Genomic DNA, 56816 nt, shown 5'->3' with positions numbered 1-56816 from the left:
GATCCCCTGCCCGCCGCCGATGCACATCGTGACCAGCGCATGGCGGCCCTGGACGCGTTCCAGTTCGTGTAGCGCCTTGACCGTGATGAGCGCCCCGGTGGCGCCGATCGGATGGCCCAGACTGATGCCGCTGCCGTTGGGGTTGACCTTGGCCGGATCGAAGCCCAGCTCGCGGGACACCGCGCAGGCCTGCGCCGCAAAGGCTTCGTTGGCCTCGATCACGTCGATCCGGTCCAGCGTCAGGCCGGCGCGCTGCAGGGCCTGGCGAGTGGCCGGCACCGGGCCGATCCCCATGTACTGCGGGTCCACCCCGGCGTGGCCGTAGGACACCAGCCGCGCCATGGGCTTCAGGCCTCGGGCCCGGGCGGCGTCGGCCGTCATCAGCAGCACGGCGGCGGCGCCGTCGTTCAGCCCCGAGGCATTGCCGGCCGTGACCGTGCCGTTTTCCTTGGCGAAGACGGGCTTGAGCTTGCTGAAGCTGTCCGGGGTGGCGTCGAAGCGCACATGTTCGTCCTGGTCGAAGACGACGTCGCCCTTGCGGGTCTTGTGCGTGACGGGCACGATCTGGGACTTGAAATAGCCCTGCTCGATGGCATGGGCGGCCCGGCGGTGCGATTCCAGCGCCAGGGCGTCCTGGTCCTCGCGGCTGATGCCGTATTTCTGCGCCACGTTCTCGGCCGTCACGCCCATGTGATATTTTTCAAACGGGCAGGACAAGGCGCCGGTCATCATGTCCACCAGGCGCGAATCCCCCATGCGCGAGCCCCAGCGCTGGCCGATCGCCACATAGGGGGCGCGGCTCATGCTTTCGGCGCCGGCGCCGATGGCGACTTCCGCATCGCCCAGCATCAGCGTCTGCGCGGCGGACACGATGGCCTGCAGGCCCGAGCCGCACAGGCGATTGACGTTGAAGGCCGGCGTGGCCTGCGGGATGCCGGCATTGATCGTCGCGACCCGCGACAGGTACATGTCGCGGGGTTCCGTATTGATGACGTGGCCGAACACCACGTGGCCGACGTCGGCGGGCGCCACGCCGGCGCGGCCCAGCACTTCGCGCACCACCAGCGTTCCCAGCTCGCACGGGGCGACGTCCTTCAGCCCGCCGCCGAAATCCCCGACCGCCGTGCGGCATGCCTGTACGATGACGATATCTTGCATGGTGATGTCTCCTTTATGAATGCTGCGTCGCAGCAAATAAGGCCATGGTAGCGCATCGGCGGCGCGGATGGGAAGACGCGGGCCGCCGACCGCCGGCCCGGGATCCGGGGACTACTTCAGGCGGGACAGGGCCTTGCGCAGGGCGTCGGCCAGTTCCTCGGCCGAGAATTTCGCCACGTAGCCGTCCGCGCCGACGCTGCGCACGTGGTCTTCGTTGGCGGAACCCGACAGGGACGAATGGATGACGACGGGCAGCACCCTCATGCGGGTGTCCTGCTTGATGTTGCGCGTCAGGGTGAAGCCGTCCATTTCGGGCATTTCCAGGTCGGTCAGCATCAGGCTGACCTTGTCCAGGATGGTCTTGCCCTCGGTCTCGGCGGCGGCCTTGAGCACGTTCAGGCGTTCCCAGGCCTCGCGGCCGGACTTGACCATTTCATACGGGACATTCATGGCCTTGAGCGCCTGTTCCAGCAGCGAGCGGGCGACGTAGGAATCGTCGGCGACCAGGACGACGGAACCGGGCTTCACGACGATCTTGTCGCCCACGTCCTTGGGGTCGACCTGATGGCGGTCCTTTTCGGGCGTGACCATCTGCAGGATGGCCTCGACGTCCAGCACCTGCGCGAGGCGGGTGTTGTCGGCCGTGTCGTCCAGCCGCGCCATGCTGCTGACCAGGCTTTGCGAGGTGCCGCTGGATTCGGCCGAGATCACCTGGTTCCAGTCCAGGCGCACGATGTCGTCCACGGATTCCACGGTGAAGGCCTGCGTGGTCCGCCCGAATTCCGTGACCAGCATCAGGGTGGGCGCGGCGGGCAGCTTGCAGCCCACGATGGCGGGCAGGTCGAAGACCGGAATCACCTGATCGCGCAGCTGCACCACCCCCAGGGAATACTTGGGCGCCCCCGCCACGGCCGTGACGGTGGGCATGGTGACGATCTCGCGCACTTTCAGCACATTGATGCCGTAGAGTTCCGACTGGCCGGATTCCTTGTTGGCGCCCAGCCGGAAAAGCAGAAGTTCGAACCGGTTGGTGCCGGTCAGGCTGGCGCGGTCATCCACGGCATGCTGGCTGGAGCTCATGGGAATCTCTTCCTATCGATAGGCTGAAAAAGCCAGTGTAAAGGAAAGCGACGCCGGCCAATCGGGGCAATACGCCCGGTCCCCGCAGCCTATTCGATGCCAAGCGCCGGCCCGCTTGTCCACGCCCTACTCCATCCTTTACAGTCTGGACATATCTTGAAGGAGACACGCTCATGGATACTTCCGGCATCGACACGCACGCCCTGGCCCCCACCGGAGTCCTGCGAGCCGCCATCAACGTGGGCAATCCGATCCTGGCGGGGCTGGACCCCGCCACCGGGCAGGCCGAGGGCGTGTCCATCGATCTGGCCCGCCGCCTGGCCGAGCGACTGGGCCTGGAGCTGCGCCTGGTGATCTACGATACGGCGGGCAAGTCCGTGGAAGGCGTCACCCGGGGCGAAGCCGATTTCGGCTTTTTCGCCATCGACCCGAAACGCGGCGAGCAGATCGCCTTCACGACGCCCTACGTGCTGATCGAAGGCAGCTACCTGGTGCGTCAGGATTCTCCGCTGACGGACAACGCGCAGGTGGACCAGGCCGGCCGCACCGTGGTGGTCGGCAAGGCCAGCGCCTACGACCTGTTCCTGTCGCGCGAACTGCGGCATGCCACGATCGTGCGCGCGCCGACCTCGCCGGCCGTGGTCGGCACCTTCCTGGAAAAAGGCGCCGACGTCGCGGCCGGGGTGCGCCAGCAGCTCGAAATGGGCGCCCTGGAATTCGGCGGCCTGCGCCTGCTGGACGGCCATTTCATGCTGATCCGCCAGGCCCTGGGCGTGTCGCGCGACCGCGACGCGGGCCTGGCGGCGGGCCTGGCGGCTTTCGTGGAAGATGCGAAGGCATCCGGCTTCGTGGCCCATGCCCTGGCCCGCCACGGCATCCAGGGGGCGGCAGTGGCTCCTGCCGGATGAGTCCGGGCGCCCGAGTCCGCAGATGCATGCATTGCGGCTTGTTCAAAGGTCCCTAAGCGCCTTCGTCCAGGACGCGCCAGTCGCCCTGTCCCCGGGTTTGATCAACATATAGGGACTCAAGGGCCGCTGCATCGGCCTGGGGAACACACAGATCCCAGATAACGCCATCGGCATCGAACCGAGCGGATTCGATCCGCGCGCCGGCGGACAGCAGGCGCGCCTGGACGCGGTCCATGTCGGCATACGGGCAGGTGCAGCGCACGCGGCGCTCTTCGCGGATCAGCACTTTGCCGGCCGTGCGCAGGCATTCGGCGGCCGCGCCGCCATAGGCGCGCGCCAGGCCGCCGGTGCCCAGCTTGATGCCGCCGAACCAGCGGATGAGCAGCACGGCCACGCGGTCGCAGTCCTGCGACTGGATGGCCTGCAGGATGGGCCGGCCCGCGGTCCCGCCGGGCTCGCCATCGTCGCTGAAACGATACTGATCGCCCCATTGCCAGGCCCAGCAGTTATGCGTGGCCTGGGGATCGCGGTGCGCGTCCAGGAAGGCCTGGGCCGCCTGGGGAGAATCGATGGGCGCGGCCAGCGCCAGGAAGCGGCTCTTGCGGACATCCGCTTCGTGGCGGGCCGGACCGGTCAGCGTATAGGGCATGAGGGCCTTCCGGGCATGCGGCGCGAAGCGGATGCTTCAGGCGGACGCGTTGCGAAGCGCGCCCCATTCGGACGAAGGCGCCGTCCCGCCAATCAGGCCTCGATGCCCTGAGAGGCCAGGTATTCCTCGTACGTGCCGGGGTAGTCGTTGAGGCGGCCGTCGGGCAGGATCTCGATCACGCGGGTCGCCACGCCCGACACGAACTGCCGGTCATGCGACACGAACACCAGGGTGCCCTGGTATTGTTCCAGCGCGTACTGCAGCGATTCGATGGATTCCATGTCCAGGTGATTGGTGGGCTCGTCCATCAGCATGACGTTGTGCCGGCCCAGCATCAGGCGGCCGAAGCTCATGCGGTTCTTCTCGCCCCCCGACAGCACCCGCACGGCCTTGGTGATCTCGTCGCCCGAGAACAGCAGGCGGCCCAGCACGGAGCGGATGGACTGGTCCTCGTCGCCGGCCTGGCGATAGTCGGTCATCCAGTCGAACAGGTCGCGGTCGGAATCGAACTGGTCGGACACGTCCTGCGCCATGTAGCCGATGTCGGCGTTCTCGGACCAGCGCACCTGGCCGTCGTCGGGCGCCAGGTTGCCCGCCAGCAGGCGCAGCAGCGTGGTCTTCCCCACCCCGTTGGCGCCGATGATGGCGACCTTCTGCCCGGCCTCGATCATGGTGTTCAGGCCCTTGATGATGGGCCGGTCGTAGGCCTTGGACAGTTCCTCGATGTGGGCGGCCTGGCGGTGCAGGACCTTGTTGACCTCGAAGCGGATGTAGGGGTTCTGGCGCGAGGACGGCTTGACCTGCACGGTCTCGGACTTGATGCGGTCGATCTGCTTCAGGCGGGACGTGGCCTGGCGGGACTTGGATTTGTTGGCGGCGAAGCGGCGCACGAAGTCCTGCAGCTCGCTGACGCGTTCCTTGGCGCGGGCATTGGCCGCCACCTGGCGTTCGCGGGCCTGGGTGGACGCCAGCATGTAGTCGTCGTAATTGCCCGGATAGACGCGCAGTTCGCCATAGTCCAGGTCGGCCATGTGGGTGCAGACCTGATTCAGGAAGTGGCGATCGTGGCTGATGATGATCATGGTGCTGTCATAGCCGTTCAGCACGTTTTCCAGCCAGCGGATGGTGTTGATGTCCAGGTTGTTGGTGGGCTCGTCCAGCAGCAGCACGTCGGGATTGGAGAACAGCGCCTGCGCCAGCAGCACGCGCAGCTTCCAACCCGGCGCGATCTCGCGCATGGGCAGCTGGTGCTGTTCGACCGGGATCTCCAGGCCCAGCAGCAGTTCGCCGGCGCGGGCCTCGGCCGTGTAGCCGTCGTACTCGGCGAACTTGCCTTCCAGTTCGGCGGCCTGCATGTAATCGTCTTCGCTGGCATCCGGGTTGGCATAGATGGCGTCGCGGTCGGTCATGGCCTGCCACATTTCCACGTGCCCCATCATCACCACGTCCAGCACCCGCACGTCTTCGAAGGCGAACTGGTCCTGGCGCAGCTTGCCCAGGCGCACGCCGGGGTCCAGCGCCACATTGCCGGACGAAGGTTCCAGGTCGCCGCCGATGATCTTCATCAGGGTGGACTTGCCCGAGCCGTTGGCGCCGATCAGGCCATAGCGGTTGCCGTCGCCGAACTTGACGCTGACGTTCTCGAACAGAGGTTTGGTGCCGAACTGGATGGTGAGGTTGTTGGTGGAGATCACGGTGGGGGGCTTGGAAAATTGGGGTCAAAACAACCTGTTAGTTTAACAGGTCGACCGGCGCGACAGGCTTCCCCGGGCACCGCCGCCGCGAATCCGGTGGATCGCTAGAATCCCGGATGGATGCTCAGCGCCAGCAAGGCCGACAGCTGGCACAGCGGCCTGCCGGACTGTCGCCGCAGGACATTGAACGCGTCCTGCACGGCCTGCAGATCGCGCCGGCTGCCGGGTTCGCCGGCGATGACGCCCGCAGCCGCCAGGCGCGCCACGACGTCGCTGGTCACCAGGAAAGTGTCCTTGCCGACCAGGCGCAGGAAGCCGGCGGACGAACGCCCGCCCAGGCGGGCGCCGCGTTTGGCCAGCACGCGCCACAGGCCCACGATGTCGGCGACCGGCCAATCGGCGATGAAAGCGCCGAAACTGCCGCCCTGCTCCCGCCGGACATCCAGGATGAAGCGGGCGTTCAGGGGAATCGTCTGCAATTTGGCCCGGTGGCGGACCAGCCGCGCGTCTTGCAGATGGCGCTGGATATCCGCCTCGCTCAGCAAGGCCATGGCTTCGGGCGCAAAGCCGGAAAAGGCTTCCTCGAAGGCCGGCCATTTGGCGTCCACCACGGAATGCTGCATGCCCGCCTGGAACACCCGCCGGGTCATGGCGGACAGATAGCGGTCGTCCCCCATGTCCGCCAGCGCCTCGCTGGCCAGCGCCCGGGGCAGGAAAGCCTCCAGGGCGTCGTCGGACTCGAACCGCTTGCGCACGGTGTCGTAAAGCCACTGATACGTCAACGTCATGCCCGTTCCTCTCGATTCCCGGCGCCCCGGCGTGAGCGAGCCTCGTCAGTGTTCATGTTCCTGCAGCACCAGGTGCGCCATGCCGTCTTCGGTGGCGATGCCCACGCGCGCGCCGATCGGCAGCGTGGCCTTGACCTTGACATGGCCGAACGGCAGGCCGGTCACGACCGGGACCTTGACGGTCTTGCGCAGCCAGCTCACCACGGCGGGCAGATCGTAGCCATTGTCGTGCGCCGCCAGACGGTAGTCGGTGAAATGCCCCAGCACGATGGCATGCTGCTTCTGCAGCACGCCGGCATGCCACAGCTGCGTCAGCATGCGCTCGATGCGAAAGGGATGTTCGGCGATGTCCTCCAGGAACAGGATGCCGCCCTGGACGTCCGGCAGATAAGGCGTGCCGACCAGGGATGCCACCATGGCCAGGTTGCCGCCCCACAGGACGCCCCGCGCGTCGACCGGATCGGCGTCGGGGGACTCGAAGCTGAGGATCTCCAGTTCTCCGGACAGGGTTTCCTGGAACAGCGCCTGGGTCAGATCGTCCACGCTCTTGCCGCCGAAGTCGTGCAGGGCCGTGGGGCCGGCCAGGCTGACGGCTCCGGTTTGCGCCAGCAGGGCCAGGCTGAAGGCCGTGAAATCGCTCTGCCCGATGAAGGTCTTGCCGCTGTCGGCCACGGCCCGCCAGTCGATGAACGGCAGCAGGCGGCTGAGCCCGTAGCCGCCGCGCGTGGCCATGACCACCGGATGCTTCTGCTTCAGCGCCCGCTGGATGCAGGCCAGGCGCTGCTTGTCGGTGCCCGCGAAGCGCTCGTGCACGGCGCATGCCGTGCGATCGACCGTGACGCGATAGCCCATGGCCTTCAGGCGCTGGACCGACATTTCCAGCACGGCCGGATCGGGCACGGCGCCGGACGGCGAGATCAGGTAGATGCCGGATGGCGCCTCGTGATGATGGTGGTGCGCATGGGCATCGCCGTCCGGGCAGGCCCAGTGGGTATGCGCGGCATGATGGGCGTCCGCGCCCGTCGGGGCCGGCGCGGGCTGCGCGGCGCGGCCGTGTTCGGAGGATGCCGTGGCAAGAGAGGCTTTTTTCATGATCGATGAAGAAGGATGGGCAAGAGCGGCTGCCGGACGGCCGGCCTCCGGATGGACGACGGCCGCCGGGGCATTTCCCCGGCGGGCATCTCGCGCGGCCAGGCGCCGCGCGCGGAAAAAGGTGCGCAACAGTTCGCCGCAGGCATCGGCAAGTACGCCGCCGCGCACGGTGGCGTGATGATTCAGGCGCGGCTGGAGACTGAGATCCACCACCCCGCCGCAGGCGCCCGTCTTGGGGTCGGCGGCGCCGTAGACGATCTCCGCCAGCCGGGCATGGAACATGGCGCCCAGGCACATGGCGCAGGGTTCCAGCGTCACCACCAGGCGGGCGCCGCTCAGGCGGTAATTGTCCAGAAGGCGCGCGGCGGCCCGCAAGGCCACGACCTCGGCATGCGCCGTGGGATCGCGATCCAGGATGGTGCGGTTATGGCCGACGGCCAGCAGGCGGCCCCCGGCGTCCAGCACGACGGCCCCGACGGGGACCTCGCCCAGTTCCGCGGCCAGGCGGGCCTGGGCCAGCGCCAGGTCCATGGCGGCGACGTCATCCAGCACCCGCCCGGCATCGGCGTCCAGGGCGGCGGCCTTGCCCGGCGCCGGCCCGCCAAAGGGGCGTTCCGCGCTGGCCGCGGCGTCAGAGGCCGGCGACGGGCTCCGTCGGAGTCGGGCGCGATCAGCCACGGTAGGTCCGCGCCTTCAGCACGATCTTGGACGCCAGGCTTTCGACGGCGGCTTCCAGCAGTTGGTACAACTCGGCATCCTCTCCAAAGCGGGCATGGTTCAGGTTGGACACCCGCCCGTCCTCGATGAACCCCCAGGCGCGGCTGCGCTTTTCCTTGTGGCGCGGATCCCAGACGCCGAAGGCCACGCCGCCCGAACGGCGGATCAGGGAAAAGCACGGAATGTCGGTGTAGCCGTCGCCCACGAAGATCATCTGGTCGAAGGGTACGCGCAGCTTGTCGGCATCGACCTTGCGGTTGACCTCGAAGGGCTTGTTGCGGGATTCGGGCCCGATGATGCCTTTCTGGATATGGAACAGGTAGCGGGTCTTGTCCGTGAAGCTGACGATGCGGCGCGGGAAATCGATGGCGCCATCGGGACCGTAATGGAATTCGGAGGCCCAGATGTCGGCGAACTGTTCCGCGATCGGCGTGCTGCGCAGGACGTCGCCGATGCCGCTGGAAATCAGATAGAACTCCAGCTGCACGGTGGGATGCGCCTGATGCAGCCGCGCGCGCAGGCGGTCGAACAGCGTGGCGACCCCGTCGTGCAGGGGCAGCCTCCTGCCCCAGTCCCGCAGGCGTTCGCGGGTGATGCGGCCCTGCGGCCCGGCGCGGGACAGTTCCAGCATGCGATACAGGTAGGCGGGCACCGGGTCCCAATCCTGTTCGCTGAGCAAGGGGCCCACCTGGTCGCGCCAGAAGACGGCCGCGTCCACCCCCAGGTGCTGCAGGAAACCGGAAGTGCTGTCCGGCGCCAGGGTGTCGTCAAAATCGAAAACCAGGGCAATCACGTCGGCCATGATTCATTCCATCCGGTGTTCGGCCAGTTGCGCGAGAGAGGCCAGCGCGCCCGGCAAGGCGCCGGGCAGATCCTCGGCCAGCAGCCCCCAGCCCAGTCGATCGGCGGCCAGGCCGTGCAGCCAGACGGCGGCGCAGGCGGCCTCCCAGGCCGGCATGCCGGCGGCCAGCAGGCCCGCGATGCAGCCGGCCAGCACGTCCCCCGCTCCGGCCGTGGCCAGGGTGGGCGGCGCATTGTCGTTGATGGCGCAGCGCCCGTCCGCAGCGGCGATCACGGTGTCCGCGCCCTTGAGCACCAACACGGCGCCGCCGCGCCGCGCCGCCTCCCGCGCCCGCGACAACTTGTCGCCGGACTGCGGAAACAGCCGGGCGAATTCGCCTTCGTGCGGCGTCAGCACGCAGCGGGGATGCAAGGCATCGATCAGCGCATCGGGCTGGTCGGCGAAGACGCTGAGCGCATCCGCGTCCAGCACGCAGGGCCGCCCGGTCGCCAGCAGGCTCAGCACCTGCCGCCGGGCGACGGCCGAACGTCCCAGCCCGGGGCCGATCAGCAACGCGTTGCGCCGGGCGTCGGCCAGCGCGGAGTCCAGTCCGCCGTCCTCCGGCAGAGCTTCGACCATCACGGAGGTCAGCGCCGCCGCCTGGATGGCCCAGCCGCATGGCGGGACCGCCAGCGTCACCAGGCCGGCGCCGATGCGGGCCGCCGCCAGGCAGGCCAGGCGGCTGGCGCCCAGCATGACGCCGCCGCCGACCGTCAGCACGTGGCCGCGCCGGTATTTGTGGTCGCGCGCTCCCGGCCAGGGGAACTCCGGCAGCCACAGGTCGGGATCGTTGGCCCAGACCTGCGCGGCGATCGGCCCCAGCACGGCGGAGGGGATGCCGATGTCGGCGCAGCGCAGTTCGCCGCACAGCGCACGGCCGGGCAGCAGCACGTGTCCCGGCTTGCGGCGAAAGAAGGTGACGGTCAGGTCGGCCTGGATGGTGGCGCCCGGGCACTGGCCGGTGGCGCCGTCCAGGCCGGTGGGCACATCGACGGCGCAGACCGGCGCGGCCGCCGCATTCACCGCCCGGATCAGGGCGTCCAGCGCGGCGTCGGGCGCGCGGCTGAAGCCCGCCCCCAGCAGCGCGTCGACGATCAGCCCGGCGCCGTCCAGGAAGGCCGGGACGACGGATTCCACCGGCCCGGTCCAGCCCCCGGCCGCCCAGGCCGCATCGCCGCGCAAGGCGGCGGCATCCCCCATCAGGGCGACGCGCACCGGCCAGCCGGCCGCCTTGAGGCGTTGCGCCACGATGAAGCCGTCGCCGCCATTGTTGCCCGGACCGCACAACACCCGCACCGGCGCAGGAGCCCAGCGGCCCAGGATCGCCTGGGCGACGGCCTCGCCCGCCGCCGCCATCAGGCGCCGACCGCTGACGCCCGCAGCCATGGCCGCCTGATCGGCGGCCGCCATCTGGGCGGGGGTGAGCAGGACGCAAGCGTCGGCGGATCGCATGTTCATGCCGTCATTTTAGCGGCGCGGCGCCGATGAGCCATCCAAGTCGGCGCGGCTCATCAGGGATTCCAGACCCCGCCGGCGCGCCGGGTCGGGTGCCGGACGGCATGGTGGACGATGGACTCGTCATGCGGGAGCACCAGCGTCAGCGACTTCCGCGCGCGGGTGGCGCCGGTATAGAGCAGTTCGCGCGTCACGAGAGGCCCCGGGCGATCCGGCAGGACCAGCACCACGCGCTCGAACTCCGACCCCTGGGATTTATGCACCGTCAGGGCGTAGGCGGTTTCGGCATCCGCGAGGCGGGCGGGAGACACCCAGCGCACCGTGCCCTGCCGGGCGCCGGCGAAGGCCGCCCGCAGCCGGCCCTCCGGCCGTCCCGGCGCCGGAACGGACAACACCAGGCCCATGTCTCCATTGGCCAGGCCCAGCGCGGGAAGATTGCGGCGCACCAGCACGGGCTGCCCCGGATACCAGGGACCGGAGCCGGAGGGAATCAGGCCGGCGGACCGCAGGCGCGACTCGATGAGCTGATTCAGCCCCTGCACCCCCCAGGGTCCTTGACGGACGGCGCACAGGACCTGAAACCGCGCCTGGGTGCCCAGCAGATCCAGCGCCCAGCGATCCCAGTCCTCCTGCGGCGCCTGCGCGGCGGGCCGATGGGTCTGCATCCGGGTGAAGATCGCCGGATAGGCGGCATCGGCCAGGACGCCGGCATCGCGCAGCCAGGCATCCGCCCCCGCCGCATCGGCCGAAGCCACGCAGTCCAGGTCTTCCAGCCCCGCCTGCAGCAGGGCGCGGACCTCCGCGACCTGTCCCCGGTTGACGGCATGGGCGAAACGGCCGATGCCGCTTTCCTTGCCAAAGCGCATGCTGCGCCGCAGCATGATCACCGCCTGATCCAGAGGCGTGCCGTCCGGATCCGGACAGCGCAGGACGCCGGCCTCCACTCCCGACCGTCCCGGGTCCTCGGCGGCGGCCATCAGATCCTGGCCGCACAGAGCCGCCAGGCGTTCGCAGGTGGCCCGCGTGTAGTGGCCGCCTTCGGCGCGCGCGCAAAGTTCCCCCAGCACCGCGCCGGCCTCGACCGAGGCCAGTTGATCCTTGTCCCCCAGCAGCACCAGTTGCGCCGCGGCCGGCAGGGCCGAGAGGACGGCATCCGCCATCTCGATGTCCATCATCGAGGCTTCGTCGATCACCAGCACGTCCAGGTCCAGTGGACGGCCGGCATGATGGCTCATGCGCCGGGTGCCCGGCCGGCTGCCCAGCAGGCGATGCAGCGTCACCACCTGGGACGGCACGCAGTCCAGCGCGGCCCGCAGTTCCGGCCCGCCCTTGCCGGCCATGTCCTGCAGCTTGCCGGCGATGGACTCATTGAGGCGGGCGGCCGCCTTGCCCGTGGGCGCGGCCAGCCGGATGCGCAGCCCGCGCGCCAGGCCGCGGGCCTGGGCCAGGCCCTGCAGCACGGCCAGCAGGCGAACCACGGTCGTGGTCTTGCCGGTGCCCGGCCCGCCCGTGATGAGACCGAAACGCTGCCCCAGCATCACCGCGCAGGCCAGCTTCTGCCAATCCAGCGACGCGTTCTCTTCGGGCCGAAACAGGCGGTCCAGCCATTCCCGCGCCAGCGGCGGGTCCGCCAGCGCGTCCGTCGCCGCGCCCAGGCGCCCGGCGATGGCTTGGCGGATGCGTTCGCCGGCCCGCCAGTAGCGGGCCAGGTACAGGCGGGCGCCATGCAGCACCAGCGGCTCGTCGCCCCCGCCGTCGCCGACGAAGGGGGCCGCCTCCAGCTGCGCCAGGCACTCGTCCGGCGCCAGCGGCAGGCGGTCGGCCAGGGTCCGCAGGTCCAGGCAGGGATGGCCTTGAGCCAATTGGGCGCAGCACTGCATGGCCAGGCGCACCGCGACCTGCGGTGCGTCCGGGCATTGCTCAGCCAGCAGGCGGCCGAAGGCGACGTCCAGATCCTGGACGGTCTCCGCCTGTCCGTAGGAAAGCCATGCCGGCCACGCTGGGGATTGCTCACTCATGCCCGGCTCCCGCGAACAGGGCGTCCAGGGACTCGACCAGATCCTGCGGCGGACACAGGGACAGCAGCCCCTGCCCCGGCGCATCCTGGCCGCGCAGGAACAGGTAGACGGCCCCGCCCATATGGCGTCGATAGTCGTAATCGGGCAGCCGCAGGCGCAGTTGCCGGTGCAGGGCCAGCACGTACATCAGCATCTGCACGTCGTAGCGGGCGGCGCAGGCCGCCTGCCGCAGGGCCGGCGCGGCGTAGTCGGCCAGGCGCGGCCCCAGGTGATTGGATTTGTAATCGATCAGGTAATAGCGCTCGCCGACCTGGAAGCTCAGGTCGATGAAGCCCTTGAAAAGGCCGTTCAGGGCCTGCGCCGCCAGGGCCGGGCGCGGGACGCCCTGGAAAACGCCTTCGGTGATCCGGCGATCCAGTTCGGCGACGGACACCTGCCGCACCGGCAGCCAGAATTCCATTTCGGGCAGGCAGGCCTGCAGGCCGTCCAGCCGGATGCGCGGATCGCCCGGCAGCTGCGGCCGCCAGTCGGTCTGCGCGAAACGCGACAACCAGTCGTGCAGGACATCGATCTGCGATTCCCAGCCGCGCACGGCGCAACGGCGCGCGATCATGTCCCGCATCCCGTCCAGGTGGCGAAAGCGCCGCTGCGCCGCCCATTCCAGCAGGCCATGCAGGAACGTGCCGGCCTCGCTGCCCCGGGGAAAGCCGGACAGGCCCGCCGGCTCCGAAGCCGCATCCGCCAGGAAAGTCTGCTCCAGGCGGCCACCCTGCTCTTCCCGCAGCACGTCCTCCAGCGCCGTGTCCGGCGATCCATCCGACCGCCCGGCGGCGCGCGCGGGCCGGTCCGCCAGTTCCAGGGCGGAATAGCTGGCGATCCACCAGGGGTCGCCGACGACGAATCCCGACAGCCGCCGGGCGGGACCGATCTCGTCGGGCCGGGGCGATGCCGGCGCGACGGCGACATCCTCCGGCCAGCCGGCGGCCGCCGGCTCCGGATCCCAGGCGAACTGCTCCGGATGATCCGCGCAGCGCCGGTCCCAGGCCTGGCGCACGTCGCCGCCCAGCACGTGCGTCAGGCCGCTTTCGCGTCCGGTGTCGCCTAGCGCCAGCCAGACCGCATGCCGCGCGCGGGTCAGCGCCACATAGAGCTTGCGGGTCTCCTCACCCAGTTCCTCGCGCTGCGCCTGCCGCGCCTGCTCGGCGTCGAGCTGCAGCAGCCATTGCCGCCGCCCTTCCCAGTGCAGGGCCTGCGGCCCGGTCTTCGGTTTCGTGGAGCGGCCGCGACAGACGAACGGCAGGAACACCAGGGGGTATTCGAGGCCCTTGGATTTGTGGACCGTGACGACGCGCACCAGCGCCTCGTCGCTCTCCAGACGCAGGCGGCGGGCGCCTTCGGCATCGGCGTCGGCATCCAGGAATTCGCGCTGCCGCGCCAGATAATGCAGCAGCGCCTCTTCGCCATCCAGTTGCACGCTGGCCTGCTGCAGCAATTCGGCCAGATGCAGGCAATCGGTCAACTGGCGTTCGCCGGGCGCTCCCCGGGCCAGCAGACGCGACGGCACGGCGAAATCGTGCAGCAGCTGGCGCAGCATCGGCAGCACGCCGCGCTGCCGCCAGCGTCCGTGATAGAACTGGAACCGTTCCACCTGCTCGTCCCAGGCCCATTCGTCCTCGGCCAGCATCGCCAGTCGGGGGATGTCCAGCCCCAGCAAAGGCGCGGCCAGGGCCGCCCGGATGGCCTGCTCGTCGTCCGGGTGGGCGCAGGCGTTCAGGATGAAGCCCAGTTCCAGGGCTGTTTCCGATTCGTATACGGAACGCCGGTCGGACAGATAGACGCTGCGCACGCCCAGTTCCCTAAGGGCGTCCCGGATCAGGCCGGCCTCGTCCCGGCCATTGACCAGGATGGCCATGTCCGAAGGCCGGACGGCTCGCAGGTCTTTTCCGGACCGGAATCCGGCCTGCCCCTGCCGCCCCAGCCGCAGCCAGTCGGCCACCTTCCGGGCGCAGGCCTGCGCCGCCTGGGCGCAATAGGCGCCGACGCTCAGCGGCTCGTCGTCGCCTCCGATCCAGGCGGCCTGCAGGGCGGACGGCGCGCGGCCGGCGACCGTCCAGCGCTCATCCCGGCCCTGGGCCCGCACCGGATGAAAAGCGATGCTTTCCCCTTCCAGGCCGGTCGGAAAAACGGGCTCGCTGCCCTGCCGGTCGAAGCAATGATTGACCGCCCGCACCAATTCGCTTGCGGAGCGGTAATTGCAATCCAGGGTCTGGACCCGATCCCCGCAGGCCTGCGCCGCCTTCAGGTAGGTCTGCACGTCGGCGCCCCGGAAGCCATAGATGGCCTGCTTGGGATCGCCGATGAAGATCAGCGTCGTCTGAGGCTGCGGCGCCGCGACGCGGTAGATCCGGTCGAAGATGCGGTACTGGACGGGGTCCGTGTCCTGGAATTCGTCGATCAGCACCACGGGGAACTGCTGCCGCAAAGTCTGCGCCAGGGGCTCGCCCCGCGCGCCCCGCAGGGCGGCGTCCAGCCCGGTCAGCAGGCCGTCGAAACCCATGGCGGCGCGGCGGCTCAGGGTCTGCCGCAGGCGATCCGCCATCCAGGCCAGCGCATGCCGGCGCGCCGGCAGCTGCACGGTCGGCAGGTCCCGCAGGGCCTGCTTCAGTTGCAGCAAAGCCAGGCTGGCCGCCGGCGGTTCCGGCGCCGGGCCGTCTCCCTGCCAGCGCTCCCGCAAGCCCTCGGGCACGAGAGCGTCCCAGGCCGTCTTGCTGAGCGCCGGCTCGATCCGATCCGGCTGCGCGGCCCAGTCCCGCAAAGCCTGCAGCCAGTTGCCGCCATCGTTCGAGCGGATCCTGATCTGCTTGTCCCGGGACGCCAGCCAGGCCTGAAAGGCGTCCGCCTGCTCGGCCCAGGGCGCCTTCAGGACCTGCAGCGCGGCCAGGCGGTCGGCCCGCGCCCGGTCGCAGACCTGCGCCAGGGTCTCGTCCGAGGGCGGCGGCAGGCCTTCCTGGGTCAGCACGGGGGACAGGGACTGGTGCAGCGCATCCGGCGAGGCCCAGACCGCCAGCAGTTCACCCAGCGCCCGGTCGTCCAGCGCGGCGACGCAGGCCCGCCAGTAGTCCCAGGCGACCTGGCGCTTGGCCTCGTTCAGGTCGGTCAGCAGTTCCTGTTCGAACTGGCTGGCGCTGTCGAAAGCGTGTTCCTTCAGCACCCGGGCGCACCAGGCATGGATCGTGGAAATGGCCGCCTCGTCCATGGACTGCGCCGCCAGGTCCAGGGTGCGGGCGCAGGCCGGCCAGAGATCCTGCGGATAATCGGCCCGCAGCGCGTCCAGGAATGGGTCTTCCAGCGGCGCGACGGGATCGGATCCCGCGCCGCCGCCGGCGAAACCGGCCGCGGCTTCGGACAGTCGGCGGCGGATGCGGTCGCGCAATTCCTGGGCGGCCGCATCGGTGAAGGTCAGCACCAGGATCTGCCCCGGCAGCCGGGCCGCCTGGCCGCCATGCCCCAGCACCAGGCGCGCATACAGGGCCGCGATCGTCCAGGTCTTGCCGGTGCCGGCGCTGGCCTCGATCAGGTGGCTGCCCTGCAGCACGAAGCGCAGGGGGTCCACCTGGGGCGGTTCACGCGGCGTCAGAGACGCATCGACCATCATGCCGAACGCCTCCTGGAGGCGCGCTGGCGGGTATCCGGCAGGCTGTCGGACAGCGCGCCGTACAGCGCCCGCGCCAGGGTGAAGAACCGGCCGTCTCCGGCCAGGGACTCGAAATCGGGATGGCAGCGACGCAGATACAGGTCCCGCTCGACGGTCCGCGCATAGGCGTCCCGGGCCGCCTGCCAGGCCTCGCCGTCTTCCTGCGGATCGGCTCCCGAGCGCAGCCAGGCGCTCGCCGCGTTGATCTCCACCGGCAGCGCCGCCTGCAGGCCCAGCCGCCCGTACCGCAGCCAGTCCTGCCAGATCGCCCGAGCGGCATCCGCCGACAGGGGCGCGAAGCTCGCCTGGCCCTTGGGGCTGATCAGCAGCGTCGCCAGGGACCGCCCGCCCAGCGCGTGCGCCGCCACGTGTTCCACCCACGCCCCCAGCAGGGCCTTGAAGCGATAGCGGTTCTTGTCGTCGACCAGTTGGCTGGCCTGCAACAGCACGCGACACCAGTCGCCTCGATCATTGCGCCGCCAGCCGGCCAGAGTGTCCTCGAAGGCGCCGTCATCGCCCGTCGTCTGCAGCCGCAGCGGTTCCGCCAACTGGACGGGCCAGTTCTCGCAAGCCTGGGCGTAGGCCGCCAGCGGCTGGTCCAGGGTGCGGCGCAAGGCCTCGGCCGCCACGCGGCCCAGCGCCCCGTCCACCAGGTCGCCGCGGCGCCGCAGACGCTGCAGCCCCTGTTCGACGGCCTCTCCGATCCGGGCCGCCAGGACGTCCTGCCGGGCCTCCTGTTGCGCGATGCCGCTCTGCGCCGCCGCGGCCGCGTCCATCAATTCCTGGCATGCGCGCCAGCGTTCGAGCTGATCGAGCACGTAGGGTTCGTCCTCGTCGAGCGCCGAGACGGCGTCCCGGAAGCTGATCTGCAGGCGCTGCTGGAAGAAATGCCGAATGGGATGCGCCAGGAAGGCGCCGAGGCGACCCAGGGTCAGAGGCGCCTCGGAGGGCGCCGGCGGCGACAGGACCGTCGGCGCGTCCATCGGAGCCGGCGCCTGCCCGGCGGCCGACAGCTGCGCGGCGCGCCATTCGACGGCATAGGTGAACAGCCCCTGCGGACCCGGCGCCGGCTGCACGGGGAAATAACGCCGGCTGAAGGGCTGCAGGGGGTGGCGGCAGGTCAGCGCCTCGGCCAGCGACGGACTCTCGTCCGCGCTGCGCCACCCCCGGTCCAGGTGCTCGCGCAACTGGGCCACCAGCACCGACGGCGGCTGCTCGGCGTTGTCCTGGATGCTGTGGCCGACCCAGGAAATGCTCAGCTGTTCGCGCGCCGACAACAGGGCTTCCAGGAACAGATAGCGGTCGTCCTCGCGCCGCGACCGGTCGCCTGATCGGGGGTGGGTGGCCATGAGATCCATGTCGGACGGCGGCCGGATCCGGGGGAAAGCGCCATCCTGCATGCCCAGCAGGCAGACGCGGCGAAACGGGATGGCCCGCATCGGCATCAGCGTGGCGAAGGTCACGGCGCCGGCGAAGAAGCGCTGGGACAGGCCGCCCTGATCCAGCCATCCCAGGCAATGCTCGGCCGCGATGGCCGAGGGCAAGGGTTCCAGCAGATCGGCGGCCTGGCACTGCTGCAGCCAGTCCTGCAGGCCTTCGCGGAAACGGTTCAGGACCAGGGCGTCGGCATCCTGATCCGGCGTGAAGAAATCATCCAGCAGGGCCTGCAGGCAGCCGCCCCAGTGCGCCGGAGGAGCCGGTTCGCTCAGCCGCCGCCAGTAGTGGTCCAGGGTATCCAGGAAATGGGCCAGCCCGCCCAGGACGGCGGCCTGCAGCCCGGCGGGCTCGTCATACGGCTCGATGTCCCGCCAGGCGGGCGCGTCGGCGCCGGCCGCGTATCCCAGCAGCATGCGCCGCAGGCCGAAGTCCCAGGTATGGCGATGCGCCGCCTGCGGGCTCTGGTCCAGTTCGAACGCCGCCCGATGATCCGCATGCAGTCCCCAGCGGATCTGGGATTCCCGGGCCCAGACCTGCAGCAGGGGCAGATCCTCGGCGGCGATTCCGAAGCGCTGCCGCAAGGCGGGCACTTCCAGCCACTCCAGGACTTCGTTGATGCCCAGGCGCAGGCGCGGCAGCGACAGCAGCTGTTCCAGCACGATCACCAGCGGGTCGGCGCGGCGCGAGCTGCGATCCGCCAGCGCATACGGAATGTGGCGCCAGTCGCGCGGACCGTACAGGCCGAACACGGCCTGGATGTGCGGCGCATAGGCCTCGATGTCGGGCACCATCACGATGACGTCGCGCGGCTGCAGCGTGGGGTCGGCCTGGAAAGCCGCCAGCAGCTGGTCCTGCAGGATCTCGACCTCGCGCTGGGCGCTGTGGGCGACCTGGAAGCGGATGGACTCGTCGCGCAGGGGGTCCGCCGCCGGCCAGAGTTCACGGGTTTCGGACAGCGGCCGCAGGTCGCGGATGTCGTCCTGCAGCTGCGCCAGCAGACTCGCGCCCGGCACGGCCTCGAAGGCGTCGATGCGCCGGTGGAGGATCGCGAAATGCGGGTCCCAGCGGGCTCGCTGGGCGGGATCGTCGAAATCGTCGAGCATGCCGATGTAGTCGCGCCCCTGGCGCCCCCAGGACGCCAGCAACGGATGCGTCTGCTGGTGCAGGGCCGCGTCGTCCAGGACGTCGGGCATGCCCGGCCGGCGGGCCTGGCGGCGAAAGCGCGCCCGCAGCAGATCCCGGTCGCCCAGGATGTCCGCCCAGTAATGGGCGCAGGGATTATGGACGCAGACCAGGATCTGCACCCAGCGCGACAGGCCCGCCAGGGCCTCGAAGGTCTGGCGCGGCATGGCGGAAATGCCGAACACCAGGATGCGGCGCGGCAGGCCGGCGGGGCGATCCGCGGCATCGGCCGCCAGGACCTTGCTCATGAACGCTTCGTGGATGGCGGCGCGGCCGACGAAACCCGCGCCCCGCCCCGCCGCATCGCCGGCCCGGTCGCGCAGGTCGTCGAGCAGGGCGCGCCACAGGTGGGCCTGCCAGGCCTGCGTGGCCGGCAGTTCCGGCGCCTGGCCGCGGCCATCGGGCAGCGCGGCGCGGCCTTCGGACCAGGCCTGCAGCCAGTCGGCCCGGTAGACCTGGTACTGGTCGAACAGGTCCGCCAGCCGGCTCGCCAGCTGATGGCGCTTGCGCACGTCGGCGTCGTCGGCCAGGAACTGCTGCAGCACCGCATATTCGGGCCGGTCCAGCACGGCGGGCAACAGCCGCATCAGGCGCCAGACCAGGGCGTTCTTGTCCAGAGGGGAGTCCTCGGGCACGGCGCCGGCCCCCAGCACGCTGCGATAGGCCTGCCACATGAAACGCGAGGGCAGCAGGAAATCCAGGGCCGCCGCGACGCCGCCGTGCTCGTCCCGGGCCAGCGCCAGGCGCAGCCACTGGGCGATGCCGTTGCTGTGGACCAGCAGGCATTCGTTTTCCAGCGGGGCCAGCGGGCTGTGCCGCATCCAGGCCACCAGGACGTCGCGCAACTGTTCGGCCCGGTTGCCGTGCACCAGCACCAGGCCAGGCATCAGTTCCGCCGCCGATTCCCCCATTCGCACCTCCCGTCCTCAACAGCAGCATGATACGGGATCCGCGCCGCAAATCCAGCGGCGCGCCCGGGCCCCGGGCGGCAATTGAGGGTATCCTTGAGAGATTTCATACCGCATCACCCGAGGCTGTCCATGAGCGCTGTCCCCCCGATCCGTCCGGCCTACCAGACGGCATCATCCCAGGAAGAAATCCAGGCCAACCTGGCCGATATCCGACACAGGATCGACGCCGCCTGCGCCCGCGCGGGCCGCGATCCCGCCGACGTGCGCCTGCTGCCGGTCAGCAAGACGGTGGATGAATCCCGCATCCGCATGGCCTATGCGGCGGGCTGCCGGCTCCTGGGAGAAAACAAGGTGCAGGAAGCCTACGGCAAATGGGAAACCATGAACGACCTGACGGACCTGCGCTGGGCCGTCATCGGCCACCTGCAGACCAACAAGGCCAAATTCGTGGCCCGGTTCGCGCAGGAATTCCAGGCCCTGGACAATCTGCGCGTGGCCGAGGCCCTGGACCGCAGGCTGCAGGAAGAAGGCCGCAGCCTGGACGTCTTCGTGCAGGTGAACACCTCGAACGAGGACAGCAAATTCGGACTGGCTCCCGACCAGGTCCTGGATTTCGCCCGCGCCCTGCCCGCCTACGGCAGCTTGCGGGTGCGCGGCCTGATGACGCTGGCGCTGTTTTCCTCCGACGAGAGCCACGTGCGCCCCTGCTTCGTGCTGCTGCGCGATCTGCGCGACCGGCTGCGCCAGGACGCGCCCCAGGGCGACGCCTTCGCCGAACTGTCGATGGGCATGTCGGGAGACTTCGAATGGGCCATCGAGGAAGGCGCCACCACCGTGCGCGTGGGCCAGGCGATCTTCGGATCGCGGGCGCTGCCCGACAGCTACTATTGGCCCGAAGGCGCCCAGGCGAAATGAACCGCCGCGCGGGCGGCCGATCCGCGCCGCCCGGGGCCCCGCACCCGCACCCGCACCCACGCCCGGGCTCCGGGCGGATTCATACTTTTTTCACATTTCATCCACGGTTGCGCCGCAGTCCGTCCGTAATCTGTCTCCATCGCCGCACCACCCCGGTCCGGCTCATCAGAAGGACACCGATTATGACGATCCACGCTCCCCGCTCTCTTTCCGCCCTGGCCCTGGCCGCCGCCATCCTCGCCGCGCCGCTGGCCGCCAGCGCGGCCCCCGGCCCGCAAGCCGACGGCATGCGCGCCCATCAATGGGCCGGCCATCAAGGCCACCAGATGCGCGGACACCACGGCGACCGCTGGCTGCGCGGCCTGGACCTCAGCCAGGACCAGCAGGACCAGATCTTCAAGATCCGCCACGACCAGGAACAGGCCGTCTATGACCAGAAAAAGGCCCTGAAGGCCGCCGCCGGCACGCTGCGCGATCTGGGCCGCTCTGATTCCTTCGACGCCGCCAAGGCCAAGCAGGCCGCCGACGCCCTGGGTCAGGCCCAAGGCCAGCTGGCCCTGCTGCGGGCGCAGTCCATGGCGCAGATCCGCGCCGTGCTGACGCCGGAACAGCGCCAGCAACTGGCGGAACGCCATCAGCAGCGCAAGGACAAGGGCGAAGCCAAGATGACGAAATCCTGATCGTCCGCGCGCCGTTCCCGCTTCGCAGGCCCCTCCGGGGGCCTTTTCCTTATGGGCGGGCGCTCATCCGCTGAACAAAGTCCCCACCGACTGGAAATGCTTGCGGTAATAGGGACTATCCAGGGAATCGACGCGCACTTGTCCCCCCGAGGAAGGGGCATTGATGAACCGGCCATCCCCCAGGTAGATGCCCATGTGGGAATTGGGCTGGCCCAGCGTATTGAAGAACACCAGATCGCCCGGCTGCAGCCGGCTGCGGGAAACCGGCCGGCTCAGCTGTGCGATCTGGTCGGTGTTGTGCGGCAGCGCCGTATGCGTCGCCGTGGCGAACACGTATTTGACCAGGCCGCTGCAATCGAAACCCCGGGTGGGACGGGCGCTGCCGTAGCGATATTGGGTGTCCAGCAGGCTGAGCGCCGTCATCACGACTTCGGTGCGCTGGGCAGGATTGATCGGCGACAGCGTCCGGGCCGAGTGTCCGGGCCCGGCCGGCCCGGCGCAAGCCGCCAGGAGGGCGGCCAGCCCCGCTGCCAGCCACAGGCGCGCCGCAGCGGCCAGCCGCGCCATGGCGCGTTCCGGCGGGCGGAGCAACCCGATCATCCGCTGCTTAATGACAAAAATGTCCATGCTTATAATGTGGAGACATATAGGACACCCCATACGACACCGAGGAAGCAGCATGAATACACGCCACGGACCCAGGTCGGTCCCGGGATGGAAGTCCCTTCTGGCAGGTTGCCTGACTTTATCCGCCTTGTCCACTGCCCAGGCCGACGCACTGTTGGATCAGGGCAAAAAGATCTACACCCAGGGCATCGAAGGCGCCCCGGCCTGCCTGGCCTGTCACGGCGCGCAGGGCGAAGGCTCCGCAGCCGCCAATTTCCCCTACCTGGCGGGCCAGGGCGCTGCCTACCTGCGGGAACAACTGCAATCGCTGGCCGATGGCGGCCGGCAGAACGCCATCATGAAGCCGATCGCCTCGGCGCTCTCGGCCCAGCAGCGACAGGCCGTGACGGCCTATATCGTGTCCCTGCCTTCCCCCTGGGACCCGGCCAAGCTGTCCGCCCTGGCCCAGACCTACCCCGACGCCAAAGATGCCGGCGCCTGGCTGGCCAATCGCGGCGACTGGTCCAGGCAGGTGCCCGCCTGTACCCAGTGCCACGCCGCGGGCGGCGTGGGCGTGGGCGAACGCTTCCCCGCCATCGCCGGCCTGAGCAAGACCTACATCGTCGAACAATTCAAGCTCTGGCGCCAGGGGCAGCGTCCCGACGGGCCGGGCGAACTGATGGGCGGCATCGCCAAACGGCTGGACGACGCGCAGATCGAAGCCGTCGCCACGTATTTCGCCGGTCTGCCCCAGACCGCCTCCACCGGAGCCCAACCATGAAACCGACGTCTCTTTGCCTGCGGCTTGCAAGCGCTCTGGCCGGCGCCGCCATCCTGGCCTCCCAGCCCGCCCGCGCAGCCGACCCCGCGCCGCACTTCACGCCGCCGCCCGCCGATACGATCCCCGACGGGCCTTTCGGCGACGCCGTGCGGCGCGGCCAGGACATCTTCCTGCACACCGGGAAATTCGCCGGGGACTACGTCGGCAATTCCTTGAACTGCTCCAGCTGCCACATGGACGCGGGCCGCCAGGCCGACGCCTCTCCCTTGTGGGCCGCCTACGTGCTGTATCCCGCGTACCGCTCGAAGAACGGACACGTCAACACGCTGGCCGAACGCCTGCAAGGCTGCTTCCAGTACAGCATGAACGGCAAGATGCCGCCGGCGGACAGCGACACCATCGTCGACCTGGAAAGCTATATGTACTGGATGGCCCAGGGCGCCCCCACCGGGGTCAAGCTGGCCGGACAGGGCTTCCCCGCGCTGGCCGAGCCGGCCCAGCCGGCGGACTATGTGCGCGGCCAGAAAGTCTTCGAAGAGCAGTGCGCCCTGTGCCACGGCGCGCAAGGACAAGGCCAGCACGACGCCACCGGCCGCATGGTGTTCCCCGCCCTGTGGGGGGACGATTCCTTCAACTGGGGCGCCGGCATGCATTCCGTCAGCACGGCGGCCGCCTTCATCCACGCCAACATGCCGCTCAGCCGGGGCGGCAGCCTCAACGAACAGCAGGCCTGGGACGTGGCGTATTTCATGAATGCCCACGAACGTCCCCAGGACCCGCGCTACAAGGGCGACCTGCAGGCCACGATCAAGGACCATCACGGCGGCAAGAACGACCTGTACGGCAAGAAGATCAACGGCACAGTGCTGGGATCGGAATCGACGCCGCCCGGCGGACGCCTGACGGGCCACGGCGCCAAAGCCCGGTAATCGGGAACCCGGCAAAGCCCCGGACCGCCATCCGGGGCTTTGCGGCGTCACGAGGCGCCGACGGGCAGGTCCAGACGATACCCGACTCCGTACACGGAGCGGATCAGATCGTCGTCGGGGCGCACCTCGGCCAGCTTGCGGCGCAGATTCTTCACATGGCTGTCCACGGTGCGGTCGGTGACCACCCGATGATCGTCATACAGGCCGTCCAGCACCTGGTCGCGGGTGAAGATCCGGCCCGGCTGGCTGGCCAGCAGGGCCAGCAGCCGGAATTCGACCGGCGTCAGATCCAGGGCCACGCCGTCCAGGCTCGCCTGCCAGGCGTCGGCCTGGATCACCAGCCCCGAAGCCGACGTCGCGGCGGGCGCCGGCGCCTCGAAGCGCCGCAGCACGGCCCGCACCCGGGCCACGACCTCGCGGGGGCTGTAGGGCTTGCAGATGTAGTCGTCGGCCCCCAGCTCCAGGCCCAGCAGGCGGTCGATTTCCTCGGTGCGGGCCGTCACCATGATCACCGGGATGCGGGTCTTCGCCCGGATGTCGCGGCAGACATCCAGGCCGTCGCGCCCCGGCAGCATCAGGTCCAGCAGCACCAGATCGGGCGCCCATTCCGCCACCACGTCCATGACCCGCAGGCCGTCGTCCACCCAGCGGACGGCATAGCCGGCCGCTTCCAGGTACGTGCGCAGGACCTCGGCCAGCTTGGGTTCGTCTTCGACGACAAGAATGTTCATGCGGTTTCCTCGTTCATGTCATTGGCCGGCCAGACCGCCTGGATGGACAGGCCTCCCAGGTCGGATGCCGACGCGCTGATCCGTCCGTCGTGCGCCTGCACGATATGGCGGCAGATCGCCAGCCCCAGGCCGGCGCCGCCATGCTGGCGGCTGCGCGAGGCCTCCGCCCGGTACAGACGTTCGAACAGACGAGGCAGGTGTTCGGGGCCGACGCCGGGCGCCGTATCCGCGACCTCCAGCAGCAGATCGCCATCCCGGCGGACGGCGCGCACCCGCACCCGGCCCGGGCTGTCGGTATAGCGCAGGCTGTTTTCCAGAAGATTGCCCACCAGCTGGGACAGGCGCCGCACGTCGCCCTGCATGGTCAGCCCCGGCGCCACCTGCACGTCCAGCGTCAGGCCATGGCGGTCGAAACGATCCCGCACGGCGTCCACGGCCTGAATGACCACCGCGCTCAGATCCACGGTGTCCATGTGATACGTCAGGGCTCCGGCATCGGCCAGCGACAGTTCGTACAGATCGTTGATCAGGCCGCTCAGATGCGCGACTTCGTGCGCCAGCGAAGACAGCGCCGCCTGATCCAGAGGCCGCAGGCCGTCCTGCAGCGCCTCGATCTCGCCGCGCAGCACCGCCAGCGGCGTGCGCAATTCGTGCGAGACGTCGGCCATCAATTCGCGCCGCCATCGCTCATGGCGCTCCAGGCTATGGGCCAGGCGGTTGAAATCCCGCGCCAGCCGGCCCAGTTCGTCCAGCGCCCCCACCCGCACCCGCGTCCGGTAATCGCCGCTGGCCAGCCGGTGCGTGGCCTGGGCCAGGCGGCGCACCGGCACCAGCAGGATCCGGGCCAGCAGCAGGCTGACCAGGGCCGCCAGCAGCACGGACAGGCCGACGATCACCCAGGTCGCCCGCAGTTGCCGGGACTGGAACCGCTGATCGATGTCGTCATTCACCACGCGGGGCATGAGCGGCGGCGCCAGCAGCCACCCCACGGTGCGCCCCTGGGCCTCGATCGGGACGCGGCGCAGGCCGCGGGCATCGGCATCGGTCGGCACCCGGGGCCCCGCCAGCCAGTCGCCCTGGCCGTCCACCAGCGTCACCCGCAGCGGCGGGCCTCCGTGGCCGCGGTCCTCGGGCAGGTCGCGCCGCGACAGCCGCAAGCTGCGCCACCAGCGGTCTCGCCGGTCCGACAGGAATTCCCAGCTGCCGGATTCCGTATAGTCCGTCGCCAGCAACTGGGCCAGCGCCTCCAGGCGCTGATGCTCGCGCTCCTGGACGTAATCGTCGAAACCGCTGTCGAAACTGACCCGCACCGCGACCCCCATGGCCAGCGCCACGGCGATGCACGTCGCCAGGATCGCCAGAAACAACTTGAAGGTGATACTGGATCGCACTGATTTCTCCGTTCATCCGGGTTACGCTAAGGGGTTTTCGGCATCCCTTCACACCATGTCAGAGACTTCAGCTCCGCCCACGACCGCCGCCTCGGCCCTGCCGGTCATCGCCATCCGTAACCTGAGCAAGACCTACGCCTCGGGACATCAGGCCCTGAAACAGATCGACCTGGACATCCGGGCCGGCGAGATCTTCGCCCTGCTGGGCCCCAACGGCGCCGGCAAGACCACGCTGATCAGCATCGTCTGCGGCCTGGTCAACCCCAGCACCGGCACGGTTCAGGTCGCCGGCCACGATATCGTACGCGACTATCGGGCGGCCCGCTCCGCCATCGGCCTTGTGCCCCAGGAGCTGACCACGGACGCCTTCGAGACCGTCTGGGACAGCGTCCGCTTCACGCGCGGGCTGTTCGGCAAGACCCCCGATCCCGCCGGCCTGGAGCGCATCCTGCGTTCCCTGTCGCTCTGGGACAAGCGCGACAGCAAGCTGATGACCCTGTCGGGCGGCATGAAGCGGCGCGTGATGATCGCCAAGGCCCTGTCGCACGAACCCGCCATCCTGTTCCTCGACGAACCGACGGCGGGAGTGGACGTGGCTCTGCGCAAGGACATGTGGAACCTGGTGCGTTCCCTGCGGGCCACCGGGGTCACGATCATCCTGACCACCCACTACATCGAGGAAGCCGAGGAAATGGCCGACCGCGTGGGCATCATCAACCGAGGCCAGCTGCTGCTGGTGGAACGGAAGGCCAGCCTGATGCGCCAGCTGGGCCAGAAAGGCCTGACGCTGCACCTGCAAGAACCCCTGTCCCGCATCCCGGACAGCCTGAAATCCTGGCCCCTGGACCTGGCCGAGGACGGGCGCGCGCTGCGCTACCGCTACGAATCGCCGCAGGCGGGCGAGGACGTGCCCGCCCTGATGGCCGCGCTGCAGGCCGAAGGGCTGCGGCTGGCCGATCTCGACACGGAACAGCGATCCCTGGAAGACATTTTCGTCGATCTCATCGGAGGACCGGCATGAATTGGCCAGCCATCTACGCCATCTATCGTTTCGAGATGGCCCGCACCCGGCGCACCCTGATGCAGAGCATCATCGCGCCGGTGATCTCGACGTCCCTGTACTTCGTGGTGTTCGGCACGGCCATCGGGTCGCGCATCCAGCAGGTGGGCGACGTCAGCTACGGGGCCTTCATCGTGCCCGGGCTCATCATGCTGTCGCTGCTGACCCACAGCATCTCGAACGCGGCCTTCGGCATCTATTTTCCGAAGTTCACCGGCACCATCTACGAGATCCTCTCCGCCCCCATGTCCTACCTGGACATCCTGCTGGGCTACGTCGGGGCGGCGGCCACGAAATCCATCATCCTGGGCGTCATCATCCTGGCCACGGCCACGCTGTTCGTGCCGCTGCGCATCGATCACCCGGGGGCGATGATGGCCTTCATGGTGCTCACGGCCTTCACCTTCAGCCTGCTGGGTTTCATCATCGGCATCTGGGCCGACAACTTCGAAAAGCTGCAGTTCGTGCCGCTGCTGATCGTCACGCCCCTGACCTTCCTGGGGGGCAGCTTCTATTCCATCGACATGCTGCCGCCCTTCTGGCAGCAGGTCACGCTGCTGAACCCGGTGGTGTACCTGGTCAGCGGCTTTCGCTGGAGCTTCTTCGGGCTGGCCGACGTCAACATCTGGCTCAGCCTGGGCATGACGTCCCTGTTTCTGGCAGCCTGCCTGGCGGTCGTCGCCTGGATCTTCCGCACAGGCTACAGGCTGCGTCCCTGAAACCGGCTTACCGCATCTTGTCCAGCGCCTGAGCCAGCGTGCCGACCGTGCGCTCGACGTTGTGCAGCTTGTCCAGGCCGAACAGGCCGATGCGGAACGTCTTGAAATCCGCCGGTTCGTCGCAGGCCAGGGGCACGCCCGCGGCGGCCTGCAGGCCGGCCTCGGCGAATTTGCGCGTGGACTGGATGCCGTCGTCGGTGGTGTAGCTGACCACCACGCCCGGGGCCTCGAAGCCCGGCGCGGCCACGCTCTTGAAACCGCGTTCGCGCAGCAGCGCGCGCACGGCGTCGCCCAGCTGCTGCTGTTCGGCCTTGACCCGGTCGTAGCCGTAAGCGCCGGTTTCCGCCATGACGTTGCGCAGCACGATCAGGGAATCCGTGGGCAGCGTCGTGTAGTAGGCATGGCCGCCCTTTTCGTAGGCTTCCATGATGCCCAGCCATTTGCGCAGATCGCAGGCGAAGCTGGTGCTGTTCGTGGATTCGATGCGCTGGCGGGCGGTCTCGCCCAGCATGACCAGGCCGCAGCAGGCCGACGAAGTCCAGCCTTTCTGCGGAGCCGAAATCAGCACGTCCACGTGCACGTCCTTCATGTTCACCCAGATCGTGCCCGACGCGATGCAGTCCAGCACGAACAGGCCGCCTTCGGCGTGCACCGCATCCGCCACCCGGCGGATGTAGTCGTCGGGCAGCATGATGCCCGAGGCCGTTTCCACGTGGGCCGCGAAGACCACGTCGGGCTTGAATTCCCGAACCGCCGCGATGACCTCGTCGAGCGGCGGCGGCGCGAAATGCGCCTGCGCGCCGGATTCGACCGGACGGGCCTTGAGCACGCGGGATTCGGACGGAATATCGCCGGTCTCGAAGATCTGCGTCCAGCGGTAGCTGAACCAGCCGTTGCGGATCACCAGGCAGCGCTTGCCGGTGCCGAACTGGCGGGCCACGGCTTCCATGCCGAACGTGCCGCTGCCGGGGATCACGATGGCGGAATGGGCGCCATACACGGTTTTCAGAGTGCGGGAAATATCACGCATGACCGTCTGGAACGACTGCGACATGTGATTCAAGGCGCGGTCGGTGTAGACCACGGAATATTCCAGCAGACCGTCCGGGTCGACCTGGGGTAGCAATCCTGGCATGGGTTTCTCCAGTTAAAGAACCTTACGATTGTAGACTTCCCTATAATGTCATGCGCCATGGGCCGCAACAGGCCATGCGCCACCCACACAATAACCCAAGAAATAAGGCCGGGCAGTCATCTGAAATCCGACCCCCCGCACCCAAGAGGAGCAACCATGGAGACCACCCTGATGGCCGAGTCGGAGCCCCCTGCTCAAGAGGACGAGGCCCCTGTCACCGTCCCCCCCTATCTGATCCGTCGGGAACCGATCCTGGACCAGAACCGCGGTCTGTGCGGCTACCGGCTGCGCATCCTGTGGACCGAATCCGAAGCGGGCCACGCGGATCCGGGCGCCGCCCTGATCCAGGCGGCCCGGGAACACGGCGTCGGCAGCTTCCTGGCCTACGCGCCGCATTGGGTCGACGCCACTCCCGCATTGCTGCATAACGCCTTCACGCTGACGCTGCCGCGCAGCCGCTGCTATCTGGAATTCCCCGAATCCCTGGAAATCACGCCGGAACTGATCCAGTCCCTGCAAGGGCTGGCCCACGCCGGCCTGAAGTTTTCCCTGCGCGGCGACCTGGCGGCGAAGCCCGAACGCGAGGCCCTGCTGCCCTTCGTCCGCGCCGTGGGCTTCGATCCCGCGCTCAGCACCAAAGCCGAGATTTTCCGCCAGAGCTTCCAGCACAAGCAGGCGGGCCGGATGCTGATGGCCGTCAACACCCCCGACAAGGCCACCCTGGACAATTTCCTGCTGCTGGGCTTCACGGTGTTCCAGGGCCACTGGCCCATGGACCGGACCGCCGCCTCGCTGACACCTCGCCAGAAGATCCTGCTGCGCCTGATCACCCTGATCATGGGCGAAGGCGAAGCCCCTGAAATCGAATCCTGCCTGAAGCAGGACGCCGAACTGGTCAAGACGCTGCTGGACATGGTCAACACGCCGGCCTACGGGCTCAGCCAGGAAGTCGAATCCCTGAGCCAGGCCATCATGCTGCTGGGCCGCCGGCAGCTGCAGCGCTGGATCCAGGTCCTGATGTACACGGAAGCGGGCCGGCCCGCCGGATACCTGTCCCCCATCCTGGTCCAGGCCAGCGCCAGGGCCCACCTGATGGAAGCCCTGTCCACGCTGCGCCACCCCGACCAGTCCGTCCGGGCGGAAGCCGCCTTCACCACCGGCATCCTGTCCATCATGGACCAGCTGTTCAACGGCACCATGCAGGAACTGCTGGCCCAGGTCAGCGTCGACGTCCCCATCCGCGACGCCCTGCTGCGGCGCGAGGGCGAACTGGGCGCCGATCTGCGGTTGGCCACATTGATCTTCCCTTCCGACCGGGACACGGCCGAAGACCCGGCGCCGCTGCTGCAGGCCCTGAACGTGCAGGCCGAGCAGCTCGGCCCCCTGGTCCAGCAGGCCTTCACCTGGGCGCACGGCATCACCCGCGCCGCTCCATGACCCCTCCTCCGGATCCGGCCTCCTTGTCCGCCCGGCCCGCGCCGCGCGGACTGGGCGGCTGGCTGCGGATTTCGCATATTTCCTCGGGCTTCATCGCCGTGCTGGTGGGCTACACCAGTTCGGTGGCCATCGTTTTCCAGGCGGCCAGCGCCGCCGGGGCGCAGGATGCGCAGCTGGCATCCTGGATGTGGGCGCTGGGCATCGGCATGGGCATCACCTGCATCGGCATGTCGCTGGCCTGGCGAGCGCCCGTGCTCACGGCATGGTCCACTCCGGGCGCCGCCCTGCTGGCCACCAGCCTGGGCGACATCGGCCTGGCCCAGTCCATCGGGGTCTTCATCGCCAGCTCCCTGCTGATCACGCTGTGCGGCCTGACCGGCTGGTTCCAGAAGATCATGGACTGGGTGCCGCGCCACCTGGCATCGGCCATGCTGGCCGGCATCCTGCTGCGTTTCGGCATGGACCTGTTCGTCTCCATGCATGGGCAACCGACGCTGGTCATCGCCATGTTCGCGGCCTTCATCGCCGCGCGGCGCCTGCTGCCGCGCTACAGCGTGCCGCTGGCCCTGCTGGCGGGGATCGTCTGCGCGCTTCTGCAAGGCGATCTGTCCCTGGGCGGGCTGGACTGGAGCCCCGCCCACCCGGTCTGGATGGCCCCCGCCTTTTCCGCATCGGCCCTGATCGGCGTGGCGATTCCGCTCTTCATCGTGACGATGACTTCCCAGAACATACCGGGCCTGGCCGTGCTGCGCGCCAATGGCTATGCCAGGGTGCCGGCATCCCCGCTGATTTCCTGGACCGGCCTGACCGGCATCGTCCTGGCGCCGTTCGGCGGCTTCGCCTACAACCTGGCCGCCATCACGGCCGCCATCTGCATGAGCCCCGACGCCGACCCGGACACCCGGGAGCGCTACAAGGCATCCGTGTGGGCCGGCGTGTTCTACCTGCTGACCGGCATTTTCGGGGCCACCGTCGTCGCCCTGTTCGCCGCCTTCCCGCACGAGCTGGTCGCCGCCATCGCCGGCCTGGCCCTGCTGGGCACCCTGGGCAACAGCATCCACGAATCGCTGCAGGCCCCCGAAGGCCGGGAAGCCGCCCTGGTGACATTCCTGGCCACGGCATCGGGCATGAGCCTGCTGGGCATCGGCAGCGCCTTCTGGGGCCTGGTGCTGGGGATCATCTGCCACGCCGTCCAGCGGCGGCGCGCCTGATACGGATCGACGGACGGGAACCAGGCCCCCCGCCCGCCGGGCGGCCGTTCAATGGCGCGTCGCGTACTGCTTGATCAGATTGCGCGCGGCGGCATACAGGTCGGCTCCCTGGCCGCCCTTCTTGTCCACGGCCTGGATCCAGAGATCCCGCACGCCCTGGGTGGCCGCGACCCAGTTCTGATATTCGGCCTCATCCATGTAGTGGAAGACGCTGCCGTTTTCCTTCGACGTCTTCATGAACTCGGCTTCCCGTTCGTCGAACACGGTGCGCCCGGCCCAGGCCGACACGTCGGCGCCGCTATTGTCGTCGATGATCTTCTTCAGATCGGCTGGCAGGCTGTCGTAGCGCGCCTGGTTCATGCCAAACAGGAAGATCGAATTGCCCATGCGCGGCTTGCCCTGGGGCACATCCAGATGGTAGCGGGAGATCTCATCGAGCTTGATCGCGGGAACGCCTTCCCACGGCACGGCAGCCCCGTCGACCACGCCCTTGGCCAGGGAATCGGGCACCGCAGGCAGCGGCATCTGCACCGGCACCGCGCCGATGGCGTCCAGCATCTGCGAGTTGACCCGGTTGGCCGAACGGATCTTCAGGCCCTTCATGTCGGCCAGCGTCCGGGGCTGCTTGCTGACGAAGTGCATCAAGGTGCCGCCATGGGTATGCATGAAGATCGGATGCACGCCTTTGTATTCGTCCAGGGCGTACTTCTGCGTGAATTCCCACAGGGCTCGGCTGCCGGCCTCGGCATTGGGCACCAGCCAGGGCAGTTCGTAGACCGCGCTCTTGGTGAAGCGCCCTGCGGCATAGGTGGGCAGGGTCCAGACGATGTCCGCCACGCCGTCGCGGGCCTGATCGAACAGCTGCGCCGGCGTGCCGCCGAGTTGCATGGCCGGATAGATCTGGCACACCATGCGATCCTGCGATTCCTTGGCGATCTTGTTGCACCAGGGCTGGATCATGTTGACCTGGGCATTGGAGGTGGCCGGCAGGAAGTGGTGAACCTTGAGGACGATCTGTTCGCCATGCGCGGCCGCGGTCAGCAGCAGGCCGGCGGCCACACCGCCCAGCAGACGTCGGGAGAATGCGCGGTAAGAGGTTTTCACGGTTTGTCTCCTTGGGGAATGGGAAGGGTTTCCCTTTTTTTGAATCGTTGATCGTCAGAGCGCCCCGAACGTTCGGACCAGCACCAGGGAAATGCCGGGAAACAGCACGAGGGCGGCGATGCGGATGAAGTCCGAGGCCAGGAAGGGCACGACGCCCTTGAAGGTGTCGGTCAGGGGCACGTCCCTGGCCATGCGGTTGATGATGTAGACGTTCATGCCCACGGGGGGGTGGACCAGGCCGATCTCCACCACCATCAGGGCCAGGATGCCGAACCAGATCGACTTGTCGTCATGGCTCATGCCGTAGAAATCCAGCCCCATCACCATGGGATAGAAGATCGGAATCGTCAGCAGGATCATCGCCAGCGAATCCATGACGCAGCCCAGGAAGATGTAGACCAGCAGGATGGAGACGATCACCAGGAAAGGCGACAGGCCGCTGTGCTGCACCCAGGACGCGAGTTCCGCCGGCATCTGCGACAGGGCCAGGGACACGTTGAGCATGTCGGCGCCCAGCAGCACCAGATAGATCATGGCCGTGGCCTGCGCCGTGCCCAGGGCGCTTCCCAGCAGGCCCTTCCAGCGCAGGCCGCCCGACACCACGGCGATGATCCCGCAGGCCGCCGCGCCGATGGCGGCGGCTTCGGTCGGCGTGGCCCAGCCGGCGTAGATTCCCACGATGACGATGAAGAACACGGCCAGCACGGGCCCGACCTGGATCAGGGCCTTGATGCGGTCCGGCCATGGCGCCCGGGCGCCCGCGGGACCCATGTCCGGCTTCCAGCGCACGATGAGCTGGATGACGATCATGTAGCCGATCATGGCCAGCAGGCCCGGAATGACGGCCGCCATGAAGAGCTTGCCGATGGATTCCTGGGTCAGGATGGCGTAGATGATCAAGGGCACGGAGGGCGGAATCATGATGCCCAGCGTGCCGCCCGCCGCCAGGGCGCCGGTGGCCAGGCTGCCCGCGTAGCCATAGCGGCGCAGCTCCGGCAGCACCACCTGGCCCATGGTCGCCGCCGTCGCCAGCGAGGAGCCGCAGATGGCGCCGAAGCCAGCGCAGGCGCCCACCGCCGCCATGGCGACCCCGCCGCGCCGATGGCCGATGAAGGCGCTGACGAAACGGAACAGGCTGCGGCTCAGGCCACCGTGCGTGGCGAACTGCCCCATCAGCAGAAACAGCGGAATCACCACCAGGTCGTAATTGGACAGCCGGGCGTACGCCAGATTCTTCAGCGACGCCATCAGCGGCGCCCAATTGCCCCCGGTCAGATAGACGTAGCCGCCGGCCCCCGCGATGAACATCGAAATGCCGATCGGAATCCGGATGACCATCAGGACCAGCAGGACGGCGAACATGAGAAAGCCGATGCCGATGCCGCTCATGGCAGGACCTCCGGCGCCCCGCCCCGGCTGGCCCGCAGATGCTGGACGCACATGTACAGGCCCGCCAGGGCCAGCAGCGCGAAGCCCGGCACCATGCCGGCCTGGGCCAGCCACACGGGCCACCCCAGGATCGCGGACGTTTCCCCGGCCTCGCGCAGGGACAGCGCCCCCACCCCGCTGCGCCAGGCGATCAGCGCGCCGAACAGGCCCACCAGCAGGGATCCCAGCGCATCGAGCCGATGAATGGTCTGAGGCCGGGCCCGCGCCGTGAAGAAATCGACCTTGACGTCGCCGCCTTCCAGATGGCAATAGGCGAAGAAGGTCGCCGAAGCGGTCGCGGCCACCATCATCAGGATTTCCATGTCGCCCGGCACCGGCATGGCGACCAGCTTGCGTCCGACGATGGAAATCAGCGACATGACGACCAGGGCCACGAAGGCCAGGCCGCCCAGCGCCGCCAGGCCTTTGGACGCATTCAGCAGCGCGCGGCCCCAGGGCCCGAACTGGTCCGGATGCAGCGCTGCGGCGGCGTGGGCCTCGTCGACCGAGGGTGTGTGCATGATGTCTCCTGTGGAATTATTGTGCGCATGCGAGCGGCGGGCATCGCTGCAGACCGGGCGTCGGCGCCCGGCCCGCAGCCGCTGCCCGGCCTCAGAAGGGATAGACGCGCGGCGTCGTCTGGACGGAGATCCAGCGCAGATCGGTGAAGGCCTCGATCCCCGCCCGGCCGCCAAAGCGCCCGTAGCCGCTGTCCTTGACGCCGCCAAACGGCATCTGCGGCTCGTCATGGACGGTCGGGCCGTTGACGTGGCAGATGCCCGATTGCACCCGCCCCGCCACCCGCATGGCCCGGGCCACGTCGGCCCCGATCACGGCGGCGGACAGGCCGTAGGCGCTGTCGTTGGCGCAGGCCACGGCGGCGTCCTCTCCCTGGACGCGCACGATGGCCTTGACCGGCCCGAAGGTTTCCTCTGCGTAAATGCGCATGGCCGGCGTGACGTGATCCAGCAAGGTGGCCGGCATCAGGGTGTCGTCGGCCTTGCCTCCGCACAGCAGCCGGGCGCCCTTGTCCAGCGCATCCTCGATCATGGCGTTGCAGCGCCGCACGGTGGACATGTCCACGACGGACCCCAGCACCACCGGCCCCTGGCGCGGATCGCCCACCGGCAGGCCGCTGACCTTGGCGGTCAGCCGCTGGACGAAAGCGTCGGCGATCTTCTCGTCGACGATGATGCGCTCGGTGGACATGCAGATCTGCCCGGAATTGGCGAAGGCGCCGAAGGCCGCGGCGCCGACGGCGCAGTCCAGGTCGGCATCGTCGAGCACGATCAGGGGGGCCTTGCCGCCCAGTTCCAGCACGACGGGCTTCAGATGCTGGGCGCACAGGCCGGCGATGATGCGCCCGACCTTGGTCGATCCGGTGAAGTTCACGCGCCGGGTCGCCGGGTGCGCCACCAGGGCCTCGACCACGGCGGGGGCGTCCTGCGGCGCGTTGGTGATGAAATTCACCACGCCGTCCGGCAGGCCCGCTTCCTGCAGGGATTCGATGATCAGGCCGTGCGTGGCCGGGCACATCTCCGAGCCCTTGAGCACCACGGTATTGCCGCAGGCCAGGGGCGCGGCCACGGCCCGCACTCCCAGGATGACCGGCGCATTCCAGGGCGCCATGCCGACGACCACGCCCGCCGGCACCCGCTGTCCCATGGCCAGGTTGCCCGGCACGTCCGAGGGAATGACCTCCCCGCCGATCTGCGAGGTCAGCGCGGCGGCTTCGCGCAGCATGCCGGCCGCCAGGTGCACGTTGAATTCCGCCCACAGCCCCGAGGCGCCGGTCTCGGCCGCCATGGCGGCGACGAAATCCGCCTGGCGCGCCTCCAGCGCATCGGCCGCGCGGCTGAGCAAGGCGCGGCGCTGGCCGGGCCCCGTCTGCGACCAGGCGGCGAAGGCGTCGGCGGCGGCCTGCACGGCGGCCCGGGCATCCTCGGGGCTGGCGGCCGGCGCCACCGTGGCGACCTGGCCATCCAGGGGATTGCGGCGCTCGAACGTCCCGCCCTGGCCGGCGGGCTGGCGCCGGCCTCCGATCAACAGGGAAATTGTGCTCATGATGTCCTCCTGTGCATAGCAAACAATGGGGTGTCCGGATCGCGTTCCGCCATCAGGCCACTTCGATTTCCAGCAGAACTGGCCGCTTCGTGTCCAGGGCCTCGCGCAACGCGGCCGGCAGAGCGTCCGGGTCCGACACGCGCATCGCCTCGCAGCCCAGGCCCCGGGCCAGCGCCACAAAATCGATGTCGGGCAGATCCACGCCGTGCAGCGCATCTCCTTCGGTGAACCCATACACGGGGGCGAACTCCCGCAGGGCGGCATAGCTACGGTTCTTGAGAATCAGGAAGGTGATGGGCAGGCCCAGCTGCGCGGCGCTCCAGAGCCCCTGGATCGAATACATGCTGGAGCCGTCTCCCAGCACGCCGATGACTTTCCGGTCCGGCTTGCCCAAAGCCACGCCGACGGCGGCGGGCAGGCCGAACCCCAGGCCGCCGCTGCACATCGTATAGAAGGTCTCCGGCCGCAGGATCGGCAGGTAGCGCTGCATCACCGGCCGCGCGCTGGGCGCTTCCTCGACGATGATGGAATCCGGCGCGCGGACGGCGGCCAGGGTCTGCAGCGCATAGGCCACCGACATCAGGGGCGCGGGCTCGGCGCGCGGCGCGGGCGGCCTCGCCGGCGGATCCCGGCGCGACGCGGGCCGCGGGCGGGCCAGCAGATCGCGCGCGCTCTGGCGCACGCTGCCCTGGACGGCGGTGCCGACCGGCGCCCAGGCCAGGGTATTGGGATCGTCGACGATCTGCGCCAGGACGCTGCCCGCCGGAATGTGCGGGCCCTCGCCTTCGATGTGATAGGTGAAGGCCGCCGCGCCCAGGGCCAGAATGAAATCGCGCCCGCCCAGCAGTTCGACGATGCGCTCGCGGGACGCCGGCAGGAAGCCAGCGAACAGGGGGTGGTCTTCCGGGAAGCCGTTGCGCCCCGACATGGGCGCCATCCAGACGGCGGCGCGATGGCGTTCGGCCAGCGCCACGACGTCGTCCCAGGCGCCGTCCCGATCGACGGCGGCCCCCAGGACGAAGGCGGGACGCCGCGCGGCATCCAGCTGGCGGCCGATCTGATCCAGCAGCAGCGGGTCCGGGCGCACCGAGCGGCTGACCTGGCGGGCCAGCACCGGCTCGCACAGGCGCCCCCAATCGTCGGCCGGCACCGACACCAGCACCGGGCCGCAGGGCGGCTGCATGGCCATGTAGTAGGCGCGCGCAATGGCCTGGGGCACGTCTTCGGCGCGGGCCGGCTCAATGCTCCATTTGACGTAGGGCTTGGGCAGTTCGGTGGCCTGGCTGGAAAACAGGAAGGGATCGTAGGGCAGGATGGCCCGCGACTGCTGGCCGGCCGTGATCACCAGCGGCGTGCGATTCCTGTAGGCCGTGAAAATGGCCCCCATGGCATGCCCCACCCCGACGGCGGAATGCAGGTTGATGAACGCCGCATTGCGCGTGGCCTGGGCATAGCCGTCCGCCATGCCGACGACCACGGATTCCTGCAGCCCCAGCACATAGCGAAAATCGGAGGGGAAATCGAGGAACAGCCCCAGTTCGGTGGAGCCCGGATTGCCGAAGAGCGTCGTCACGCCGAACTGCCGCAGCAGATCGGTGACGGCCTGGCGCACCGGCACCCGGCCGGCGTCCTGGGGATGGGATACGCGTTCGATGAGCGCATCTGCGTGCATGTCGTCCTCCGGATCTTCTTCAATCTTCAGGGGGGCCGGTCGCCGCCGCTGTCTTGTGAAGCCTGCCCGCATCGGCGGCGGACAAGCCGTTGAAGGCATGATGAAAGCCGCCATGATATAAATCAATAAAATAATCTAGATATCGTTTATTAGAATCATGAATAACAAGAACCTGGACCTCAACCTGCTGCGGGTCTTCGACGCCGTATATGGCGCTGGCAGCGTCAGCCAGGCGGCCGCCCTGCTGGACCTGACGCAGCCCGCCGTCAGCCAGGGGCTGACACGCCTGCGCAATCTGGTCGGAGACCCGCTGTTCGTCCGCGCGGCCGGCGGCGTGGCGCCCACGCCCCGGGCGCAGCGCATGGCGCAGCCCATCCGCGACGCCCTGCAGGCCCTGGAAAGCGCCGCGCTGGACTCGGCGCCCTTCGACCCGCTGCGCTCGGACCGGCGCTTTCGCCTGCACATGACGGACATCGGCGAAGGCCAGTTCCTGCCCCGCCTGGCGCAGGCGATGCGCCAGCGGGCTCCGCACGCCCGCATCGAAACCATGCGCCTGGCCATGCCGGACCTGGCGCCCGCCCTGGACCAGGGCCGCATCGACCTGGCCTTCGGCTTCCTGCCGGGATTGCAGGGCATGCAGTCAGCGGTGATGTTCCAGGACCGCTACATCGTCCTGATGCGCCAGCACCATCCCTTCACCCGGACGCGCCGCGCGGCGCCGATCCCGCTGGACGACATCCGGGCGCTGGAGTTCATCGCCGTGCGCACCCACGCCTATACCCATACCGCGCTGGAAGCCCTGCACATGCAGGACCGCATCCGGCTGACGACGGAACACTTCATGGCCCTGCCCTCCGTCATCGACAGCAGCGACCTGGCCGTAATCATCCCGCGCAACATCGCCCGCTCGTTCGAGCCGGCCAGGCGCTACGCCATCGTCGAGGCGGATTTCCCGCTGCGCGACTTCAACGTGGGCATCCACTGGAGCCGCCGGCAGGACGGCGACCCCGCCCACCGCTGGCTGCGCAGCCTGGTCCTGGAGCTCTACCAGGAGACCTGAAGCGGCGGCGGCCGGGACGGCCGTCAATCCCCGCCCGGCCCCGATCCGCCCACGCCGACCGGGGCCGGCGCCAGGTTGGCGATACGCTTGAACAGTTCGGCGTAGCGGTTGCCCTGGCCCGACCAGGGATCGCCGTTGCGCGCGAAATCCGCATTGATGTCCCGCCATTCCTCTGCGCTGAACAGGCGCCGCGCTTCCGGCAGGATGCGGGATTCTTCCATGTTCAGATGCACCCATTCATGCGCGGTGTAGGCGCGCACGGCATCCCGGAACCCGTGAAAGGCATCCGCCCCGCCCTGGAGATAGGCGACCAGAGCCCGGTCCAGCCGGCTGGTGGCCGGCACGGCGTCGCGGTGCTCGGCTTCCAGCTGGTCCAGTTCGGCGTCGAGGTTGCGGGTCTTGGCGCGCAACAGCGCGAAGACGCGGTCTTCCTTGGGGTGATGCAGCTTGTCGGGCATTTCCGAGATGTACTCCACCAGGCTGGCCAGCAACTTGAAATCGGGCTGCAGGCGGCCCGACTCGATGCCATCCAGGACGCGCGACAAGGCGCTCAGGATGGCCGCGATGGCCCGGTGCTCCTCGTGGATCGCCTCGATGGCCGGAATCGGCGCCTCTTGGGCCGCGCCCGAAACGCCCGCCGGCGATTCCTGTTCGGTCGACCCCGCCCCCAGCCAGCGGTCCAGCATGGCGCCGTCCCGCAGCAGCGCGTCGCTGTCGCCGGCGTACACGACCTTGCCGCGCTCCAGAATCAGGGCCTGGCGCGTGATCGGCAGGATCTGCCGCGCATGCTGCTCGACCAGGATGACGGCCATGCGTCCTTCCGTGACCATGCGGTCGATGATGTGCAGCAGTTCCTGCGCGATCAGGGGCGCCAGGCCTTCCAGGGGCTCGTCCAGCAGCAGCACCTTGGGGTTGAGCATCAGCGCCCGGCCCATGGCCAGCATCTGCTGTTCGCCCCCCGAGAGCTGATTGCCCAGATTGGCGCGGCGTTCCCGCAGACGCGGGAACAGGTCGTAGACGCGATCCAGCGTCCATTCCCCGGGACGGGCGACGACGGTGAGGTTCTCCTCGACCGTCAGGGATTTGAAGATGTCGCGTTCCTGGGGCACCCAGCCCAGGCCCGCCCGCGCCCGCAAATGGCTGGGCACCCGGGCGATGTCGCGGTCCTCGAAGAAGATCCGGCCCTTGCGCAGCCGGGTCGCGCCCATCAGGGTGGCCAGCAGCGTGGTCTTGCCCATGCCGTTGCGCCCCAGCAAGGCCAAGCTGTCGCCCGCCGCCAGCGAAAAGGACAGGTCCTCCAGGATGATGGCGTCGCCATATCCGGCCCAGACGTTTTCCATGCGCAGGAGTTCAGCCATGGGATTCTCCGAGATAGACTTCCTTGACCTTGGGGTGGCGGGCGATGACTTCAGGGGTGTCTTCCAGCAGCAGGGCCCCGGACACCAGCACCGAAATCCGCTCGGCGAAGCGGAAAACCAGATTCATGTCGTGTTCAATCAGCAGGATGGTGACGTCGCGCGGCAGCTGCGCGATGGTGTCGAACAGTTCGCGGGATTCGCCCGTGGGCACGCCCGCGGCCGGTTCGTCCAGCAGCAGGACCTTGGGGCGCAAGGCCAGCGCCAGCGCGATTTCGATCAGCCGCTGGCGGCCGTACGCGAGGTCGCGCGTGGTTTCATAGGCATCGGGCAGCAGCTTCAGCCGGTCCAGGATCTCGGCCGCCTCGTCGAGCACGTCCGCGCGGGCCGACAGCGGCTTCCACCACTGGAAGCCCAGCCCCTGGCGCTCGCTGACGGCCAGGGCCACGGATTCCAGCACCGTCATGCCCATGAAGAGCTGATTGATCTGGAACGTGCGCACCAGGCCCTGGCGGCAGCGCTCGTGCTGCGGCATGCGGGTGACGTCCTGCCCCATCAGGCTGACCCGCCCGGAGGTGGGCTCCAGGTAGCCGGTCAGCAGATTGATCAGAGTGGTCTTGCCCGCTCCGTTGGGGCCGATCAGGGCATGGCGCGCGCCGGCGGGGATGGCCAGATTCACCTGATCGGTGGCGACGAAGCCGCCGAAACGCCGGACCAGGTCGTGGGTTTGCAGAACCGCGTTCATGAAGAGGACTCCGTGCGGGCAGTGGCCTGGGCCCTGTGCCGGGCCGATCGCATCCATTGCTGCGCCGTGCCCAGAATGCCGCCGCGCGCGAACAGCACGACCAGCACCAGGATCAGGCCCAGCCAGAACTGCCAGTACTGCGGGTTCATGTCGGACAGGAAATAATTGATCATGACGAAGACCACGGCGCCGACCAGGCCGCCGTACAGGTGCCCGGCGCCGCCCAGGATCAGGATCAGCAGCAGATCGGCCGAACGCTGGAAGCTGAGCACGTCCAGGGACACGAACTGGTTGGTCTGGGCCAGCAAGGCGCCCGCCACCCCGGCGTAGGCCGCGCCAATGGTGTAGATCTTCACCAGGCGCCTGTTGACCGGCACGCCCAGCGCCGGCATGCGCAGCACGTTCATGCGAATGCCGCGCAGGCTTTGCCCGAAAGGCGAATACACCATGCGGCGCGCCAGCCAGAACAGGACGAACAGCACGATCACCGAATAGATGAAGCCGACTCGGCCGAACATGTCGAAATTGAAAATCCCCAGGATGGGCTTGATCTCGACGCCCGGCATGCCGTCGACGCCGCCCGTGATGCTGGTGAACTTGTTGGCCAGCTCATAGAGCATCAGCGCCACGCCCAGCGTAACCATCAGGCGCGACAGGTCGTTGCCCCGCAGCAGCAGGAAGCTGCTGAGAAAACCCACCAACCCGGCGAAGAACGCCGCCAGCGCCAGCCCCAGCAAGGGGTCTCCCAGGCCATGGGAACCCAGCAGGCCCACGGTGTAGGCGCCGATGCCGAAGAAGGCGGCATGGCCCAGGGAAATCACGCCGGCATAGCCGAAGATCAGGTCCAGCGACAGGGCGAACAGGCCGGTGATGGCGATCTGGCTGAGCAGCAGGTAGTTGCCCGGGAAGGCGAAATACGCCAGGACCGGCAGGCACCAGAACAGGTATTCCAGGGGCTTCCAGTGGGCCGAGCGGCGGTACGCGGCCAGCGCTTCGGTTCGCTGCGCCCCCCGGTCGGCGCCCGCCCCGGACAGGAAAGAAGTCGTCATGTCGGCATCCTATTTGTGAGAGCGGCCGAACAGGCCATGCGGACGATAGATCAGCGTCACCACCATGACGGCGTAGATGATGAAGGCGCCCACCTGGGGGATGTAGTATTTGCCGGCCACGTCGGCCACCCCCAGCAGGATGGCGGCATACAGGGAGCCGAGGATGTTGCCGCTGCCGCCCACCGACACCACGATCAGGAAGTACACCAGATACTTGACGGGGAATTCGGGGTCCAGACCCAGCATCTCCACGCCCAGGGCGCCGCCCAGGCCCGCCAGGGCCGAACCCAGCGCGAAGGTCAGGCTGAAGACGCGGTTGACGTCCACCCCCAGGCCGCGCGCCACGCGCTGGTTGTCCACGGCGGCCCGCAGGCGGGCGCCGAACGAAGTGCGGATCACGGACCACTGCAGCAGCACCGCCACCAGCAGGCCGGCGATGATCAGGAACAGGCGATAGACGCCCACGTCCAGCCCCGGCATGACGTGGATCTGTCCGGACAGGAAGGCGGGCAGGTGCAGGGGCTGCTGCTGGGCGCCGAAGAAATAGTGCGCCGCCGCGACCGCCATGAACACCAGGCCGATGGAAAACAGCACCTGGTCCAGTTCCGACGCCGCATACAGGCGCCGGTACAGCAGCCGTTCCAGGATGACGCCGGCGATGGCCGGCACGATGACGGCCACGGGAAGGGTCGCCAGAAAAGGCACCCCGTAGCCATTGAGCAGGATCACGCAGGCGTAGCCGCCCAGCATGGCGAAAGCGCCATGGGCCAGGTTGACGAAGTTCATCAGGCCCAGGGTCACGGACAGCCCGACGCTGATCAGAAACAGCAGCATGCCGTAGGCAAGGCCGTCGAATAATATAGTCATGATTCATCCTGGAGGGTCAGACAGGCGGCGCGCCACCGGGGCGCCGCCTCCACAGGAAACCGGGCGGCGGAGAGGCATCGGATCACCGCCGCCGCCCGCACGGATCAGCCTTGCTTGCCGGGATCCTTCACCGCCTTGATGGTGTCGAATTCCACGTTCTGCAGCACGCCGTCCACCTTCTCGACCTTGCGGATGTAGACGTTCTGGACGATGTCGCGCGTCTGCGGATCGATTTCCACCGGGCCGCGCGGGCTGGTCCATTTCATGCCCTTGACGGCATCCATGAAGGCCGCCGCGCCCGCGTCGCCCTTGGTCTTTTCCAGGGCGGCGTAGATCAGGTGCATGCCGTCATAGCCGGCCACCGACACGAAGTTCGGGCGGTCGTTGGGATAGGCCTTATGATAGGCCGCCACGTAGGCCTTGTTTTCCGGCGAATCGTGGGCTGCGGAATAATGGAAGGACGTGATCATGCCGATGGCGGCGTCGCCCATCGCGTTCAGCACGTCTTCGTCGGTCACGTCGCCCGTGGCCAGTTCCTTGATGCCGGCCTTGTCCAGGCCGCGTTCCTTGAAGCCCTTGGCCAGCGCCACGCCCTGCTCGCCGTTGGGCACGAACAGGAACACCGCGTCGGGTTTGGCGTCCTTGATGCGCTGCAGGTAGGGCGCGTAGTCGGGGGTGGCGACCGGCGTGCGGACTTCGCCGATGATCTTGCCGCCCAGTTCCGTGAAGGTCTTCTGGAACTGCTTTTCGGCGTCATGGCCGGGGCCGTAATCGGCGACCAGGGTATAGACCGAGCGGATGCCGTTGGCGTACGCCCACTGCGCCATCGGGGCCGTGTCCTGCGGCAGGGTCATCGACACCCGGACGATGTTGGGGGACTTTTCGGTGATCGACGAGGTCGCCGCGTTCAGCACGACCATCGGGACCTTGGCCTCGGTGGCCAGGGGCGCGACGGAAAAGGCGTTCGGCGTCAGGGTGAAGCCCGCCAGGATGTCAACCTTGTCCTTGATCAGCAGTTCCTGCGCCTGGCGCTTGGCCACGGCGGGAGAAATGCCGGTGTCGTCCTTGATGATGATCTTGACCTTGCGTCCGGCCACTTCATCGCCGTGTTCGGCCATGTACAGGTCGATGCCGTGCTGGATCTGCTTGCCGTGGGCGGCGAACGGTCCGGACATGGGCATGACGATGCCGATCTTGAGGTCTTTGGCCTGAACCGGACTGAAGGCGGCGGCGGTGCTGAAGGCCAGCGCCATCGCCCCTAGGGTCTTGATGAATTTCATGGTCTCACTCCTGGGAAGATGATGGAAACACCGGTTCTCAGCCGGCTAGCTGTTGCTCTAGGTCATGCAGAACCTGATAACACGGCAGGACCTGGGCCACGCTGGCGTTGGGTTCCCGCCCCTCACGGATCGCCGCGAAGAACTCGCGATCCTGCAATTCGATGCCGTTCATGGACACGTCCACCCGGCTGACGTCGATGACTTCGTCGCGCCCGGTGACCAGATCGTCGTAGCGGGCGATGTAGGTGGCGGTGTCGCCGATGTAGCGGAAGAACGTCCCCAGCGGGCCGTCATTGTTGAAGCTGAGCGACAAGGTGCAGATGGCCCCGTTGGCCGCCTGCAGCTGGATGGACATGTCCATCGCGATGCCCAGCGTCGGGTGGATCGGCCCCTGCACGGCATGCGCCTTCACCACCGGGCTGCCGCACTGATAAGCGAACAGGTCCACGGTGTGGGCGGCGTGGTGCCACAGCAGGTGGTCGGTCCAGCTGCGCGGCTCGCCCAGCGCGTTCATGTTGGTGCGGCGGAAGAAATAGGTCTGCACGTCCATCTGCTGGATGTGGAATTCACCCGCCTGGACGCGCTGATGCACGTACTGATGGCTGGGATTGAAGCGGCGCGTGTGGCCGCACATGGCGACCTTGCCGCTTTGCCGCGCCAGGTCCACCAGGGACTGCGCGTCCCGCAAGGTATCGGCCATGGGGATTTCGACCTGCACATGCTTGCCGGCCCGCAGGCAGGCCATGGCCTGGGCCGCATGCATCTGCGTGGGTGTGCACAGAATGACGGCATCGACGTCCGGACGCTTGAGGACATCGTCCAGGTCGGTGGAGGATTGTTCGATGCCGTACTTCTGCGCCACAGCACGGGTCTTGTCCAGGTCGCGGCTGACCAGGGCGACGACGTCCACGCCGTCGATGCGGGCGATGCCGTCCAGGTGCTTGATGCCGAAGGCCCCCGCCCCGGCCAGGGCGACTTTCAGGTGCTGCTGGGTCATGATTGTTCCTCCAGGATCAGGTGCCCCACCGCCGTGTTCGACGCGGGCACATGGTAGAAGCGGTGCGCGACGCGCGGCGCGGGTCCGCCCGCTGCATCGGCCATGGCCCCGCGGGCGATCAGCCACATCACCAGTTCGATGCCCTCGGAACCGGCTTCGCGCACGTAATCGATGTGCGGCACCGCCGCCTGCCCGGCGGGATCGGCGATCAGTCGATCCAGGAAGGCGTTGTCGAATTCGCTGTTGATCAGGCCGGCGCGGGGCCCCTGCAGTTGGTGACTCATGCCGCCGGTGCCCCAGATCTGCACGTTCAGGGGCCGGTCGAAGCTTTCGATGGCGCGGCGGATCGCCTGCCCCAGTTGGAAGCAGCGGCGGCCCGAGGGCACCGGATACTGGACCACGTTGACGGCGAACGGGATGACGGGGCACGGCCAGGCCTGGGGCTGGCCGCACATCAGCGACAGCGGCACGGTCAGGCCGTGGTCCACGTCCATCTTGTTGACGATGGTCAGGTCGAAATCCTGCTGGATCACCGACTGGGCGATGTGCGCGGCCAGTTCGGGATGGCCGATCACGGGCGGCACGGGGCGCGCGCCCCAGCCCTCGTCGGCCGGCTGGTACTGTTCGGCGCAGCCGATGGCGAAGGTCGGGATGAAGTCCAGGCTGAAGGCCGTGGCGTGATCGTTGTAGACCAGGAAGATCACGTCGGGCGTGTGATCCCGCAGCCATTGCTTGGACAGCTCATAGCCCTTGAACAGGGGCGCCCAGTACTCGGTGCCCGTCTTGCCCAGATCCAGGGCGGCGCCGATGGCCGGCACATGGGACGTGTACACGCTGGCGGTGATGCGGGCGTGGGTCTGGCTCATGAGTGGTCTCCGATTTTGCGGTTGCCTTTGACGGAACGGCCGCCCGCCAGCATCATGGCGGCGTAGTCCTCCTGGGACATGCCGGTCATGCTGGCGGCCATGTACTGGAAGGAACGGCCATCGGTGGCGCCCAGCTTGGCCAGGAAATAGATGTTGCCGCCCAATGCCAGGCAGCGGTTCAGGTCGCGCGCCAGCACGGCCTGCTTCTGGTCCTCGGACATGGGCCATTCATCCAGGTAGGCGCGCTCGTCGGCCAGGAATCGCTTGCGGTTCTCGGCCTTCATCAGCGACATGCAGAACTGGTTCAGGTGATAGCCCAGGCGGGACTGGTCGGCATCGAAGATCGTGGTGCCCGGGATATCGGTATAGGGCTTGTTCAGGGACATGGCTCAACTCCAGTACAAGCGGTTCGGATTGTCGACCAGCAGCTTGCGCTGCAATTCGGCGGTCTGGGCAATCTGCGGAATATAGTCCACCAGCAGCCCGTCGTCGGGCATGTGGGACTTCAGGTTCGGGTGCGGCCAGTCCGTGCCCCACAGGACGCGGTCCGGGAAGGTCTCCACCAGGCGGCGGGCGAAGGGCACCACGTCCTGGTAGGCCTGCTGCTCGCCGTTCAGGGCGTAGGGGCCGGACTGGCTGAGGCGTTCCGGGCAGCTGACCTTGCTCCAGATGTTGGGATGCTCGCGCATCAGCGCGACGAAGCGCTGGAATTCGGGGCCGTCCACCGGCTGGGTGACGTCGGGGCGGCCCATGTGATCGACCACCACCGTCGTCGGCAGCGCGGTGAAGAAGTCGTACAGTTCAGGCAGGTCCTTGGCCTCGAAATAGACCACCACGTGCCAGCCCAGCGGGGCGATGCGGGCGGCGATGTCGGCCAGGACCTCGCGCGGAGTGAAATCCGCGAGGCGCTTGACGAAGTTGAAGCGCGTGCCGCGCACGCCAGCCTCGTGCAGCGCCCGCAGTTCGGCGTCGGTGATGTCCTGCGCCACCGTCGCCACTCCCCGGGCGCGGCCATCGGACGCCTTCAGCGCGTCGACCAGCGCGCGGTTGTCCGTGCCGTGGCAGGTCGCCTGCACGATCACGTTCTTCGCGAACCCCAGGTGATCGCGCAAGGCGAACAGGGCTTCCTTCGGCGCATCGCAGGGCGTGTACTTGCGCTGCGGCGCATAGGGGAAAACCGATCCCGGCCCGAAGACGTGGCAGTGCGCGTCCACGGCGTCGGGCGGCAGGCGGAAACGCGGGCGGCTGGGGCCGTCGTAGTAATCCAGCCAGCCGGGCGTCTTGGCGAAAGTGTCGGCGGTGCTCATGGCGCAGTCCTCAATCCAGATATTTCAGGCCGGCCTTCTCCAGGCCTTCGCGCATCTTGTAATAGTCCAGCCCCAGCACGCCGGAGGCGAAGATGTCGCGCTTGCTGACTTCGTTGTCCTCGCGGGCCTGGGCCTTGGCGGCGACTTCGCCGGCGATGGCCGCCGGCACCACCACCACTCCGTCGGTATCGGCCACGACCACGTCGCCCGGCATCACGGCGGCGTTGGCGCACACCACCGGGATGTTGACCGAGCCCAGCGTGCCCTTGACCGTGCCCCGGGCGCTGATGGCCCGCGCGAACACCGGGAATTCCATGGATTCCAGGGTGTCGACGTCGCGCACGCCGCCGTCGATGATCAGGCCGCGGGCGCCGCGCGCCTTGAAGGACGTGGCCAGCAGGTCGCCGAAGAAGCCGTCGGTGCTGTCGGCGGTGCAGGCCGCCACCACGACGTCGCCGGGACGGATCTGTTCGGCCGCGACGTGCAGCATCCAGTTGTCGCCCGGCTGCAGCAGCACGGTGACGGCGGTGCCGCACAGGCGCGCGCCGCGCCAGACCGGCCGCATGTAGGGCTTCATCAGGCCCGCGCGCCCCATGGCTTCGTGGATGGTGGCCACGCCGAAATGCGACAGATGCTCGACGGCGGCGGCATCCGCGCGCTGGATGGCGCGATGCACGACGCCCAGCTGATTCAAGGGGGTGCTCATTTCATATCCTCCGGAGATCAAAGGCCCTTGGCCTTCAGGGCGGCGTCCAGGCGCGGGAAGACGCGCCGGGCATTGCCCTCGTAAATCTGGAAGCGGTCGGCGTCGGACAGGACGGTGGCCGCTTCGATGTAGCGCTTGGTGTCGTCGAAATAATGGCCGGTTTCGGGATCGATGCCCCGCACCGCGCCGATCATTTCCGAGGCGAACAGCACGTTCTTCACGGGGATGACCCGCGTCAGCAGATCGATGCCCGGCTGGTGGTAGACACAGGTGTCGAAGAAGACGTTGTTCAGCAGGTGCTCGTCGAGCAGCGGCTTTTTCAGCGCCTGGGCCAGGCCGCGGAAGCGGCCCCAGTGATAGGGCGCCGCCCCGCCCCCGTGCGGAATGATGAAGCGCAGCGTGGGGAAATCCTTGAACAGGTCCGAGGTCAGGCACTGCATGAAGGCCGTGGTGTCGGCGTTCAGATAGTGGGCCCCGGTCGTGTGGAAGCAGGGATTGCAGCTGGTCGACACGTGGATCATGGCCGGAATGTCGTATTCCACCATCTTCTCGTAGATCGGGTACCAGGAATGATCGGACAGCGGCGGCGCCGTCCAGTGCCCGCCCGACGGATCCGGATTCAGGTTGACGCCGACCGCGCCGTATTCTCGGACGCATTTTTCCAGTTCGGGGATGCAGGTCGCCGGGTCCACGCCGGGCGACTGCGGCAGCATGGCGGCCATGGCGAAATGGTCCGGAAACAGCGTGGAAACCCGATGGCACAGTTCATTGCAGATCGCCGCCCAGGTGCTGGAGACCTGGAAGTCGCCGATGTGGTGCGCCATGAAGCTGGCTCGGGGCGAAAAGATCGTCAGGTCGGAGCCGCGTTCGCGCATCAGGCGCAACTGGTTGGATTCGATGCTCTCGCGCAGATCATCGTCGCTGATCCGCAGCTCGGACGCCTTCGGGCTTTGCGCGGGGTCCTTGAGACCGGCGATCTGCCGTTCGCGCCAGTCGGCCAGCGCCTGCGGGGCGGTGGTGTAGTGCCCGTGGCAATCGATGATCAGGGGTTTTCGATTCATGTTGACGGATTCCTTTTGATAAGCCGGATCAGCGAGCGTCGTCGCCATCCACCCCTGCCGCCCGCCAGGCGGATTCGGGGACCATGACTTCGCCGCGCATGATGAGACGCGCCGTGCGCAGCAAGGCGGCCCGCACGACCTTCTGCGCGTCGTGGGGGTCCAGTTCGAGTTCGACGGTGAATTCACCGCTGGGATGTTCGATGGAAACGGCCTTGCGGTCGCCGGCCGGCAACTGCGCCAGGGCATGCGGCACCGAGCCTTCCAGCACGCAGGCGGTGCCGACCGTCACGGCCGCCAGCACGCCGATGGCTTCGTGGCAGACGTGCGGGATGAAACAGCGGGTGTTGATGGCGCCGCCGGCCTGCGGCGCCGACACCAGGGTCATCTTGGGGTAGTTGCGCCCGCTGACGTCCCCCAGCCCCATGAGTTCGGCCGTTTTCAGGCGCAGGGCCTCGATCCGGGCCTTCAGACCGGCGTCGGCGTTCAGTTCCGCCGGGCGTTCCCGGCCGGTGCAGCCCAGGTCCTCGGCCCGGAACAGCACCAGCGGCATGCCGTTGTCGATGCAGGTCACGTCGATGTCGAAGGGCTGGAAATCGGCCCCGGCGGGCGGCTCGACGCGCACGCGGTCCAGCACCCGGCCGGTCGGCAGCAGGCCGGAACACACCGAGCCGGCCGTATCCAGGAAATTGATGGTGATGGGAGCGGAGGTCTTGGGCACGCCGTCGATGCGGGCCTGGCCTTCGTAGCTGACCTGGCGGCCCGCCGGCGTCAGCGGCGTCTGCACGGTGATGTCGCACTGCATGCCGGTGTTGCGGGTCAGGACGCGCGCCGTGGTCTGATCGCCCTGGGCCTGGATCAGGCCGCGTTCCAAGGCGAACGGCACCACGGCCGCCAGCATGTTGCCGCAATTGGCCGTGGTGTCGACGGTGTCCTGGTCCGGCTGCAGCTGGGCGAACAGGAATTCCAGATCGACCCCCGGCGTGGTGCCCGCGCGCACGATGCCGACTTTGCTGGTCAGGGGGTGCGCCCCGCCCATGCCGTCGATCTGCCGGCGATCCGGCGACCCCATGACGGCCAGCAGAACCCGGTTGCGGGCGGCCGTATCGGCCGGCAGATCGGATTCCAGGAAAAACGGCCCGCGCGAGGTGCCCCCGCGCATGAACAAGGCTGGAACAGGTTTTTGCATCACACCACCACCATTGCTATGTTGCAATCATTATGGGCGCAAGCCGCCTGGCGAATAAGGGTATACGGGCACTAGCTGCTATATCAAATCGGTATAATAGAAGCGTCGTCATGCCTGACTTAAGGGTAAACCCTGACATGGATCTCAAGCAGCTGGAATACTTCACCCGCGTGGCGGAACTGGGCAGCTTCACCCAGGCATCCCACGCCCTGGACATCGCCCAACCGGCGCTCAGCCGGCAGGTGCGGCTGCTGGAAGTCGAACTGCGCCAGAACCTGCTGAACCGCAACGGACGGGGCGTGACCACGACGGAAGCGGGCAAGGTGCTGCTGGAGCACTGCCGGGGGATCCTGCACCAGGTCGAACGCGCCAAGGAAGACATGGGAAGGGTCCAGGGCGCCCTGGCGGGCCGGGTGGCCCTGGGCATCGTGCCCAGCGCCTCGAAGATGCTGACCGTGCCGCTGACCCGGAAATTCCGCAAGCAGCTGCCCAACGCCTCGCTGTCCATCAGCGAAGGCCTGTCGGTGATGATGCAGGAATCCCTGCTGGCGGGCCGCCTGGACATCGCCCTGCTCTACAACCCCAGCGCCTCGGCGGAACTGGATCTCAGTCCGCTGACCAGCGAACTGCTGTATCTGGTCGGCCCCAAGGGCCCGCATCCGTCCCAGCAGGCCATGCCGCTCCGATCGCTGGCCGGCATCCCGCTGGTGATTCCCAACCGGCCGCACACCATCCGCATGCTGCTGGAATCGCAGATGGCGCTGATCGGCTGCCGCCCCAATATCCGCCTGGAAATCGACGGGGTGCCCGCCATCCTGGACCTGGTGGCCGACGGCGCCGGCTATGCGGTGCTGACCGAACACGCCGTGCTGACCTCGGCGCAGCCGGACCGCTATCACATCCGGCCCATCAGCCAGCCCGAACTGCCCAGCCGGCTGTATCTGGCGACGGCGTCGGGGCGCATCACGACCCTGACGCAGCAGGCCATGCTGGACCTGATCCGCAGCACGGTGCTCGAAACCTATCCCACCACGCTGATCCAGGCCGCCTGAACGGCGCCGTTCAGTCTTTCCGGGCGTGCCCGATCAGGCGGTCGGCATACGCCTGCCAGCCGCCGGCTTTCTGGACGCCGTCGAACAGGCCCTGGGCGGCCAAGCCGGCCACCCAGTCCTGCTTCTGCGCCGTGGCGGCGGCCATCCAGGGTTCGAAGCCGGCTTCGTGCACGGTATTGGCGACCTCGCGCATTTCCTCGGCGCGGCGCCGGCCATGCTGCACCACCCGGCTGTAGAAATACCGCCCCTGCTCCGTCCAGTCGATGGACGGAAAGGTTTCCTGCAAGGTCGGCAGCACGTAGTCCTCGACCCCGTAGGCGCGGGCGGCGGTATAGCTTTCGATCACCAGGGCCTCCAGGCCCTTGATCATGACGCTGCGGCACATCTTGATGGCCGAGGCCACCCCGAGTTCCGGCGACACGGCCTTGGCGTCCATGCCCCAGGCCGCCAGGCGGGCCGCCAGGGCGTGCGCATGCGGGCCGCCCAGCAGCATGGGCACGCGAATGCCGTACGGCGGCACCGAGGTCATCACCCCGGCCTCGACGTAATGCCCGCCGGCCGCCTCGATCAGGGCGGCGGCTTCGCGCTTGGCCCCCGGCGACGCGGAATTCAGGTCCAGGAACACCGTGTCCGGCCGCAGGTGGGCGGCCGCCTCGCGGGCCACCGCCACCGTGCTGGACGCCGTCACCGCCGAAATCACGAGAGTGCTGCCGGCGCACAGGGCGGCGGCGGAATCGCACAGGACGACGCCGTCCCGGGCGGCCCGGTCGCGCAGCGGCTGCGCCGCCGCCCGATCGGCCAGCTTCAGGTCCCAGGCCCGCACGCCCGCCATGTGCGGCGCCAGGCCGGCGCAGAAGATCCCGCCCACCTCGCCATAGCCGATCAATCCCAACTGCGTTGCCTGCATGACATTCTCCAAGACTGAATGGATTTCCGGCCCGCGTTCCGGGCCGGTCGACGCCCGCGCATCAGGCGGACGGATACTGTTCCGTATCGACTTCCTTCTGCGTGGCCGGCCCGTAGCGATCCCCCGCCACCCTGCGGCGATCGAAGTGGGCGGCCAGCTCGGCGCACAGATCGTCGTCCAGGACGACGGCGGCGGCGGCGAGGTTTTCCCGCAGATGATCCAGGCGGGTCGTGCCCGGGATGGGGATGATCTCCGGCCCCTGATGCAGCAGCCAGGCCAGGGCCAGTTGACCGGGGGAGCAGCCCCGGGCCTGCGCGCGGTCGCGCAGCAGGCCAAGCAGGGACTGGTTGCGCGCGAAGGCGTCCGGCTGGAAACGCGGCATGCGGCGGCGCAAGTCGGTCTCCGCCAGTGCGTCCATGGATGGTAGGCCGTCGGCCAGGAAGGCCCGCCCCAGCGGGCTGAAGGCCACGAATGCGGCGCCCAATTCGCGGCAGGCCTGCAGCACGGCGATTTCCACGTTGCGCGACCACAGGGAATATTCGCTTTGCACCGCCGCGATGGGATGCACCGCATGCGCCCGGCGCAAGGTGTCGGCCGAGACCTCGGACAGGCCGATGCTGCGGATCTTGCCCGCTTGCGCCAGATCGGCCAGGGCGCCGATGCTGTCCTCGATGGGCACGGATTTGTCCCAGCGATGCAGATAGTACAGATCGATGACGTCGGTGCGCAGGCGGCGCAGGGAATCTTCGCAGGTGCGGCGCAAGGTTTCCGGGCGGCCGTCGATGCGGCGCTGGCCATCTTCCCGGAAGATGCCGCATTTGCTGGCCAGGAAAAAGCGGCTGCGGTGAGGCGACAGCACCCGGCCGACCAGTTCTTCGTTGTGCCCGAAACCGTAGAGCGCCGCCGTGTCGAACAGCGTCACGCCCTGGTCCAGCGCCCCCAGCAGCAGGGCCTGCGCCTGTTCGGGCGGCACGGCCGGGCCGTAGCCGTGACTGAGGCCCATGCATCCCAGGCCGACGGGGAAAACCGGTGTTCCGGCAATCGTGCGAGTCTGTGTCATAGTGGTTCGATTATCCCCAGAACGCCGGGTCGGGGAAAGCCCGGCCCGGCGACTAGCAGCTATAACCGATTGCTATGGAGCGGCGCGCCGGACCGCCTTCACGACTGCTTGCCGGGATCCTTCACCGCCTTGATGGTGTCGAATTCCACGTTCTGCAACACGCCGTCCACCTTCTCGACCTTGCGGATGTAGACGTTCTGGACGATGTCGCGCGTCTTCGGATCGATTTCCACCGGGCCGCGCGGGCTGGTCCATTTCATGCCCTTGGCGGCCGCCACGAAGGCATCGCCTTTGACGTTGCCGGCATCCTTCTTCAGCACCTCGTCGATCAGGCGCATGCCGTCATAGGCGGCCACGGCAACCATGTTCGGGCGCACATTGGGATACGCCTTGGCGTAGGCCGCCACGAACGCCTTGTTTTCCGGCGAATCGTGCGCCGTGGAATAGTGGAACGAGGTGATCATCCCCAGGGCATTGTCCCCCATCGCCCCCAGGACGTCCTCCGTCACCACGTCGCCCGTGGCCAGGAGACGGATGCCGCTCTTGTCCAGGCCGCGTTCCTTGTAGCCTTTCGCCAGCGCCACGCCCTGTTCGCCGTTGGGCACGAAGGAGAAGATCGCATCCGGCTTGGCGTCCTTGATTTTCTGCAGGAAAGGCGCGAAATCCGGGCTGGTCAGCGGAGTATGGATCTCGCCCGCGATGCTGCCGCCGGCCGCCGTGAACGTCTTCTTGAACTGGGCCGCGGCGTCATGGCCGGGCCCGTAATCGGCCACCAGCAGATACACCGAACGGATGCCGTTCTTCGCCGCCCAGCTGGCCATGGGCGCGGCGACCTGCGGCAGGGTCATGGACGTGCGCACGATGTAGGGCGACTTTTCCGTGATGGACGAAGTCGCCGCATTCAGCACGATCATGGGAATCTTCGCCTCGGTGGCCAGCGGCGCGACCGCGAACGCGGCCGGCGTCAGGCCGAATCCGGCCAGCAGATCGACCTTGTCCTGGATCAGCAGGTTCTGCGCCTGGCGTTTGCTGATCGCGGGTGAAATCCCGGTGTCGTCCTTTTCCAGCAGGACAGCCTTGCGACCGCCCAGCATGCCGCCATGCTCGTCCAGATAGAGCTTGGCGCCGTTCATGATCTGCTGGCCCGTGGACGCGAAAGGCCCCGAAGACGGGACCACCATCCCGATCTTCAGATCCTGCGCCTGGGCCATGCCCAGCGCCCCCGCCCCCAAGGCGGCGGCGACCAGCAGCTTGCCGATGGAATGTCTCACGAGTTGTCTCCTTGGTTTTTTTGAGAGGTGCTTCAGGTGAAAAAGGCTATAGGTCCAGGATCAGCAAAGGCGTGCGGGCGCGCGAACAACACGGGGTGAACTGATCGTTGGCGGCGTGTTCGTCGTCGGTCAGGTAGCTGTCGCGGTGATCCGGCGTGCCGGACTTCACGCCCGTCAGGCAGGTGCCGCAGATGCCTTCCTCGCAGGACACGGGAATGAAGACTCCCTGGCGATCCAGCGCATGCGTGACGGTCTCGTCCGCGGGGATGTCGAAGATTTCCCCGGTGCTGGCCAGTTGCACCTGAAAGGCCTGATCCTGATCGCCCGGACGCGGCTTGTCGGCTTCGTCCAGCGCAAAGAGTTCGAAATGCACCCGGGCGTCCGGGATGCCGGCCGCCCGGGCCTGGGCGCGGATGAATTCGATGTAGCCCGCCGGCCCGCAGACGTAGACCTGCGCCTGATCCCGGGCCGCCCGCGCGAGCAGGGCCGCGGCATCCAGCGCGGTGTCCGGCTCGTCGTCGAAATGCAGGTGGGCATGACCCGCCTGCTCGAACGGCGCGATGTCCTCCAGGAACGCGGCCCGCGCGCGGCTGCGGCAACTGTAATGCAGCGCGAAGTCCGCCCCCAGGGCGCCCAGTTCGGTCGCCATGCACAGGATGGGCGTGATGCCGATGCCCCCGCCCAGCAACAGGCTGTGCTCGGCGGGCGCCAGTTCGAAGCGATTGCGCGGCGCGCTGATTTGCAGCAGGTCGCCTTCGCGCACCTGGTCGTGCAAGGCGACGGATCCGCCCCGGGACCGGGGTTCGCGCAGGACGCCGATGCGAAAGCGATCGCGTCGCCGGCAATCGCTCATCAGCGAATATTGCCGGATCAGGCCGCCGGGCAGATGCACGTCGATATGGGCGCCGGGCGTGAAGGCCGGCAAAAGGCCGCTTGCGGGATCTTCCAGATCCAGGCTGACGATGTCCTGGGCTGCCTCATGTCTGGCAGCGACCCGGACGGACAACAAAATATCGCTCATGATTCTCTCTCGTGCGCCCGGCCCGCGCTCGGCCATGCGCCGCGCGCCGAAACCGGGACAAGCTGCACTTTAGCCCACCGCGGCCTCGGACGGCGCGGCGCGTTCGGCCGCGACCAGCTCGTCCAGGACGCGGTTGGCCCGCACGCCGCCCGAATCGATGTTCAGGGCCAGCAGCCGGCGTCCGCTGAATGCCTGTCGATTGCGCTGCTGGGCTTCCAGGACGGCCAGATCCTGGCTGAAGATCTTGCCCTGCCCGGCGCGGATGGATTCGGTCAGGGCCGCGTCGTCCGGCTTGAAATGCCGCGCCATGCCCCAGAAATACCAGTGGGAGGATTCAGTCTCCGGCGTCATGAAGTCGACCACGATCGCCGATACCCGCTTGGCGGGATCCGCGTGGATGCCGCCCTCGCCCGCCAGCGCCACGCCCACGTCGATCTGCACGCTGCCCGGCGCGGTAAAGCGCGAATATTGCCAGCGGTCCACCCGGGCGTGATCGTCCAGCCCGCTGGCCCGCATGCCCAGCTGCCAGAACGGCGGCGCGATGATGTCGTTCATCTCGCGGCTGGTGATGACCTGATTGCCCTCGAGATGCGTCTTGACGGGCGACTGGTCGATTTCATCCTGGCCGATGCTGCCGGCATGCACGTAGGCTTCGTGGGTCAGGTCCATGAGGTTGTCGATCATCAGCCGATAGCTGCACTGGATATGATACAGCCCGCCGCCGAAGGCCCATTCGGGGTCGTCCGCCCAGGGCAGATCGGGAATGGCCGAGACATCGGCCAGCGCCGCGTCCCCCGGCCAGATCCAGACGAAGCCGTGGCGCTCTTCGACCGGGTAGCTGCGGATGCAGGGAAAACCGCCCACCCGCTGCATCGGCATGGAGACCGCCTTGCCATGGCAATCCATGACCAGGCCGTGATAGCCGCACATCAGATTGCCGTCCACGACCGAGCCCAGGGACAGGGCCGCGCCCCGGTGCGGACAGAAATCCTCCAGGGCGGCGATCCGGCCTTCCGCGCCCCGATACAGCACGATCGGCAGGCCGCAGATGGTGCGGCCCAGAGGCTTGTCGACGACTTCGTCCGGCGTGCAGGCCACGTACCAGGCATTCATGGGAAACATGATGGGGTCCTCCCGGCGCGCGTGAATGAAGGCGGCGCGCCTTTCAAATAAGCCTTTCGATCCCGGAGATCCCGTGAATCCGGAACCTCCGAATTCTTCAGCGCACAATTATTCAGAACACTGAATGTTTAACCATTCTACAAATGGGGAATTGGCCGATGAACTAGGACTAACCCTCTTGCGGTTTACCCTTGGCCGGAGGGCGACGCGGCGGTCTCCCGGCCTTCCGGCGCCACCGTAAGCGGCGCCCGGCTCTGGTGATTGTTCAGATGGACCAGTTTTTCCAGCAGGCTCATGAACTGGGCTTCTTCCTGCGCCGAGAATTTCTCGAAGATGCGCTGGTGAAGCCGGGCGATGCCCCCGTTGACTTCGACCAGCAGGTCGCGGCCGGCCCGCGTCAGGGACAGCCGGCGCTGC

At 68.2% G+C, this 56816-nt stretch carries 49 protein-coding genes and 2 pseudogenes (2 of these 51 cut by a window edge); 11 read left to right on the top strand and 40 right to left on the bottom strand.

Annotated elements, in window-relative coordinates; genetic code table 11:
* Positions 1-1158 carry the 5' portion of a beta-ketothiolase BktB gene (bktB, locus tag Q0263_RS10870; protein ID WP_298015876.1) on the bottom strand. It extends 24 nt beyond the left edge of the window, so only the first 1158 of its 1182 coding nucleotides appear in the window; it begins with the start codon at positions 1156-1158; its stop codon lies off the left edge, out of view.
* A gap of 111 nt (positions 1159-1269) precedes the next feature.
* Positions 1270-2238: a chemotaxis protein gene (locus tag Q0263_RS10865; protein WP_298015874.1), complete on the bottom strand. Its 969-nt coding sequence runs from the start codon at positions 2236-2238 to the stop codon at positions 1270-1272.
* A 173-nt stretch (positions 2239-2411) separates the two neighbouring features.
* On the opposite strand from Q0263_RS10865, the gene Q0263_RS10860 reads away from it, so the two are divergent.
* A complete protein-coding gene (locus tag Q0263_RS10860; protein WP_298015872.1) occupies positions 2412-3146 on the top strand; it encodes an ABC transporter substrate-binding protein in 735 nt (244 codons plus the stop codon).
* Between the two features lie 52 nt (positions 3147-3198).
* Here Q0263_RS10860 and Q0263_RS10855 read toward each other — a convergent pair whose 3' ends face one another.
* From Q0263_RS10855 to recC, 10 genes and pseudogenes are all read right to left on the bottom strand, one after another.
* Positions 3199-3795 carry a YigZ family protein gene (locus tag Q0263_RS10855; protein WP_298015870.1) on the bottom strand — a complete coding sequence of 199 codons (597 nt, stop codon included), beginning with the start codon at positions 3793-3795 and terminating at the stop codon, positions 3199-3201.
* Between the two features lie 92 nt (positions 3796-3887).
* Positions 3888-5489, bottom strand: coding sequence for an ABC-F family ATPase (locus Q0263_RS10850; protein WP_298015868.1), 1602 nt, complete (start codon positions 5487-5489; stop codon positions 3888-3890).
* Positions 5490-5593: 104 nt separating this feature from the next.
* Positions 5594-6277, bottom strand: coding sequence for a DNA-3-methyladenine glycosylase I (locus Q0263_RS10845; protein ID WP_298015866.1), 684 nt, complete (start codon positions 6275-6277; stop codon positions 5594-5596).
* 45 nt (positions 6278-6322) lie between these two features.
* Positions 6323-7204 carry an LD-carboxypeptidase gene (locus Q0263_RS10840; protein ID WP_298019033.1) on the bottom strand — a complete coding sequence of 294 codons (882 nt, stop codon included), beginning with the start codon at positions 7202-7204 and terminating at the stop codon, positions 6323-6325.
* A gap of 258 nt (positions 7205-7462) precedes the next feature.
* A pseudogene (gene tadA / locus Q0263_RS10835) lies at positions 7463-7900 on the bottom strand (tRNA adenosine(34) deaminase TadA); the annotation flags it as partial.
* A 139-nt stretch (positions 7901-8039) separates the two neighbouring features.
* The gene (locus tag Q0263_RS10830) at positions 8040-8888 is read right to left on the bottom strand and encodes an HAD family hydrolase (RefSeq protein ID WP_298015864.1); all 849 of its coding nucleotides are present in this window, start codon (positions 8886-8888) and stop codon (positions 8040-8042) included.
* A 3-nt stretch (positions 8889-8891) separates the two neighbouring features.
* Positions 8892-10385, bottom strand: a complete 1494-nt coding sequence (locus Q0263_RS10825; RefSeq protein ID WP_298015862.1) for an NAD(P)H-hydrate dehydratase — start codon at positions 10383-10385, stop codon at positions 8892-8894.
* Between the two features lie 53 nt (positions 10386-10438).
* Positions 10439-12400 (bottom strand): exodeoxyribonuclease V subunit alpha, encoded by a 1962-nt coding sequence (gene recD / locus Q0263_RS10820; protein ID WP_298015860.1) that lies wholly within the window; start codon positions 12398-12400, stop codon positions 10439-10441.
* The gene (gene recB / locus Q0263_RS10815) at positions 12393-16055 is read right to left on the bottom strand and encodes an exodeoxyribonuclease V subunit beta (RefSeq protein ID WP_298015858.1); all 3663 of its coding nucleotides are present in this window, start codon (positions 16053-16055) and stop codon (positions 12393-12395) included. The genes recD and recB overlap by 8 nt, the downstream gene beginning before the upstream one ends.
* Positions 16052-19624, bottom strand: a complete 3573-nt coding sequence (gene recC / locus Q0263_RS10810; protein WP_298015856.1) for an exodeoxyribonuclease V subunit gamma — start codon at positions 19622-19624, stop codon at positions 16052-16054. The genes recB and recC overlap by 4 nt, the downstream gene beginning before the upstream one ends.
* 129 nt (positions 19625-19753) lie before the next feature.
* Here recC and Q0263_RS10805 point away from each other — a divergent pair, with 129 nt between their 5' ends.
* Together Q0263_RS10805 and Q0263_RS10800 are read left to right on the top strand one after the other, a co-directional pair.
* Positions 19754-20539, top strand: a complete 786-nt coding sequence (locus Q0263_RS10805) for a YggS family pyridoxal phosphate-dependent enzyme (RefSeq protein ID WP_298015854.1) — start codon at positions 19754-19756, stop codon at positions 20537-20539.
* Positions 20540-20721: 182 nt separating this feature from the next.
* Positions 20722-21219, top strand: coding sequence for a Spy/CpxP family protein refolding chaperone (locus tag Q0263_RS10800; protein ID WP_298015851.1), 498 nt, complete (start codon positions 20722-20724; stop codon positions 21217-21219).
* A gap of 63 nt (positions 21220-21282) precedes the next feature.
* On the opposite strand, the gene Q0263_RS10795 is transcribed toward Q0263_RS10800, so the two are convergent.
* Positions 21283-21819, bottom strand: coding sequence for a C40 family peptidase (locus tag Q0263_RS10795; RefSeq protein ID WP_298015849.1), 537 nt, complete (start codon positions 21817-21819; stop codon positions 21283-21285).
* 154 nt (positions 21820-21973) lie between these two features.
* Here Q0263_RS10795 and Q0263_RS10790 point away from each other — a divergent pair, with 154 nt between their 5' ends.
* Both Q0263_RS10790 and Q0263_RS10785 read left to right on the top strand, forming a co-directional pair.
* Complete coding sequence (locus Q0263_RS10790) at positions 21974-22606, top strand: c-type cytochrome (protein ID WP_298015847.1); 633 nt, start codon at positions 21974-21976, stop codon at positions 22604-22606.
* Complete coding sequence (locus Q0263_RS10785; protein ID WP_298015845.1) at positions 22603-23535, top strand: c-type cytochrome; 933 nt, start codon at positions 22603-22605, stop codon at positions 23533-23535. Before Q0263_RS10790 ends, Q0263_RS10785 begins: the two co-directional genes overlap by 4 nt.
* Before the next feature lie 47 nt (positions 23536-23582).
* On the opposite strand, the gene Q0263_RS10780 is transcribed toward Q0263_RS10785, so the two are convergent.
* On the bottom strand, positions 23583-24266 hold the full coding sequence (locus tag Q0263_RS10780; RefSeq protein ID WP_298015843.1) for a response regulator: 684 nt from the start codon (positions 24264-24266) through the stop codon (positions 23583-23585).
* Positions 24263-25657: an ATP-binding protein gene (locus Q0263_RS10775; RefSeq protein WP_298015841.1), complete on the bottom strand. Its 1395-nt coding sequence runs from the start codon at positions 25655-25657 to the stop codon at positions 24263-24265. Before Q0263_RS10775 ends, Q0263_RS10780 begins: the two co-directional genes overlap by 4 nt.
* A gap of 55 nt (positions 25658-25712) precedes the next feature.
* On the opposite strand from Q0263_RS10775, the gene Q0263_RS10770 reads away from it, so the two are divergent.
* Together Q0263_RS10770 and Q0263_RS10765 are read left to right on the top strand one after the other, a co-directional pair.
* Complete coding sequence (locus Q0263_RS10770; protein WP_298015838.1) at positions 25713-26678, top strand: ABC transporter ATP-binding protein; 966 nt, start codon at positions 25713-25715, stop codon at positions 26676-26678.
* Entirely contained in the window at positions 26675-27436 is a 762-nt protein-coding gene (locus Q0263_RS10765; RefSeq protein ID WP_298015836.1) for an ABC transporter permease, read from the top strand. The genes Q0263_RS10770 and Q0263_RS10765 overlap by 4 nt, the downstream gene beginning before the upstream one ends.
* A 7-nt stretch (positions 27437-27443) precedes the next feature.
* On the opposite strand, the gene Q0263_RS10760 is transcribed toward Q0263_RS10765, so the two are convergent.
* On the bottom strand, positions 27444-28571 hold the full coding sequence (locus Q0263_RS10760; RefSeq protein ID WP_298015834.1) for an aminotransferase class V-fold PLP-dependent enzyme: 1128 nt from the start codon (positions 28569-28571) through the stop codon (positions 27444-27446).
* A gap of 156 nt (positions 28572-28727) precedes the next feature.
* Here Q0263_RS10760 and Q0263_RS10755 point away from each other — a divergent pair, with 156 nt between their 5' ends.
* Entirely contained in the window at positions 28728-30008 is a 1281-nt protein-coding gene (locus Q0263_RS10755; protein WP_298015832.1) for an HDOD domain-containing protein, read from the top strand.
* Positions 30005-31219, top strand: coding sequence for a benzoate/H(+) symporter BenE family transporter (locus tag Q0263_RS10750; protein WP_298015830.1), 1215 nt, complete (start codon positions 30005-30007; stop codon positions 31217-31219). Before Q0263_RS10755 ends, Q0263_RS10750 begins: the two co-directional genes overlap by 4 nt.
* Before the next feature lie 48 nt (positions 31220-31267).
* On the opposite strand, the gene Q0263_RS10745 is transcribed toward Q0263_RS10750, so the two are convergent.
* The 5 genes from Q0263_RS10745 to mdlC all read right to left on the bottom strand — a co-directional run bounded on the left by Q0263_RS10745 (position 31268) and on the right by mdlC (position 37487).
* On the bottom strand, positions 31268-32323 hold the full coding sequence (locus Q0263_RS10745; RefSeq protein ID WP_298015829.1) for a TRAP transporter substrate-binding protein: 1056 nt from the start codon (positions 32321-32323) through the stop codon (positions 31268-31270).
* A 54-nt stretch (positions 32324-32377) separates the two neighbouring features.
* The gene (locus Q0263_RS10740) at positions 32378-33712 is read right to left on the bottom strand and encodes a TRAP transporter large permease (protein ID WP_298015827.1); all 1335 of its coding nucleotides are present in this window, start codon (positions 33710-33712) and stop codon (positions 32378-32380) included.
* Positions 33709-34272: a TRAP transporter small permease gene (locus Q0263_RS10735; RefSeq protein ID WP_298015825.1), complete on the bottom strand. Its 564-nt coding sequence runs from the start codon at positions 34270-34272 to the stop codon at positions 33709-33711. The genes Q0263_RS10740 and Q0263_RS10735 overlap by 4 nt, the downstream gene beginning before the upstream one ends.
* A gap of 91 nt (positions 34273-34363) precedes the next feature.
* Entirely contained in the window at positions 34364-35815 is a 1452-nt protein-coding gene (locus Q0263_RS10730; RefSeq protein ID WP_298015823.1) for an aldehyde dehydrogenase, read from the bottom strand.
* A 52-nt stretch (positions 35816-35867) separates the two neighbouring features.
* Complete coding sequence (gene mdlC / locus Q0263_RS10725; protein ID WP_298015821.1) at positions 35868-37487, bottom strand: benzoylformate decarboxylase; 1620 nt, start codon at positions 37485-37487, stop codon at positions 35868-35870.
* Between the two features lie 157 nt (positions 37488-37644).
* Here mdlC and Q0263_RS10720 point away from each other — a divergent pair, with 157 nt between their 5' ends.
* Positions 37645-38547, top strand: a complete 903-nt coding sequence (locus Q0263_RS10720; protein ID WP_298015819.1) for a LysR family transcriptional regulator — start codon at positions 37645-37647, stop codon at positions 38545-38547.
* Positions 38548-38570: 23 nt separating this feature from the next.
* On the opposite strand, the gene Q0263_RS10715 is transcribed toward Q0263_RS10720, so the two are convergent.
* The 13 genes and pseudogenes from Q0263_RS10715 to Q0263_RS10655 form a co-directional block, all read right to left on the bottom strand.
* Positions 38571-39233, bottom strand: coding sequence for a hemerythrin domain-containing protein (locus Q0263_RS10715; protein ID WP_298019030.1), 663 nt, complete (start codon positions 39231-39233; stop codon positions 38571-38573).
* A 33-nt stretch (positions 39234-39266) separates the two neighbouring features.
* A pseudogene (locus Q0263_RS10710) lies at positions 39267-39905 on the bottom strand (ABC transporter ATP-binding protein); the annotation flags it as partial.
* Positions 39898-40647, bottom strand: a complete 750-nt coding sequence (locus tag Q0263_RS10705; RefSeq protein ID WP_298015817.1) for an ABC transporter ATP-binding protein — start codon at positions 40645-40647, stop codon at positions 39898-39900. The gene Q0263_RS10705 and the pseudogene Q0263_RS10710, both read right to left, overlap by 8 nt.
* A complete protein-coding gene (locus tag Q0263_RS10700; RefSeq protein ID WP_298015815.1) occupies positions 40644-41696 on the bottom strand; it encodes a branched-chain amino acid ABC transporter permease in 1053 nt (350 codons plus the stop codon). Before Q0263_RS10700 ends, Q0263_RS10705 begins: the two co-directional genes overlap by 4 nt.
* A 9-nt stretch (positions 41697-41705) precedes the next feature.
* Positions 41706-42563, bottom strand: a complete 858-nt coding sequence (locus Q0263_RS10695; protein WP_298015813.1) for a branched-chain amino acid ABC transporter permease — start codon at positions 42561-42563, stop codon at positions 41706-41708.
* A 104-nt stretch (positions 42564-42667) separates the two neighbouring features.
* Entirely contained in the window at positions 42668-43843 is a 1176-nt protein-coding gene (locus Q0263_RS10690) for an ABC transporter substrate-binding protein (protein WP_298015811.1), read from the bottom strand.
* 37 nt (positions 43844-43880) lie between these two features.
* Positions 43881-44840: a Gfo/Idh/MocA family oxidoreductase gene (locus tag Q0263_RS10685; RefSeq protein WP_298015809.1), complete on the bottom strand. Its 960-nt coding sequence runs from the start codon at positions 44838-44840 to the stop codon at positions 43881-43883.
* Positions 44837-45706: a class III extradiol dioxygenase subunit beta gene (locus Q0263_RS10680; RefSeq protein WP_298015807.1), complete on the bottom strand. Its 870-nt coding sequence runs from the start codon at positions 45704-45706 to the stop codon at positions 44837-44839. The genes Q0263_RS10685 and Q0263_RS10680 overlap by 4 nt, the downstream gene beginning before the upstream one ends.
* Positions 45703-46092 carry a protocatechuate 4,5-dioxygenase subunit alpha gene (gene ligA / locus Q0263_RS10675; RefSeq protein ID WP_298015805.1) on the bottom strand — a complete coding sequence of 130 codons (390 nt, stop codon included), beginning with the start codon at positions 46090-46092 and terminating at the stop codon, positions 45703-45705. The genes Q0263_RS10680 and ligA overlap by 4 nt, the downstream gene beginning before the upstream one ends.
* 3 nt (positions 46093-46095) lie before the next feature.
* Positions 46096-47013, bottom strand: a complete 918-nt coding sequence (locus tag Q0263_RS10670; RefSeq protein ID WP_298015804.1) for an amidohydrolase family protein — start codon at positions 47011-47013, stop codon at positions 46096-46098.
* A 10-nt stretch (positions 47014-47023) separates the two neighbouring features.
* Positions 47024-47719, bottom strand: coding sequence for a 4-carboxy-4-hydroxy-2-oxoadipate aldolase/oxaloacetate decarboxylase (gene ligK / locus Q0263_RS10665; RefSeq protein WP_298015802.1), 696 nt, complete (start codon positions 47717-47719; stop codon positions 47024-47026).
* 17 nt (positions 47720-47736) lie between these two features.
* The gene (locus Q0263_RS10660; RefSeq protein ID WP_298019027.1) at positions 47737-48765 is read right to left on the bottom strand and encodes an amidohydrolase family protein; all 1029 of its coding nucleotides are present in this window, start codon (positions 48763-48765) and stop codon (positions 47737-47739) included.
* Between the two features lie 43 nt (positions 48766-48808).
* On the bottom strand, positions 48809-49966 hold the full coding sequence (locus Q0263_RS10655; RefSeq protein WP_298015800.1) for a 4-oxalomesaconate tautomerase: 1158 nt from the start codon (positions 49964-49966) through the stop codon (positions 48809-48811).
* Between the two features lie 137 nt (positions 49967-50103).
* On the opposite strand from Q0263_RS10655, the gene Q0263_RS10650 reads away from it, so the two are divergent.
* Positions 50104-51018: a LysR substrate-binding domain-containing protein gene (locus tag Q0263_RS10650; RefSeq protein WP_298015798.1), complete on the top strand. Its 915-nt coding sequence runs from the start codon at positions 50104-50106 to the stop codon at positions 51016-51018.
* 10 nt (positions 51019-51028) lie between these two features.
* On the opposite strand, the gene Q0263_RS10645 is transcribed toward Q0263_RS10650, so the two are convergent.
* The 6 genes from Q0263_RS10645 to Q0263_RS10620 form a co-directional block, all read right to left on the bottom strand.
* Positions 51029-51925, bottom strand: coding sequence for a DUF1932 domain-containing protein (locus Q0263_RS10645; RefSeq protein ID WP_298015795.1), 897 nt, complete (start codon positions 51923-51925; stop codon positions 51029-51031).
* Positions 51926-51986: 61 nt separating this feature from the next.
* Positions 51987-52985 (bottom strand): aldo/keto reductase, encoded by a 999-nt coding sequence (locus tag Q0263_RS10640; RefSeq protein WP_298015793.1) that lies wholly within the window; start codon positions 52983-52985, stop codon positions 51987-51989.
* 98 nt (positions 52986-53083) lie between these two features.
* Positions 53084-54256: an ABC transporter substrate-binding protein gene (locus tag Q0263_RS10635; RefSeq protein WP_366140703.1), complete on the bottom strand. Its 1173-nt coding sequence runs from the start codon at positions 54254-54256 to the stop codon at positions 53084-53086.
* 46 nt (positions 54257-54302) lie between these two features.
* Positions 54303-55277 carry a PDR/VanB family oxidoreductase gene (locus Q0263_RS10630; protein ID WP_298015791.1) on the bottom strand — a complete coding sequence of 325 codons (975 nt, stop codon included), beginning with the start codon at positions 55275-55277 and terminating at the stop codon, positions 54303-54305.
* A gap of 69 nt (positions 55278-55346) precedes the next feature.
* Positions 55347-56399 carry an aromatic ring-hydroxylating dioxygenase subunit alpha gene (locus Q0263_RS10625; protein ID WP_298015789.1) on the bottom strand — a complete coding sequence of 351 codons (1053 nt, stop codon included), beginning with the start codon at positions 56397-56399 and terminating at the stop codon, positions 55347-55349.
* Between the two features lie 185 nt (positions 56400-56584).
* Positions 56585-56816: the 3' end of a MarR family transcriptional regulator gene (locus tag Q0263_RS10620; protein ID WP_298015788.1), read on the bottom strand. Its footprint extends 278 nt past the window's final position; 232 of the gene's 510 nt are visible here — the last part of the coding sequence; the start codon falls outside the window, past its right edge; its stop codon occupies positions 56585-56587.

This window comes from uncultured Castellaniella sp., from assembly GCF_937988725.1.
Classification (GTDB): Bacteria; Pseudomonadota; Gammaproteobacteria; order Burkholderiales; family Burkholderiaceae_B; genus Castellaniella.
The sequence above is the reverse complement of the archived record's forward strand: the minus strand, read 5'-3'. Positions and strand labels throughout refer to the sequence as shown.

What these genes read in the sequence shown, in the direction of transcription:
- Q0263_RS10865 (WP_298015874.1), bottom strand. Translation starts at nt 2,238, where the DNA reads ATGAGCTCCAGCCAGCATGCCGTGGATGACCGCGCCAGCCTGACCGGC.
- Q0263_RS10860 (WP_298015872.1), top strand. Translation starts at nt 2,412, where the DNA reads ATGGATACTTCCGGCATCGACACGCACGCCCTGGCCCCCACCGGAGTC.
- Q0263_RS10855 (WP_298015870.1), bottom strand. Translation starts at nt 3,795, where the DNA reads ATGCCCTATACGCTGACCGGTCCGGCCCGCCACGAAGCGGATGTCCGC.
- Q0263_RS10845 (WP_298015866.1), bottom strand. Translation starts at nt 6,277, where the DNA reads ATGACGTTGACGTATCAGTGGCTTTACGACACCGTGCGCAAGCGGTTC.
- Q0263_RS10830 (WP_298015864.1), bottom strand. Translation starts at nt 8,888, where the DNA reads ATGGCCGACGTGATTGCCCTGGTTTTCGATTTTGACGACACCCTGGCG.
- Q0263_RS10825 (WP_298015862.1), bottom strand. Translation starts at nt 10,385, where the DNA reads ATGAACATGCGATCCGCCGACGCTTGCGTCCTGCTCACCCCCGCCCAG.
- recD (WP_298015860.1), bottom strand. Translation starts at nt 12,400, where the DNA reads ATGAGTGAGCAATCCCCAGCGTGGCCGGCATGGCTTTCCTACGGACAG.
- recB (WP_298015858.1), bottom strand. Translation starts at nt 16,055, where the DNA reads ATGATGGTCGATGCGTCTCTGACGCCGCGTGAACCGCCCCAGGTGGAC.
- recC (WP_298015856.1), bottom strand. Translation starts at nt 19,624, where the DNA reads ATGGGGGAATCGGCGGCGGAACTGATGCCTGGCCTGGTGCTGGTGCAC.
- Q0263_RS10805 (WP_298015854.1), top strand. Translation starts at nt 19,754, where the DNA reads ATGAGCGCTGTCCCCCCGATCCGTCCGGCCTACCAGACGGCATCATCC.
- Q0263_RS10800 (WP_298015851.1), top strand. Translation starts at nt 20,722, where the DNA reads ATGACGATCCACGCTCCCCGCTCTCTTTCCGCCCTGGCCCTGGCCGCC.
- Q0263_RS10795 (WP_298015849.1), bottom strand. Translation starts at nt 21,819, where the DNA reads ATGATCGGGTTGCTCCGCCCGCCGGAACGCGCCATGGCGCGGCTGGCC.
- Q0263_RS10785 (WP_298015845.1), top strand. Translation starts at nt 22,603, where the DNA reads ATGAAACCGACGTCTCTTTGCCTGCGGCTTGCAAGCGCTCTGGCCGGC.
- Q0263_RS10780 (WP_298015843.1), bottom strand. Translation starts at nt 24,266, where the DNA reads ATGAACATTCTTGTCGTCGAAGACGAACCCAAGCTGGCCGAGGTCCTG.
- Q0263_RS10770 (WP_298015838.1), top strand. Translation starts at nt 25,713, where the DNA reads ATGTCAGAGACTTCAGCTCCGCCCACGACCGCCGCCTCGGCCCTGCCG.
- Q0263_RS10765 (WP_298015836.1), top strand. Translation starts at nt 26,675, where the DNA reads ATGAATTGGCCAGCCATCTACGCCATCTATCGTTTCGAGATGGCCCGC.
- Q0263_RS10760 (WP_298015834.1), bottom strand. Translation starts at nt 28,571, where the DNA reads ATGCCAGGATTGCTACCCCAGGTCGACCCGGACGGTCTGCTGGAATAT.
- Q0263_RS10755 (WP_298015832.1), top strand. Translation starts at nt 28,728, where the DNA reads ATGGAGACCACCCTGATGGCCGAGTCGGAGCCCCCTGCTCAAGAGGAC.
- Q0263_RS10750 (WP_298015830.1), top strand. Translation starts at nt 30,005, where the DNA reads ATGACCCCTCCTCCGGATCCGGCCTCCTTGTCCGCCCGGCCCGCGCCG.
- Q0263_RS10740 (WP_298015827.1), bottom strand. Translation starts at nt 33,712, where the DNA reads ATGAGCGGCATCGGCATCGGCTTTCTCATGTTCGCCGTCCTGCTGGTC.
- Q0263_RS10735 (WP_298015825.1), bottom strand. Translation starts at nt 34,272, where the DNA reads ATGCACACACCCTCGGTCGACGAGGCCCACGCCGCCGCAGCGCTGCAT.
- Q0263_RS10730 (WP_298015823.1), bottom strand. Translation starts at nt 35,815, where the DNA reads ATGAGCACAATTTCCCTGTTGATCGGAGGCCGGCGCCAGCCCGCCGGC.
- mdlC (WP_298015821.1), bottom strand. Translation starts at nt 37,487, where the DNA reads ATGCACGCAGATGCGCTCATCGAACGCGTATCCCATCCCCAGGACGCC.
- Q0263_RS10720 (WP_298015819.1), top strand. Translation starts at nt 37,645, where the DNA reads ATGAATAACAAGAACCTGGACCTCAACCTGCTGCGGGTCTTCGACGCC.
- Q0263_RS10715 (WP_298019030.1), bottom strand. Translation starts at nt 39,233, where the DNA reads ATGCTGGACCGCTGGCTGGGGGCGGGGTCGACCGAACAGGAATCGCCG.
- Q0263_RS10705 (WP_298015817.1), bottom strand. Translation starts at nt 40,647, where the DNA reads ATGAACGCGGTTCTGCAAACCCACGACCTGGTCCGGCGTTTCGGCGGC.
- Q0263_RS10700 (WP_298015815.1), bottom strand. Translation starts at nt 41,696, where the DNA reads ATGACGACTTCTTTCCTGTCCGGGGCGGGCGCCGACCGGGGGGCGCAG.
- Q0263_RS10695 (WP_298015813.1), bottom strand. Translation starts at nt 42,563, where the DNA reads ATGACTATATTATTCGACGGCCTTGCCTACGGCATGCTGCTGTTTCTG.
- Q0263_RS10690 (WP_298015811.1), bottom strand. Translation starts at nt 43,843, where the DNA reads ATGAAATTCATCAAGACCCTAGGGGCGATGGCGCTGGCCTTCAGCACC.
- Q0263_RS10685 (WP_298015809.1), bottom strand. Translation starts at nt 44,840, where the DNA reads ATGACCCAGCAGCACCTGAAAGTCGCCCTGGCCGGGGCGGGGGCCTTC.
- Q0263_RS10680 (WP_298015807.1), bottom strand. Translation starts at nt 45,706, where the DNA reads ATGAGCCAGACCCACGCCCGCATCACCGCCAGCGTGTACACGTCCCAT.
- ligA (WP_298015805.1), bottom strand. Translation starts at nt 46,092, where the DNA reads ATGTCCCTGAACAAGCCCTATACCGATATCCCGGGCACCACGATCTTC.
- Q0263_RS10670 (WP_298015804.1), bottom strand. Translation starts at nt 47,013, where the DNA reads ATGAGCACCGCCGACACTTTCGCCAAGACGCCCGGCTGGCTGGATTAC.
- ligK (WP_298015802.1), bottom strand. Translation starts at nt 47,719, where the DNA reads ATGAGCACCCCCTTGAATCAGCTGGGCGTCGTGCATCGCGCCATCCAG.
- Q0263_RS10655 (WP_298015800.1), bottom strand. Translation starts at nt 49,966, where the DNA reads ATGCAAAAACCTGTTCCAGCCTTGTTCATGCGCGGGGGCACCTCGCGC.
- Q0263_RS10650 (WP_298015798.1), top strand. Translation starts at nt 50,104, where the DNA reads ATGGATCTCAAGCAGCTGGAATACTTCACCCGCGTGGCGGAACTGGGC.
- Q0263_RS10645 (WP_298015795.1), bottom strand. Translation starts at nt 51,925, where the DNA reads ATGCAGGCAACGCAGTTGGGATTGATCGGCTATGGCGAGGTGGGCGGG.
- Q0263_RS10640 (WP_298015793.1), bottom strand. Translation starts at nt 52,985, where the DNA reads ATGACACAGACTCGCACGATTGCCGGAACACCGGTTTTCCCCGTCGGC.
- Q0263_RS10630 (WP_298015791.1), bottom strand. Translation starts at nt 55,277, where the DNA reads ATGAGCGATATTTTGTTGTCCGTCCGGGTCGCTGCCAGACATGAGGCA.
- Q0263_RS10625 (WP_298015789.1), bottom strand. Translation starts at nt 56,399, where the DNA reads ATGTTTCCCATGAATGCCTGGTACGTGGCCTGCACGCCGGACGAAGTC.